Here is a 56,965-nt window from a genome sequence, read left to right as displayed (position 1 = left end):
GGGCCTTCGCCAGCAGATCGTCGCGATCGGTTGCCAACGCATCGATCAAACCCGCTTGCAACGCCTGTTGCGGGCGCACCTTTTTACCTTCAAGCAGATACGGCAGCGCTTTCTCGATGCCGAGCATGCGCACCATCCGCACCACCCCGCCGCCGCCCGGCAACAACCCGAGGGTCACTTCCGGCAGACCGAGTTGCACCGACGCATCATCCAGCGCCACGCGATGATGGCAAGCGAGACAGATTTCCCAACCGCCACCCAGCGCCGCGCCGTTGATCGCCGCGACCACCGGTTTGCCAAGCGTTTCCAGGGTGCGCAATTGTCCTTTGAGCGTCAGCACCATGTCATAAAAGGCTTTGGCTTCTGGCTTGCCGACCTTGATCAACTCATTGAGGTCGCCGCCGGCAAAGAAAGTTTTCTTCGCCGACGTGATGATGACCCCGGCGATGGTGTCTTTGTCTGCCATCAGGCGCGCGACGCACGCGGCCATGGCCTCGCGGTACACGGCGTTCATGGTATTGGCGCTCTGGCCCGGCATGTCGATGGTCAGCACGACGATCGCGTCCTGGCCTTTTTCGTAACGAATGGCTTCGCTCATAACAAGGTTCCTTGAATTCGGGGCTCAGAGACGTTCGATGATGGTGGCAATGCCCATGCCGCCGCCGACGCACAGCGTCGCCAGACCGTAACGCAGGCGCCGCGCTTCCAGTTCGTCGAGCAAGGTGCCGAGAATCGCGCAACCGGTGGCGCCCAACGGGTGGCCCATGGCGATGGAGCCACCGTTGACGTTGACCTTGTCCGGGTCGACAGCCATGTCCTTGATGAACTTCAGCACCACTGAGGCAAACGCTTCGTTGACCTCGAACAGGTCGATGTCTTCCACACGCAGCCCGGCCTTGGCCAATGCCTTGCGCGTCGCCGGTGCAGGACCGGTGAGCATGATCGTCGGGTCAGTGCTGGTAACTGCCGTGGCGACAATGCGTGCGCGTGGCTGCAAGCCCAGCGCCCGGCCCTTGGCTTCGGAGCCGATCAGCATCAATGCCGCGCCATCGACGATGCCGGAACTGTTGCCCGGGGTGTGCACGTGGTTGATTCGCTCGACATGGCTGTAGACCCGCAACGCGGTCGCGTCGAAGCCCATTTGCCCGATCATTTCGAAACTCGGTTTGAGCTTGCCCAAGCCTTCAAGGGTCGATTCGGCGCGAATGAATTCATCGTGGTCGAGCAGGATGATGCCGTTCTGATCCTGCACCGGCACCAGCGACTTGTTGAACGAGCCATCAGCCCGCGCCCGCGCGGCTTTGTGCTGCGAGTGCAGCGCGTAGGCATCGACGTCCTGACGGCTAAAGCCTTCAAGGGTGGCGATCAGATCCGCGCCGACACCCTGCGGGGTGAAATGGCTGTGCAAATTGGTTTGCGGGTCCAGCGCCCAGGCACCGCCGTCGCTGCCCATCGGCACCCGCGACATCGATTCGACGCCACCGACCACCACCAGGTCTTCGAAACCCGAGCGCACTTTCATGGCGCCGAGGTTGACCGCTTCCAGACCCGAGGCGCAGAAGCGGTTGATTTGCACACCCGCCACGCTGACATCCCAATCAGCCACTTGCACGGCGGTTTTGGCGATATCCGAGCCCTGGTCGCCAATCGGCGTCACGCAACCGAGCACCACGTCATCAACCTGGCTGGTGTCCAGAGAGGTACGTTCTTGCAGCGCAGTCAGCAGACCGGCGACCAGATTCACCGGTTTGACGCTGTGCAGCGCGCCATCGGCCTTGCCCTTGCCACGGGGCGTGCGTAACGCGTCGAAAATAAAAGCCTGGGTCATGACGTCCTCGAACCTGTGCGGGGAGTGATTGCTCGTACCGCCACTCTTGGCCTGGACGGTCATGGATTCAATGACCACAGCGCTCAATGACGTTGACGCACACGCTCAGACGGACGGTCATTACCGAGTGGGTGAACCGGTTCAGGTCAGCGAGTTGTCTAGCCAGCGGGCGGCAAAGAAGCTGGCAATCCGCCTCATGCCTTTTTTATCGCATTTAACAACAGCTCCATATGAAATGGATCTAAGCCAAGCGTGACGCGGGCCCTAAGGTAGTACATGTACGTCAGGGTCGTCGGGTTTTGCCGAGGCCGACGTTCTTCAACAGGAAGTGCACCGTTTGCCGTCATGGATATGCAGGCAAGCATCAGGAAATAACAATAAAGGCGGTCAAGCCATGTTCAAACAACCGAAAGTTCGTCAAGCAGGACTCATTCTTTTCGCCACGACGCTGTTGTTGATTTTGCCGAATCTGACCAAGGTCATCGGCTGAATCGAGCGGCAGGTGCAATTCATCGCCACCGAAAATGTGACTGGCCCGCTACCCGGGCCAGCGTGGCTGTGCCAACCTTTGCGCACTTCCACGACATGGACGGCGATCATTTGAAAGCGCTCATCGTATTCGGGGCCATGCTGCTGAGCATGCCCTTGTCTGCCGCACAGTTGGATCTGCAACTGGGCGCAAACAGCCGCACCTGGCAGACCGAGGAATTGCTCAAGCATCCTCAGGTACAAACCCTCACTATCAAAAACGATGTGTCCTACAAGAAGGACATGACCTATCGCGCCGTGCCCGTGGCTGCGTTGCTGACCGGAATAAAACCTGAAGATCACCTGCAAGCGGTGGCACTGGACGGTTTTGCCGCCGAGTTGGCCGCTGCGCCGCTGCTCAATACAACAGGCGCACGGGCCTGGCTGGCGATTGAGGATCCGGCGCAGCCATGGCCACCGCTGTCGGAAGGCAAGCACAGCGCCGGGCCGTTTTATCTGGTCTGGACCGACCCGCAGGCCGGCAATATCAGCCCGGAGCAGTGGCCGTTCGAAGTCGCGAGCATCAAGCGTATGGCCCCCGTCGCCCAGCGCTTCCCGGCACTGCTGCCGGATCCTGGGTTGAAGGCGGATGACCCGGTGAATCTGGGGTTTGCGCTGTTTCAGAAGAATTGTCTGGCCTGTCACCGGTTGAACGGTGCGGGCGATGCGCAATTCGGGCCGGATCTGAATATTCCGTACAACCCGACCGAGTATTTCGGCGCAGATTTCTTGAAGCGCTACATTCGTGACCCGCAGAGTTTGCGCCAGTGGCCGCAGGCGAAGATGCCGGGGTTTTCGGCGGAGGTTTTGCCGGAGGGGGATTTGGATTTGCTGGTGGGGTATCTGAAACACATGGCTGGGCGCAAGGTTAAGCCCTGATATCAATCCCCTGCTCGCGAAAGCGGCGTGTCAGTCACTGCATTGCTGACTGATAAACCGCTTTCGCGAGCAGGCTCGCTCCCACAGGTTTTTGTGTGAAGCAAACTACTGTTGTTGCACGGAAATGACTGGGGTCGGTGAGACGAACACTTTCGCATGCATCTGCTCACAGCCGCCGCCACGGCGCATGCCGCGCACCGGGCAGGCATCGAGATAATCCAGACCCACCGCCAGTTTCAAATGTCGCTCCGGCCGCGCCAGTTCATTGGTCACGTCAAAGCTGTACCAGGCGTCATCCAGCCACGCCTCCGCCCAGGCATGACTGGCCAGATGTTCACAATCTTCGCTGTACAGATACCCCGACACGTAACGTGATGGAACGCCCAGGCTGCGCGCGCAGGCCAGAAACGCGTGGGTGTGATCCTGACAAACCCCGGCACGCCCGGCGAAGGCTTGCGCCGCGCTGGTGTCAACTTCGGTGGAACCCGGTGTGTACGTCATGTGCTGATTCAAACCGTGCATCAGATCGATCAGCGCGGTGCGATCGCGCCGTTGCTTGCAGGATTTCTCGGCGAATGCGCGCAACGCCTCGTCGGCCTCGGTCAAGCGGGTAAAGCGCAGGAACGGCAGCGCTGACTGGCTCTCATGTTCGGCCTCGCGCAATTCGTCGATATCGACCTGCCCACGTGCGCCGATGATGATCGCTTCGTGCGGTTCATCCATGGTCAGCACATGCAGGATATTGCCGAACGGATCGAGCTGCGCACGCACCGGGCGTGGAAGGTCGAGTTGCCAGCTCAGCACATGCTGACGCTCGCTGTCGTGAGGTGTCAGTCGCAGGTACTGGATGCTCGCCCGCACCTGATCTTCGTAGTGATAGGTGGTCTCGTGGCTTATGGAAAGTCTCATGCAGCCTCCAGGTAGGAACTGTGAATGGCGTTGCCCAACTGGCGCACCAGCGGGATGAATTCGGTCAGCCACGCGTGCAGGCCTTCCTCGAGAATTTCATTGATGCCGGTGTAGCGCAGACGCGCGTCCATCTCTGCCGCCAGACGCTGTGCCGGTCGGCCGTTGGCGCCCGGCAATTGCGCGAGAATCTGATCGATCTCTTCGGTGCAGGCCCTTAGCGAACGCGGCACATCGGCACGCAACAGCAGCAGCTCGGCGACATGCCGGGCGCCGGGCGCATCGCGGTAGATTTCGGTGTACGCCTCAAATGACGACAAGGCCCGTAGCAAGGCACTCCACTGATAATAGGCGTGGGCCGTGCCATCGCTGACCGCTTCGGCCTGATCGCCAGCCATTTCATAGCGGGCGTCGAGCAGGCGCAGCGTGTTGTCCGCACGTTCGATGAAGGTCCCGAGGCGAATGAAACGAAACGCATCGTTACGCATGATCGTGCCGTACGACGCACCCCGGAACAGGTGCGAACGCTCCTTGATCCACTCACAGAAACGGCTCATGCCATAGCGGCTGAGGCCCTGTTCGGCGATTCCGCGAATCTCCAGCCACGTTGAGTTGATGTTCTCCCACATGTCCGCCGTGATGCGTCCGCGCACGGCGTGAGCACTGGCTCGCGCCGCGCCAAGGCAGCTGTAGATGCTCGCCGGGTTCGCCGCATCGAGGGCGAAAAAGTGCAGCAGGCGTTCGGCATGCAGTGCGCCGTGACGCTCCAGATAATCATCGAGGGTGCCGGTGATCAGCAGCGGCATGGCCAGTTCGTGCAAACCATCGCCGCGACCGTCCTGCGGCATCAGCGACAGCGAATAGCTGATATCGAGCATCCGCGCGAGGTTTTCCGCTCGCTCCAGGTAACGCGACATCCAGTACAGATCCGAGGCAGTTCTACTTAACATGGCAAGCTTCCTTCAATCCTCGACCACCCAGGTGTCCTTGGTTCCGCCGCCCTGGGAGGAATTCACCACCAGAGAGCCTTCGCGCAGCGCGACGCGGGTCAAACCGCCGGGCACCACGCGGGTTTCACGTCCCGACAAGACAAACGGACGCAAGTCGATATGGCGCGGCGCGATGCCGTTTTCGACAAAGGTCGGGCAGGTCGACAGCGACAGTGTCGGTTGCGCGATGTACGCATGGGGTTTGGCTTTGATGCGCTCGCGAAAGGCATCGATTTCCGCCTTCGTCGACGCCGGCCCCACCAGCATTCCGTAACCGCCGGAGCCCTGGGTTTCCTTGACTACCAGATCTGGAAGATTGGCCAGCACGTGGGAAAGTTCAGAGGGGTTGCGACATTGCCAGGTCGGCACGTTCTTCAGGATCGGCTCTTCGTCCAGGTAAAACCGGATCATGTCGGTGACAAACGGATAGACCGATTTGTCGTCCGCCACGCCGGTGCCGATGGCGTTGGCCAACACGACGTTGCCGGAGCGATAGGATGACAAAAGCCCCGGTACGCCAAGCATTGAGTCCGGGTTGAACGCCAGCGGATCGAGGAACGCGTCGTCAAGACGACGGTAGATGACGTCCACCGCTTTCGGGCCGTCGGTGGTGCGCATGAAGACTTTGTCGTCACGCACGAACAGGTCCGCGCCCTCGACCAGTTCCACGCCCATTTCCCGTGCGAGAAACGCGTGTTCGAAGAACGCGCTGTTGAAGCGCCCCGGCGTTAACACCACTACGCTCGGGTCGTCGATGGGGCTGGAGCTTTTCAGGGTGTCGAGCAGCAGGTTCGGGTAGTGATCGATTGGCGCAATGCGCTGGGCGGCGAACAGCTCCGGGAACAGGCGCATCATCATCTTGCGGTCTTCGAGCATGTAGCTGACGCCGCTCGGTGTGCGCAGGTTGTCTTCGAGCACGTAATAGGTGCCGTCGCCATCGCGCACCAGATCGACGCCGGAGATGTGCGAATAGATATCGCGGTGCAGATCCAGGCCCTGCATCGCCAACTGATATTGCTCGTTGGCCAATACCTGTTCGGCAGGAATGATCCCGGCCTTGATGATGCGCTGCTCGTGATAGAGGTCGGCGAGAAACATGTTCAGCGCTTTGACCCGCTGGATGCAGCCGCGCTCGACGACCCGCCATTCGCTGGCGGGAATGCTGCGTGGAATGGTGTCGAAAGGAATCAGGCGCTCGGTGCCCTGCTCGTCCCCGTAGAGCGTGAAAGTGATGCCAGCGCGATGGAACAGCAAGTCAGCCTCGCGTCGCCGCTGGGCCAGCAGCTCGTCAGGCGTGTCGGCCAGCCAGCGGGCGAACTCCCGATAATGCGGGCGAACCTGGCCGCCGGCATCGTACATCTCATCAAAATAGGTGCGGATCATGCCGTACTCCTTGTCACCCGGACATACAGGCCTTCGCAAGGCCCGTGCCATCGGCATAAACGCTTTGATTTCAATCGGTTGGATATTCACGCCACAGGCGCCGCACCATTCCTGTGCGGCAAATGCCCCAAGCCGATTGCCCCCGCTTCATTGCGACGCACTGCATCGCCTATCACCAGCATAGTCAGAGTTGATTTCACTGCCCGGCGCTGCTTGCGGATAATCCGCGCATTCGCTGCAAAACTTCCCCGCGCACGGCGCCGCGAAGTCGCCAGCTCAACTGACCTGGACTGCCCTCGCAGCCCGCCCCGCTGTAACCCTGAGCGGTTTCCTCTCCTTCTCGGTCTTCCCTTTTAGCCACCCTCTCCGGTGGCTTTTTTTTGCCTCGGATTCTTGTTTCAGGGTTTTGCCACGGTGCTTTGCGCATGCCAGAAACGACAACGGCCGACCCAAAGGTCAGCCGTTGCTTAACAGTTACGCAAGGAGATCAGTTCAAACGGTGGCGATTGCGCACCTCCTGCTTCACGCCCCAGCCTTCGATAATGCCGCCCAAGGGCTCGACCACCGCCGAAAAACCCTGCTCGAAGTCGCCGATATCGTCATACGTCGCGTACATCACTTTGCTCAATTCCAGCGCCCACGCACCGTCATCACGCACGCTGACCTGGGCATTGATGGATTCACCGCGAAATTTGCCTGCCGCCCTGCGCGCCCGCTCCTCGTCCGGGAAAATGGCGTAGAACTCGATGGGATGGAATCGGGAAAAATCGAAACCGCCTTCTTTCATGCGGCGCAGTACATTGCTGCTGATGTCTTCTTGATAGGCTGTGCTCATGAATCGTCCCCCTCGGATAGATGGATAGACTTTCCGTATTCCCGCCCCGGGCCTTACCGGCCAAAGTACTACGGCAACGTCGTTGCGCGCGGGAAACAAGCATGTAGCTGACAAGACCAGACCTTAGCGATCCGTTCGCTGATCTCGCTTGCAGAGTAGCCCCAAGATAGAGCCGCTGCCAAGGCCTGGTGGTGCAGGTGACAAGAAGTATTTCAGATGGGAGTGATGCTGCGGATTTCGATGCTGTTCTGGGTTTTCAGGCTTTTGACGCCAGCATCGGGAGTGCGCCCTTCAAGATCGTTCAGATCCAGGGCGGCGGCGACGGGCAGAAGCTTCGCCTTGATCAGTTGTGCGGCCTCATCGTCGCTGGGGCATTCGGCGCGCTCGAACACCTCATCGACAATTTCACCATGATCGTCCACGAAAGTGACTTTCCACTTTTGCATCGGTGCCTCCTCGATCAAACCCGCAAGTGGGCTTACACCTATCTCGACTGTACATGCCGAAAGTTGGTTCAAAAGGATTACAGCGGGCGAAGATGAAAAAAACGACATCTATCGTGTGGAGCAAACAAATGTGGGAACGAGCCTGCTCGCGAAGGCGGTATGTCAGCAACATTTTTGTTGAATGACGCACCGCTTTCGCGAGCAGGCTCGCTCCCACAGGGGTATTGCGGTGTTCTTTTAGTCGTTACTTGGCTTGTTGATCGCTTGCAGCACGTACTGTGGCAAGGCGAACGCGCCAATGTGGATTTCCGGGTTGTAGTAGCGGGTGACAATGCCGCTGCCGATGAAGCGCTGTTGCAGGGTTTCACGGCTGAGTTTGCGATAGGCCGGGTTGGTCGAACCCCAGGCAAACGTCATCGAGCCGCCGATGTAGGTCGGCACCGCAGCCTGATAGAAGTGCCAGTCCGGGAACAGGCTGTTCAGGCGGCCGGCGGTGGTTTTCACCTCGTCGATCTGCATGAACGGCGTGCCGTTCTGGGTCACCAGAATACCGCCCTCGTTCAGGCAGCGATGGCAGGCCTGATAGAAGTTCTCCGAAAACAGCACTTCGCCCGGGCCGATCGGGTCGGTGGAGTCAGAGATGATCACGTCGAATTTTTCTGTGGTGGTGGCGACGAAACGCATGCCGTCGTCGATCACCAGGTTCAGACGTGGATCGTCGTAGGCGCCGCTGGAGTGGTTCGGCAGGAATTCTTTGCACATGTCGACCACGGTGCCGTCGATCTCGACCATGGTGATGTGCTCAACGCCCGCATGCTTGCTCACTTCACGCAGCATGCCGCCGTCACCGCCGCCGATGATCAGCACGCGCTTGGCGCTGCCGTGGGCGAGGATCGGCACGTGGGTGAGCATTTCGTGGTAGATGAATTCGTCGGCTTCGGTGGTCTGGATCACGCCGTCCAGCGCCATGACCCGGCCCATGCGCGGGTTCTGGAAAATCACCAGGTGCTGGTGTTCGGTGCGCACTTCGTGCAGCAGTTTTTCCATGCGAAAACGCTGGCCGTAGCCTTCGTAGAGGGTTTCCAGGTACTCGCTGGTTTTGGTGACGGTCATGGTGAAGTGCTCCGATGAATGCGCGGGCGTCAATCGTGGGGACGATTGCCCGGGAAAGGCGCGCATTCTACGTTGCCGAAGATGACAGGTCGAACCTCACTTCATCGGCCCACCACAATCCCATGTGGGAGCGAGCCTGCTCGCGAAGGCGGCGTGTCAGTCAACATTGTCGGTGACTGATCCAGCGCTTTCGCGAGCAGGCTCGCTCCCACAGGGGTGTTGCAGCGTTATCAGCTTCAGATCCGCACGTTGCCCCGCGGTCCGGCAATCGCCCAGATGATCAGGCCCAGCACCGGCAGGAGGATGATCAGCAGCACCCAGACGATTTTCATCCCGGTGGTCGCGCCGCTTTTCAACACGTTGATGATGGCCCAGATGTCGAGGGCGAGAACAATCAGGCCGATCAGACCGTTAAACGTGGAACCCATGGTGTCACTCCAGAATAGTGGCATGCACTTTTAGGATAGACGGTCGCGCGCAGGGTTCCCTTTTATTGCAATCAGACGTGAACGGCGACTTTCAACGCTTCCAGCGATGGCGCAGCCGCAATGCCGACTTCGGCGCACAGTTCCAGTACGCGTGGCACGTCGTTGCCGTAGACCAGTACCATTTGCAGTTCATCGTCGAGCAACTGGCTGAAGTTCATCAGCGTGTAACCGCCGTTTTCCTTGTTCATGCTGCTCATCTGCACCTGGATGCGGTTGAGTGCGGTCAACGCTTCGGTCTTGGCCAGTTGCTTGGGCTTGAGGTTGAAGTCCACGCCCGGGCCGAAGGAAGCGACGATCTGCGCGAACAGGTCAACGTAGGTATCGGCCTGGAACAGCACGGTTTCCGGCAGGCTGCCGACCACCACCCACTCGCCCAACGGGATCGGGAAAGTGTCGTCGTAGTTGATGTCCGGGTTGGCAGCGAGAAAGGCGTCGGCATCGGCGTAGGCTTGCGCCGCTTCATCGGCCACGTTCAGGATCTCGTCCTCGCCCATGCAGCCGGAGCTGATTTTGCTGATGAGTTCGACGAGTGCGGCTTTCATGAGGGCGGATCCTGTGGCGAAGGTGAATTTCGAGGGCGCGAAGGATAACGCATTCTCCGGCTCACCCGACATCTGAGGTGAAAGGGTTATCTGTGGCGAGGGGGCGTGCCCCTGTTGGGGTGCGCAGCAGCCCTGAAAAAAAACCGGCGCTACGCACCGGAACGCGAGCAAGCCCCCTCGCCACAAAAACCGCGACGGTTTTCAGGCCTGGAGTTTTTCCAGCTGCGCGGTGGTATCGACCGCACCCATCGTGCGCGCCGCGTCCAGCGCGGTCACGCCATTGGCATCCTTGGCCTGCGCATTGGCGCCTTTGCTGATCAGGTAATCGACGATTTCCACGCGATTGAACATCGCCGCCATCATCAACGCCGTGCGGCCATCGAATGACGAACCTTCGATCTCGGCGCCCGCCTCGACCAGCGCCTTGACCACCGCCAGATCACCTTTGAACGCCGCACCGGCAATCGGGCTCTGGCCATTGCCATTGCGCATTTCCGGATCAGCCTTGTGTTTAAGCAGCACGTTCACCGCGTCGACATGACCGTAATAGCTGGCCAGCATCAGCAAGGTGTCGCCCTTGCTGTTCTTCAGGTTCACCGGCAAACCGGCCGTGACCAGGCGATCAAGCATCTCGGCATCACCGTCGCGTGCCTTGTTGAAAACCTGCTCGGTGAATTCGGCAGCTTCTTCAGGGGTCATCTGGCGGCTTTGTTCGGACATGGGGCAACTCCACTTTCGGTCAATCGGAAAGCCGACAGTTTCCTGAGCGCGACGGTGGCTGTCACCCCCTTTTTCTCAAGCCGCTTCATAGCCAGATTCAATAACGATGCTTACCCTGATGAATTTCCGCCAACACTTGGTCAGTCACCCGAACGTACGTCTGCGTGCCGGGCAACCAGGCGAAGATCGGGTCATCCCCCGTCTGGCCGGGGTCGAAGCCTTCGTTTTTCAGGCGGGTTTTCTGGTATTTGAACGTGCCGGTGGTTTCCATCTTCACCTTGACTCGCAGGAACAACGGCACCGCATACGCCGGCATACGTTCCCTGGCGAAGGTCAGCAACTCGGCGAAGTCCAGCGTGGCGAGGGATTCTGCCGGAGTAATCGCGGCCATGCCGGCGCGCCCGTTGGTGTTGCGGATTTCTACCCCGTAAGCCACCGCCTCGGAGATGTGCGGATGTTGCAGCAGCAGGTTTTCCACCTCAGTGGTCGAGACGTTTTCGCCCTTCCAGCGATAAGTGTCGCCGAGGCGGTCAACAAACTGTGCATGACCAAAACCGATGTTGCGCAACAGGTCGCCGGTGTTGAAGAAGCGGTCGCCCTTGCTGAACACGTCGTGCAGGACAACCTTGGCGGTTTTTTGTGGATCGGTATAGCCGTCCAACGGTGCTTTCTCGTCGATGCGCGCCAGCAACAAGCCCTGCTCGCCTTTGCCGACCTTGCGCATGAACCCGTCGGTACTGCGCAGCGGCTCGCCGCTGTCGTGGTCGTAGGCGACCAGCTCCCAGGCCATCAGCGAAAAACCAATGGTGTTGTCGAAGTTGAGAATGTTGGTAAAACCGATATTGCCGTCGCTGGCAGCGTACAGCTCGCAGATGTGATCCACCGCGAAGCGCGTCTTGAATTCGGCCCAGGCGCCCGGGCGCAAACCGTTGCCGATCATCTTGCGCACATCGTGACGGCTGTCATCGGCGCTGGCCGGCTGATCGACCAGATAACGGCACAACTCGCCGACGTAGCCGATGGTGGTCGCGCGGTAGCGGCGCACGTCGTTCCAGAACTGACTGGCGCTGAACTTGCGGCGGATCGCGAAACCCGAGGCGCCGTTGACTGCCGAGCCCCAGCACACACACAGACCTGTGGCGTGGTACAGCGGCAAGGTGCAGTAGACGACATCGTCGGGGCCCATGTTGAGGGCGATCATGCCGAAACTGGCGGAGCTGCGCATCCAGCGCCCGTGCTTGAACACCCCGGCCTTGGGCAGGCCGGTGGTACCGGAGGTGTAAATGTAGAAACACGGATCGTCGAAGAAGATCTGCTGGCTGCTCGGCGGATTCTCACTGGAAGCGTCGGCACTGGCGCTGATCAGATTGACGTAGCCTTCGGGCGCAATGCCCGGATGGCTGTAGGTGTCCTGATCAGCGACAAACCAGGTGCGCGGCGCGGTAATCGCCACTTGATCGCGAATCGCCGCGAATGCCGGAACCAGCTCTTCGCCGACGACAATCGCCACCGGCACCACCAGATTCACACTGTGGATCAGCGTGTCGCGGGTCTGCGAGGTATTGAGCAGCGCGCTGACCGCACCGACTTTGGCCAGCGCCAGAATCGTCACCAGCAGTTCCGGGCGGTTTTCGATGAACACCGCGACCACGTCGCCCTTGCCAATGCCCTGCCCGTTCAGATAGTGCGCGATGCGGTTGGCCCACTGGTTGACCTGCGCATAGGTCAGCAGCACGTCACCCTGTAATAGCGCAGGCCCTTCGGGATTGCGCAGCGTCGCTTGCTCAAACGTCCAGCCAAGGCCACAGCTTTGGGTCGGATCCGTGACGTTGGCCACCTTCATGCCTTTGACCACCCGTGGGATGGCCTTGGCGATCATCGGCAGTTTGCGGAGCATCATGCCCCAGGTAATCGTGTCGCTTGGCGCGTGACTCATGGAAGCTCCCCGTTCGACCCTGGCGTGCAGGTCGATGTTTTTATTTTTCGGGCTTTGGCGTGGACCAACGGACGCATTCGAGCGCGGGTCGAGGTCGAAAATACGTCAGCGCTTCTCGGCCTGTACACGCGGTTTTTGCAATGTTTTGTATCCGCTGATCTTTGGGGAGCGGAGCTGATCTGCGGATCGGCGATTGGTTCCGTCGAATCGACAACGATCCCGCAAAATGCAGGATGCACGATGGCCATTCATGCAGTTTGCACGACCCTCTCAATTTTCATTATTTTTAAGCTATTGATTTATAACGATAATTTTATTTTCAAATGCTGGCACAATCGCTGCAACCTCCTCTGCATGCTTGCCATTCAAGTGCATACGGAGCTGAAAGACATGAGCCTGATCCAAGAAAAATTTACCTCCCTGTTCTCCAACTTCGACGTCACCACTGCGCCACGTCCCGATGGCGGGATCCTGCTGACTCTGCGCAGCAGCGATGGCAAAGTGTTTAAACGCGCACTGACTTATCAACAACTGCATGCGGGCGACCAACTGTCGTGGGCGATCAGTGCGATTCGTCGTGACCTGGCCGAACAAGCCAGTGAGCTGCCGCAAATTGCAATGCTGCAGAGCCAACAGCGTTTTGCTCTGCCGACGTATCACTCGCTGTAACTTTTAAAGCGCTTTAAACAAAACAGGCCGTGGAGCTCTCGCTTCACGGCCTGTTTTTTATGGCTGATGCCAATCCCCTGTGGGAGCGAGCTTGCTCGCGAAAGCGGTGTGTCAGGGATAAATTTTTCGTCTGATACTCCGCCTTCGCGAGCAAGCTCGCTCCCACATTGGTTTTATGTGTGTTTAGAAAGCTTCGGGTTCGATGCCGGTGAAAGTATCGACAGTGATATGGCTTCCCAACTCCCCGCCTTCACGGGCCAGGCCGCAGGTTTGCAGGCCGGCCGCTTGCGCGGCGTCGAGCTCTTCGACGATGTCAGAGAGGAACAGGATCTCCGCCGGTTCAACACCGATGGCTTTTTGGATGTTGGTGTAAGACTGCGCCTCACGCTTGGGCCCTGACGTCGTGTCGAAATACCCGCTGAACAGTGGCGTCAGATCCCCCGCCTCCGCGCAGCCGAAAATCAGTTTCTGCGCCTGAATCGAGCCCGACGAGTACACAAACAGTTGATAACCCGCCGCGTGCCAGCGTCGCAGTGCTTCCACCGCGTCCGGGTAAACATGCCCCTTCAACTGCCCGGCGTGATAACCCTGGGCCCAGACCATGCCCTGCAAAGCTTTAAGCGGCGTGGCTTTGCGATCTTCCTCGATCCAGCTCAAGAGAATTTCAACAACCCGCTCAACATCGGCCTGCGGCGCATTGCTATCGCGGCGCACAGCGTCGAGTTGCTCAGCGACATCGGCGCGTTCGGCGTTCTGCCGGACGAAATCCGGCAGGTGTTTCGCTGCATACGGAAACAGCACGTCGAAGACGAAACTCACCGCGCTGGTGGTGCCTTCGATGTCAGTGACAATGGCTTTGATCGACATCGAATCAGTCCTCCAGACGCGGGAAACGCCCGGCGATGTCTTCGCCGGTGAAATTGGCAACCCAGCCTTCAGGGTTGTTGAACAGGCGGATCGCGACAAAGTGCGGATGTTCGCCCATGTCGAACCAGTGTTTGGTACCGGCCGGCACCGAGATCAGATCGTTTTTCTCGCAGAGTACGGCGTAGACGTAATCGTCGATGTGCAAGGTAAACAGCCCACGGCCGGCGACGAAAAAGCGTACTTCGTCTTCGCCATGGCGGTGTTCTTCGAGGAACTTGGCACGCAGCTCAGCTTTTTGCGGATGATCGCTGTTGAGGCTGATGACGTCGACGGTGATGTAACCGCGCTCGGTCATCAGCTTGTCGATTTGTTCTTTATAAGCGCTGATCACTTCTTCCTGGGTCGCGCCCGGCTGGATCTTTGCGGCGGCTTGCCAGCGGTCGAAGCGCACGCCCTGCTTGGCCAGGGTCGAGGCGATGTCTTCAAAGTGGGTCAGTACTTTGTTGGGAATGTCGGGGCTTGAGACGTGATAGACGGACAGGCTGCTCATTGGGGCAATTCCTCGGTATCGGCCTTGCCGTCCGGTTCTTGCAGACCGGTCGGGCACAGCATTTCATCAGGCAAATGGGCTACTTGCGGTGAAGTCAGCCTTGGCGGTTCATGACGCTGCGGGTTTTCAACTCGCATTCAAACAGAAATTCAAAGGCCTCGATCTGCCGCAGCGCGTCGTTCATCTGCGCGCCCCAGGTATAGAGGCCGTGGCCGCGAATCAGATAACCGACGCAATCAGGGTGGGCGTCGAGCCAAGGCTGCACCTTGGCGGCGAGGCGCGCAATGTCCTGATCGTTGTCGAAAATCGGCACGCGCACCCGCGATTCGTGGGTCGAAATGCCGCTGAAGGCTTTTTGCAGTTCGTAATCTTCGAACTCGATAAAGTCTTGCGGGGTCAGGCGCGACAACACCGTGGCGTTGACCGAATGGGTGTGCAGCACCGCGCCGATCTCCGGGCGCCAGCGATAGAGCTGGGTGTGCAGCAGGGTTTCGGCGGACGGCTTTTTGCCCGGTTCAAGACTGTTGCCCGACAGATCGGTGGCGAGCACATCGTCCAGGCCCAACTGGCCCTTGTGCTTGCCCGACACCGTCAGCAACGCTTCGCTCGGCGACAGGCGCGTCGAATAGTTGCTGCTGGTGGCCGGCGACCAGCCGCGGCCGTACAGAAAACGCCCGGCGTCGACGATTTGCTGGGCGAGTTGTTCACGCGTAAGGCTCATGGCCTGTCCTCTTGCATACGTGTGGCAATGATAACGGCAGCAGCGAGCGCTGCGAGACTGGCAATACTAAAGGTCAATGTTGCGCCGAGGGCATTCCAGCTGTAACCGGAATACAACGCGCCGAGTGCACCGCCAGTGCCGGCCAGTGCGGCGTACAACGCCTGGCCCTGGCCTTGCTGGCGTGCGCCGAAGCTACGTTGCACGAAGGCGATGGCCGCGGCGTGAAAGCTACCGAAGGTCGCCGCGTGCAGAACCTGCGCGAACAACAGCACCCACAGAAACTCGGCGAACGAACCTAGCAGCAACCAGCGCAGCGCCGCCAGCAGAAAACTCGCCATCAGCACCCGGCGCAGGGAAAACCGCGCGAGAATCCGGCTCATGGCCATGAACATCAACACTTCAGCGACGACACCCACGGCCCAGAGCATGCCAATGGTGCCGCGTGTGTAGCCGAGCCGTTCAAGGTGCAAAGTCAGAAAGGTGTAATACGGGCCGTGGCTCATCTGCATCAACGCCACGCAACCGTAAAACGCCAGCACGCCGGTATTGCGCAGTTGCTTGAGAAAACCCTCGCCGCTTGGCCGGTTGCATTGCGGCGGTTGCGCGTTCGGCACCCACAAACTGCTAAGGACGATGCCGGCCATGATCAGCACCAGCGCCGCCGGGTAGATGTCTAGGCTCTGCCATTCGAACAGACGACCGAGCGCGACCACGGTGATGATGAACCCGATCGAGCCCCACAGGCGAATCTGGCTGTAACGCGAGGTCTGCCCCTGCAAATGCGCCAAGGTGATGACTTCGAACTGCGGCAGCACCGCGTGCCAGAAGAACGCGTGCAGCGCCATGACCATCGCCAGCCAGGCGTAGGTCTTGCTGACAAAAATCAGTGAGAACGTCAGCAGCGTGCACACCGCGCCAAAACGCACGATGGCCAGGCGTTTGCCGGTGTAGTCGCCGAGCCAGCCCCAGATGTTCGGCGCCACACAGCGCATCAGCATCGGGATCGCGACCAGCTCACCGATCCGCGCCGGACTGAAGCCGAGGTGATCGAAGTACAGCGCCAGAAACGGCGCTGTCGACCCGAGCAAGGCGAAATAGAACAGATAGAAACTGGACAGCCGCCAGTACGGGAGCGCCGCCACGGTTATGCCGCGACGGCTTCGAGGCCTGCCATCAAAGCTGACCCAGCACCGGCGTGCTCACACGCACATCGGCGTTCTGGCCACGGTGACGCAGCAAGTGATCCATCAACACGATGGCCATCATCGCTTCGGCAATCGGCGTCGCGCGGATGCCGACGCACGGGTCATGACGGCCCTTGGTGATGACGTCGACCGGGTTGCCGTGGATGTCGATCGAACGGCCCGGGGTGGTGATGCTCGATGTTGGCTTCAACGCCAGATGGGCAACGATCGGCTGACCGGAGGAAATGCCGCCGAGGATGCCGCCCGCGTTGTTGCTGAGGAAACCTTGTGGCGTCATTTCATCGCGGTGTTCGGTGCCGCGTTGTGCAACCGAGGCGAAACCGGCGCCGATTTCCACGCCTTTGACGGCGTTGATGCTCATCAGCGCGTGAGCCAGTTCGGCGTCGAGACGGTCAAAAATCGGCTCGCCCAGACCCGGCATCACGCCTTCGGCGACGACGGTGATTTTCGCCCCGACCGAATCCTGGTCGCGACGCAACTGGTCCATGTAGGCTTCCAGCTCTGGCACTTTGTCCGGATCCGGGCTGAAGAAGGCGTTCTCTTCCACTGAATCCCAGGTCTTGAACGGTATTTCAATCGGGCCGAGCTGGCTCATGTAGCCACGGATGACGATGCCCTGGGTGGCCAGGTATTTCTTGGCGATTGCACCGGCGGCCACGCGCATCGCGGTTTCGCGCGCCGAGCTGCGGCCACCGCCACGGTAATCGCGCTCACCGTATTTGTGGTGGTAGGTGTAGTCGGCGTGGGCCGGGCGGAACAGGTCCTTGATCGCCGAGTAGTCCTTGGACTTCTGGTCGGTGTTGCGGATCAGCAGGCCGATCGAGCAACCGGTGGTGCGCCCTTCGAACACGCCGGAGAGGATTTCGACTTCGTCGGCTTCCTGACGCTGGGTGGTGTGGCGGCTGGTGCCGGGCTTGCGGCGATCGAGGTCGCGCTGCAGGTCTTCGAGGGAGATCTCCAGGCCCGGCGGGCAGCCGTCGACAATGGCGACCAACGCCGGACCATGGCTTTCGCCAGCGGTGGTGACAGTGAACAACTTGCCGTAGGTATTGCCGGACATGCAGGACGCTCCGTGAAATCAAACCCAAATTCGTGATGCGCGCCAGTATACGCAGGCTAACCGACTAGTTCATCCTCGAACCTTAGTGGTGTTGGTGAGTCCAACCGGCACCTTGACGAATGATGGCGTGATGATGCTGCGAGTTTTGATCTTGAGTCTTTCCCTGTTTACGGGCTTTGCCCAAGCGACGGTCCTACAACGCCCAGTCACTCTGGATACCGGCACCGGTGAGCTTTTCGGCTCACTGTTGCTGCCGAAGTCCGACAGTCCGGTGCCGGTTGTCCTGATCATTTCTGGCTCGGGTCCTACGGACCGTGACGGAAACAACCCCGACGGCGGGCGCAACGACAGCTTGAAACGGCTGGCGTGGGTGCTGGCCAAACACAACATTGCCAGCGTGCGTTACGACAAGCGCGGCGTTGCGGCGAGCCTGGCGGCGACACCCGATGAGCGCAATTTGTCGGTAGAGGCCTATGCGGCGGATGCGGTGGCGTGGGGGCAAAAGCTCAAGGCCGATCCGCGTTTCGGCAAGCTGATCCTGCTGGGCCACAGTGAAGGTGCGTTGATCGCCAGCCTCGCCGCGCCGAAAGTCGACGCAGCGGCAGTGATATCCCTGTCCGGCAGCGCCCGCCCGGTCGATCAGGTGATTCGCGAGCAATTGGCGCGCAGCCTGCCCCCGCCGCTGATGCTGCGCAGCAATGAATTGCTCGACAGCCTCAAGGCCGGTCACATCGATGACAACGTCCCGCCGCCATTGCAGGTGATTTTCCGCCCGAGCGTGCAGCCGTATCTGATTTCGCTGTTCCGTCAAGATCCGGCCAAGGCTTTCGCGCAACTGAAGATGCCGGCGCTGATTGTTCAGGGCAGCAACGACATTCAGGTCGGCACCGAGGACGCGAAGCTGCTCAAAGCCGCCAAACCGGACGCCGAACTGGTAGTGATTGAAGGTATGAACCATGTCATGCGCATCGTGCACAACGACATGAAGCGCCAATTGGCCTCGTACAAGGATCCGAATTTGCCGCTGGCGGCAGAACTCGGCGCCAAAATCATCGAGTTTATTGACGGACTTCGCACCTGATAAGCGCCGTTTACCCTCTAGTCCTGAAAGAAACGGCCGATAAGCCTTTGTCGCCAGCGCAATGGCTGGCGGCAAGCAGGGCTTGGACAGGATCTCGCCGTTATGACTGATACCCAGACTTCACCCGACACCACCGCTGAAAAAGACGCACCGCCAGCGGTCGAGCTGCCGTGGGCGGATGTCCACGTCGAGCACCACAAGATGCTCCGCCTGGCCCCGCTGCAGACCGACCGCAACACCGGCGGGCGGCCGTTGCGCTTTGTCGAATTCGGTTACGCCGAACGCAACAGCAAAGAAAAAAGCCTGATGCGCATGGCGATCAAGCTGCCGAATCAGCGCGTTCGCAAAGAGCAAAACCATCTCGATGTGTGGGTCGATCACACCACCAAGCGCGTCAGCTTCGGCCCGGACAGCGGCTTGCAGATTGAACCGCTGAACCGCGGGATCGGCCGTTTCATGGCCGCACAAGCCATCACTTGGGCGAAAAAACGCTGGCCCGCCTACACCGTCGACGGCATGGACTTGAACAACAAGGACGCGCTGAACGAAGACACGCGTCTGCGTCGCGATCATTTCCTGCGCGTGCACGGCTTTGATGTGGTCTACGCCGATGCCCAGCATTTGAAGGGTAGCGTCAAGGATGTGCTGGTCGGTGATCTGCTCGGCGACTGGAACAGCGAGAAGCTGCAGATCGTCGAGATTCTTGAAGCGGCGCAGATGCTGCAGCAGGCCGAGCAGAATCTGGCTGAGCAGGAAGTGAAGCTGAAGAAGCAGGACGAGAAGGTCAGCAAGTTCAAGCGTGAAGACGCGGGATTGCGCTTCACCATTACTTGTCTGGTGGCGTTTGCGGTGTTTCAGGCGGGGTTGTTGATCTGGATTGCGACGCACCGCTGATGGCTTGAGACCGCGTCGCGGCCATTCGCGAGCAGGCTCGCTCCCACCTTGGAATGCATTTCCCTGTGGGAGCGAGCCTGCTCGCGAAGCTTTTAAGGGTCAGATGCGGGAAGCGAACAGCGCCTGATGATCGCGGCACTGCTCCGCCGTCAGCATGAACACACCATGCCCGCCGCGCTCGAATTCGAGCCAGGCGAAATCGACTTCCGGGTACAGCGCGTCAACGTGCACCTGGCTGTTGCCCACTTCGACGATCAACAAGCCCTTCTCGGTCAGATGATCCGCCGCTTCAGCGAGCATGCGGCGCACCAGGTTCAGACCGTCATCACCGCAAGCCAGACCCAGCTCCGGTTCATGCTGATATTCGTCCGGCATGTCAGCGAAATCTTCCGCATCCACGTACGGCGGGTTCGACACGATCAGGTCGAAACGCTGCCCCGGCAACCCATCGAAGCCATCGCCCTGCACGGTGTAGACACGTTCATCGACGCCATGCCGCTCGATGTTCTGGTTGGCCACTTCCAGCGCTTCGAACGACAGATCGGCAAGCACCACTTCGGCGTTCTGGAACTCGTAGGCGCAGGCGATACCGATGCAACCGGAACCGGTGCACAGGTCGAGAATGCGCGCCGGCTCGGTGCCGATCCACGGCGCAAAGTGATTTTCGATCAGTTCGCCAATCGGTGAACGCGGGATCAACACGCGCTCGTCGACAATGAACGACATGCCGCAGAACCAGGCTTCACCCAACAGGTAAGCGGTGGGAATGCGTTCTTCGATACGGCGCTTGAGCAGGCGCTGTAGATTGACCAGCTCGTCGTCTTCCAGCGCGCAATCGAGGTAGCTGTCAGCGATTTCCCAAGGCAGGTGCAAAGCGCCGAGCACCAACTGCCGGGCTTCGTCCCAGGCGTTGTCGGTGCCATGGCCGAAAAACAGATCCTCCCCATGGAAGCGGCTGACGGCCCAACGAATGTGGTCGCGCAGGGTACGAAGTCGGGAAGTGATCACGGGGCAGAACTCCAGAAAAAACGACTGGCGATTCTAACAGCCAAAACGCGCGACGACGACGCAGGAAAAACATCGCGGCGACGGTAGGAGTTTTCTTTTTTTTGCATCAGCTATTGAACAGAACGTGTAACTTGACAAGGCTGCAGGCCAGAAACGACGGTGCCTACGATGGTAGCGATTCACAGAACCGCTCAGCCAGAGGACAATGTCGCAAAAGCCCCACCCCAAGGAGCCCCAGAATGTCCGTTCCAAAAACGATGTTTCAACTCAGCGGTCGCGGTTACGCAGCGGCCACACTGAGCCATGCCACCGTGGTCATCATCGATGCCCAGAAAGAGTATCTCAGTGGCCCGCTGGCCCTGAGCGGCATGGACGCGGCCGTCGCGAACATCAAACAAGTGGTTGCCGCAGCCCGTGCAGCCGGTCGGCCGATCGTGCACGTGCGTCATCTCGGCACCGTCGGTGGCCTTTTCGACCCGCAGGGCGAACGCGGCGAATTCATCCCGGGCCTCGAGCCACAAGGTGATGAAACCATCATCGGCAAACTGCTGCCGAGCGCCTTCCATGGCACCGAACTGCTGGACCGTTTGCAAAACCTTGGCTCGCTGGATTTGATCGTCTGCGGTTTCATGAGCCACTCCAGCGTCAGCACCACGGTGCGTGCCGCGAAAAACCTGGGCTTTCGTTGCACCCTGGTGGAAGACGCCTGCGCCACCCGCGACTTGCCGTTCAAGGGCCGCGTGCTCAGCGCTGCCGTCGTGCAGGAAGCTGAAATGGCGATCATGGCGGACAATTTCGCCACCCTCGCGCTGACTCAAGACCTGATCTGATCTGCTTTGATGAGCGGCTCACGGCGCCGCTCATCTGCAAAATCCTCTCATTTGCCGCAAATGCCATAGCCTCAGGAACAACCCGGTCAACTCCCGGTCGAAGGGCCGATACCCATTGAGGAAGGTCGGAATGAAGTTATCCGATGGATTTGACGCACGCCGCTTGCGGCCCAAAGGCCAAAGCAACTGGCGTTTTCGATTCGGCGCAGCGATCGCCGCCATTCTGGCGATGTTCGGTGTGCTGCTGGCGATGGCCGGGGCCGCCAGCCTGCTCGGGCGCCCACCGGCGCTTGGTGACTTGAACGCTACACCGATGGGTTCGGCGATCATTCTGGCGGTCGGCTTGCTGTTTCTGTATTTCGGTGTCGCCCTGTGGCGTCGCTGCCGCCGTCGCGCACGGCAATCGCGGGAACTGAACATGTCCCCGCACCTGATGAAAAAACACGACTGAATCACCGGCCTGGCTTTTTGCCGGGCCGTTTTGTTTCGACTTGGGTAAACTGGCCGCCCTTCGCGGAGGCTGACATGCAAGACGACGATTTTTCCCTGTTCAAAAGTGCGATCCAAGGCGTCAAGCCGATCAAGCACGACCGCGCCGACACCGGCAAACCCAAGGCTGACCGCGCACAGATCGCCAAGCTGCGCCAGTCCGCCACCGTGCGCACCGACGCCACGACCGTGGATGGCCTGTCCGATCAGTTCGTGATCGACGTCGGTCCGGAAGACGAGCTGATGTGGTCCCGTGACGGCGTGCAGGAAAGTCAGATGCGCAAGCTCAAGGTCGGCCAGATCCCCTTCGAAGGCAGCCTCGACCTGCACGGCATGAGCGTGGAAAAGGCCCGCGAAACCCTGTGGGCATTTCTTGCCGAAGCGACCAAATTCGAAATCCGCTGCGTGCGCGTCACCCATGGCAAGGCTGTGCGTCTGGACGGCAAGCGGCCGATGATCAAAAGTCACGTCAACACGTGGTTGCGCCAGCATGCACAAGTGCTCGGCTTCTGCTCGTGCCAGGCGAAACACGGCGGTGCCGGCGCGGTTTACGTGATGCTCAAACGTACCATGATGGAAGGTCGCGACGAATAATCCGCCCCATCTGAAGCCCCGCATCGTTAGTCACGATGCGGGGCTTTCACTTTACTGAAGCTGTTCGAATGGCGGTGCTGAACGGCAGCTTTGGGCAGTCGGCTTTGCACCCACTGCCAGTGCCCGACGCATTCAGCGCAATTCAATGAGTGACAGGCGACAGCGCATCGTTTGCTGACGATGAGGGCACATAAACTGAATGGCTCTGCTCGTGTTCCTCTTGGTGAGCCTTTTCGATACGGTAAGTGAGTTCTTCTTCAAGGTTCTCATAGTCGACGTTTTTGCCGTCTTCGTCGCGCAGACCACCATAGTTGAACACGACAAGATGCTTACGAAAGCCTTTACCCTTGCGCGCACTTGGCATCTTGAAAAAGATCTTCCACCGGCTGTCATTAAAGTTCGGCAGGGTGTCAGCCTTTTCGGCAATGATATGAAGTACCGTATTGAGTTGCATCTGAGCTATCCCGCTGTACGATTCGACCTCTGTGGCTTCAATCGATGTGTAAGGGACTAACCCATCCGCATTGAAAAACCAGATGCCTTTGTCCTTGAGGATCATCAACGTTTGCGAACCCGCGTTGCGGTTCAGCCACGCCATGCCCAAGTACCATATCGAACACACCAGCAGCAGCGCAGCGATGCCATTGGACTCCATACGGAATCCCTGGATGGCCATGACCAAGAATAAAACACCGCCCAATAAAGCCCTCACAGGCACGCGGCGACGCTCGGTAAACGCCATATCATTGATTGAACTTTTCATGATTTTCCTTTGGCTAACAGGCGCGAAAATCGCATCCAGGTAATGCAAAAGACCCTTTCGGGCCGTCGTTTTAAATGAACCTTTCACCCATCTCTTCTTGCCTGCGAATGCCAAGACTCAGCCTCGACACACAGCAACTCTCTGGCTTCTTTACAGGGTAAAGGTTGACTGTGGCCTTTGCGTCACTGACACCTTTGCGGGTCATTAGAAGCAGCGAGTATGGCGAGTGCCGCCATAGCAAAAATGATGTTTCACGATTTTACTCGATAAAATCGCTGAAGTGAGGGATCTACGCTGGCGCACTGGATGTCGGTGAGCGTTCCGGGGAGGGTTATTTTCTGCCATTCAAACACCTGTCGCGAACGGAGCGCTCATTCGAAGTGGCGGACAAACTCTTCCAGGCCGCGCTGATCGAATTGGGGATTCGCGCCCGCCGGCAATACAACTGCCGACACACATACGCTACCATGTGCCTCATGGCGGGTATGAACCCTGCGTTTATTGCCACTCAGCTCGGTCATAGCGTTCAGATGTTGCTATCGACTTACGCCCGATGGATCAACTCCAGCACTGACTGGGTTGAACTCGGTAAGCTCGAAAACAGCTTGATTGGTACAAAATTGGTACAGACAGAAACAGTACCCCTCTGAAACCCTTATGGAATCAGCCCCTGTGACACTGGAACAGAACTACACCGCGATTCTCGGCCAATTGGGCGAGGACGTCTCCCGCGAGGGCCTGCTCGACACGCCAAAGCGTGCCGCCAAAGCCATGCAGTACCTCTGCCGCGGTTATGAACAGACGCTCGAAGAGGTCACCAACGGTGCCCTGTTCAGCTCCGACAACAGCGAAATGGTGCTGGTCAAGGACATCGAGTTGTACTCGTTGTGCGAACACCACCTGCTGCCGTTCATCGGCAAGGCGCACGTTGCGTACATCCCGAGCGGCAAAGTGCTGGGCCTGTCAAAGGTCGCGCGGATCGTCGACATGTACGCCCGCCGCCTGCAGATCCAGGAAAACCTCAGCCGTCAGATCGCCGATGCGGTCATGCAAGTCACCGGCGCGCTGGGCGTGGCGGTGGTGATCGAGGCCAAGCACATGTGCATGATGATGCGCGGTGTCGAGAAGCAGAATTCGTCGATGATCACTTCGGTGATGCTGGGTGAGTTCCGCGAAAACGCCGCGACCCGCAGCGAGTTTCTCAGCCTGATCAAGTAATTCGTTACCCGAAGAAAACCGGCATTCATCGCCGGTTTTTTTTCGTCCGTGAAAAATCGGGTAAGCTGCGCGCCTTTCTCAATGTGCACCGTGAGGCTTTCAACGTGTTCGTCAAAGCGCTTCGTGTCGGCCTCGGCCAACTGGTTATCTTCATCGACTTCATCACCCGTCCGGGCAAGAAAAAACGCCCCGTGGCCGCTCAGGCGCAGGTGGATGCGGCAGCAAAAGACCTGACCTTGTATCAGTTCCACGCCTGCCCGTTCTGCGTAAAAACCCGCCGTACGTTGCGTCGTCTGAATGTGCCGGTGGCGCTGAAGGATGCGAAGAATAACGAGCAGGATCGTCAGGTCCTGCTGGAACAGGGTGGCCGGATCAAAGTGCCTTGCCTGCGCATTGAAGAGAATGGGCAGACAACCTGGATGTATGAGTCCAAGGTGATTATTGATTATCTGGATAAGCGGTTTGCGGCGGTCTGAGGTTCATATCGGAATTTGATTGACGCCTTCGCGAGCAGGCTCGCTCCCACCCTTTGGAATGCATTTCCATTGTGGGAGCGAGCCTGCTCGCGATGAGGCCCTTACAGGCACCACAAATCCCAGACAAAAATAAACCGGCCCATGAGCCGGTTTATTTGTTTTTCAGGCCGCTTTCTCTAGCTGAGCCCGCCGCACTACCGCCGCCAATCGCTTCAACCCTTCCTCCAGCCGCGCCGGATCGATGTGGCTGAAATTCAGGCGCAAATGCCCGAGATTGTTATCCGGATCCGGAAAGAACGGCTCCCCCGGCATAAACGCCACATCATTGGCCAAGGCCTCATTGAGCAACGTCCGCGTATCCAGCGGCTGCTTCAACGTCAGCCAGAAAAACAGCCCGCCCTGCGGCATGTTCCACTCGGCCAGATCAGCAAAGTGCGTTTCCAGCGCCGTTTGAAAGGCATCACGCCGCTGACGATAAAACCCACGCAATTCGCTCAGATGCTGCTGATATTTTTCAGTGCCGATCCATTGCAACGCCTGCCACTGGCCGATGCGGTTGGTGTGCAGATCCGCCGATTGCTTGAGTTTGAGCAGGTGCGGGAACAGGTCCGGGCTGGCAATCAGGTAGCCGACGCGCAAGCCGGGCAGCAAGGTTTTCGACACGGTGCCGGTGTAGATCCAGCTCGCCTTCTTCAGCCGGCCGGCAATCGGTTTGGCGCTGCCACCGTCGAACGTCAGTTCGCGGTAGGGCTCGTCTTCGATCAGGGTGACGCCGAATTCATCGAGCAATGCCGCGACCGCTGCGCGTTTGGCTTCGCTGTAGCGCACGGCTGACGGGTTCTGGAAGGTCGGGATCAAGTAGATAAACGCCGGGCGATGCTGTTCCAGACGATGGCGCAACTGCGTCAGGTTCGGACCATCCGCTTCTTGCGGCACGGTCAGGCAATCGGCGCCGAACAGCTGGAAGATTTGCAGCGCAGCAAGATAGGTCGGTGCTTCCAGGAGAATTTCCGTGCCCTTGTCGATGTACAGCTTGGCTGCCAGATCGAGGGTTTGTTGCGAACCGCTGACCACCAATACCTGGCCCGCCTCGCACTCCAGCCCCAGCGCCCTCGCCTCTGCCGCCAGCGCCTCACGCAACGCCGGTTCGCCTTCGCTCATACCGTATTGGCCGAGCGAAAGCGGCATGTCGGCCCATTCGACCTTCGGCAACATGGCTTCGGCCGGCAAGCCGCCGGCGAACGACATCACCTCCGGGCGCTGCGCCGCGGCGAGGATTTCACGGATCAAAGAACTTTTAAGGCGCGAGACACGTTCGGAAAAAGCCATGGCGGTCACCGGTAGCGAGGGAGGCGAAAAATGAGTCAAACTGGTTGACTGAAATTACGACAGCTTGAGCGAGTACGTCAACATGCTTGACCTTAAAAACCCATCCAGTCAGCAGCAAGCGATGGAAGCGTTTTTCTTCGGCTATCAGGCGTTCACCGCCAAGGCGGATGAAATGCTCGAGCGCCGCGGGCTGTCGCGGGTGCATCAGCGCATTGTGTTTTTCATCGCGCGTTATCCGAATTTGAGCGTGAAGGAATTGCTGGGGTTGCTCGGGGTGAGCAAGCAGGCGTTGAACATGCCATTGCGACAGTTGCAGGAAATGCATCTGGTCGACAGCGTGGCGTCGGAGGCTGACAAGCGTAAACGGCTGCTGGAACTGACGGCGGACGGTGCGAAGTTTGAACAGGCACTGCGGCGTGAGCAGGTGAAATTGCTGGAGCGGGTGTTTGCCGAGGCTGGGGAAGCGGCGGTGAATGGGTGGTTGGCGGTGAATAAGGCGTTGGGGAACAACCAGACAGTTCTTGATTGAATGGCGACCTCTTCGCGAGCAGGCTCGCTCCCACAGGGGTATGCGTCCCCCTGCTCGCGAAGGGGGCCTTCGGAGGCGATATATCCCTATCGACGGAACTTTCGTAAACAAAACCAAAAACAATATTTGCTTTATTTGTACACAAAAGCATAATCCACAGCGTGCGAGTTCCTGACCGCATGGTCAACAAATTCGCGTTCGCCTCAAAGGGCCGCTGCCACCCCTCATGGGTCCGGCCCTGGAAATAACAATAAAACTCTTGAGGAGTACTCGCTGTGGAAAGCCGCAAATCCGAAGCATCGACGCTGGAACTCTCGCCGCCATTACGCAGTGGCTTGCTGGAACGTCTGTTCAAACTCAGCTTGCATGGCACCACGGTGAAGACCGAGCTGATTGCCGGTCTGACAACCTTTATCACCATGGCTTACATCATCTTCGTCAACCCGAACATCATGGCCGATGCCGGGATTGACCACGGTGCAGCCTTCGTCGCCACCTGTATCGCCGCCGCACTGGGCTGCCTGTTGATGGGCCTGTACGCCAACTGGCCGGTCGGCCTGGCGCCGGGCATGGGCCTCAACGCATTCTTTACCTACACCGTGGTCGGCACCATGGGCTACAACTGGGAAACCGCCCTCGGTGCGGTATTTGTCTCCGGTGTGTTGTTCATGATTCTGACCTTCTCGCGCATTCGTGAGTGGCTGCTGAACAGCATTCCGGTCAGCCTGCGCTTTGCGATGGGTGCCGGTGTCGGTCTGTTCCTCGGCCTGATCGGGCTGAAAACCGCGGGTATCGTCGTCGATAGCCCGGCGACCCTGATCAAACTCGGCTCCCTGCGCGAACCGGGCCCGCTGCTCGCGGCCATCTGCTTCCTGATGATTGCGATCCTCAGCTACCACAAGGTCTTCGGCGCGATCCTCATCAGCATCATCACCGTGACCCTCGCCGGTTGGGGCCTCGGTATCGTGCATTACGAAGGGATCATGTCGACCCCGCCAAGTCTGGCGCCAACCTTCATGGCCATGAACGTTGCCGGCGTGTTCAACGTCAGCATGATCAGCGTGGTGCTGGCGTTCCTCTTCGTGCACATGTTCGACACCGCCGGCACCTTGATGGGGGTCGCCCAGCGCGCCAATCTGGTCAACGCTGACGGCCGCATCGAAAACCTCTCCCGTGCCATGAAAGCCGACAGTGCGTCCAGCGTTTTCGGCGCCGTGGTCGGTGTTCCGCCGGTCACCAGCTACGTGGAAAGTGCTGCCGGCGTCGCCGCTGGTGGTCGGACTGGTCTTACCGCGGTCACCGTAGGTGTGCTATTTATAGCGGCGATGTTCTTCGCCCCGCTGGCCGGCATGATTCCCGCTTACGCCACCGCCGGTGCACTGATCTACGTGGCGATGCTGATGATGGGCGGTATGGCCCACATCGAATGGGACGAAGCCACGGATGCGATCCCGGCGATCGTTACCGCGATCATGATGCCGCTGACCTTCTCGGTCGCCGACGGCATCGCGCTGGGCTTCATTACCTACGTCGCGCTGAAGGCCGGCACCGGTAAATACAAAGAGATTTCCGTCAGCCTGTGGGTGCTCTGCGCGATCTTCATCGCCAAGTTCATCTTCCTGTAAGCGTCACGCGGTTCAAGCGTCAAAACAGCCTCACCCTTACCGGTGGGGCTTTTGCACATTCTTGAGTACAACAAAAAAAGGAGGAAAGTGATGAGTCTGGAAACCTGGCTGCTGTTCAGCGGCGCTGCACTGGTGGTGATCCTCATTCCGGGGCCACTGTCATTGCTGATGATCAGCAACAGTCTGAACTACGGCCTGCGCCGTTCTTACCCGGCCTTTCTCGGCGGCGTCAGCGCCTCGATCTGCCTGCTCAGCGCCTCGGCCCTGGGCCTCGGTGCATTGCTGCTGGCGTCGGAAAAACTTTTCAGCGCGCTGAAGATCGTCGGCGCCCTGTACCTGTTCTATCTCGCCTGGCAGAGCTGGCAGCAATCGCGGCAGCCCTCGGTCGGCGCCGAAGTGCCGCAAGCAGCGCCGGTACCACGCTTCCGTACGCTGTTCGGCCGCGCCTTTGTGCTGGGCGCGAGCAACCCGAAGGACATCCTGTTCTTCGCCGCCTTCCTGCCGCAGTTTCTCAGCGCCGAACAACCGTTCCTGCCGCAGTTGCTGGTGATGATCGCGACCTGGACGGTGCTCGATCTGCTCTGCAAGCTGGCCTATGGACTGGGTGCCCACGGTGCCGCGCGCTATCTGCGCAGTGGCAAAGGCCAGAGCTGGTTCAACCGGATCAGTGCCGGTTTGTTTGGTGGTGCCGGCGCAGCCTCGTTGCTCAGCAGCCATTGAGACACTGGCGGGCTGATTCCTGCTGAATCAGCCCGCCCTGTTTCCCGCCACGTTGAGGATCAGCGGCCGCAGGCGCAGTAACGTCTTGCATCGTTTGCCTTCGACTCAAGGCATATGTACCGCACGCGGCCACTGCCTTTTTCCGAACATCACTCCCTTGAAGCCCGAATCGGGTAACTGCGCTGTGGCACCTCTGCCCTCGTCGTTGCGACCTGATCACCGGGTGCATTTCAGATCACTGAATCTGCAATTCATCGGAGCAACCCCATGGCAAAACCACCCCGCAAATTCACTGACTCGCCTTCCCCCGAAGGACCGACCTCGCCCACCAGACCCTCGCAAGATCCTCTGAGCGACTCCCGCGTCGACCTTGGGCACCCCGCTTCGCCGGGCACAGGCGCAGATCCGATTTCGACCTCGTCTACAGCGAACATAGTGCCGGGGCTATCCGAGCCGCGCACCCGCGCCATCGTCAGTCCCTTGCCGGACTCACAACCTCAATCGCCCCCACCGATCCAGGCAGCCGACAGCCCACTATCGGGCACCTCGCAACATCCGGTTTTCATTGATAGCGAATCGGCCAACCTACTGAAAAAAACTCCCGCGACAACCGAAGGCATTCGCTACGACAAGCACAAAAAGGCCTATGTCGAAATGGACGGTGGACTGGTCATGGTGCGCCACGACTCTGCCGGTTACCGACAGACCCATGCCCAGGAATCGATCCCGTCCGGCGAACGCGTTGAGCAGATTCCCGGCAGCCCACTCTGGCGTCAGGTCGCCGCCGTCGCCACCCCCATGAAACGTCAGGCGTCTGACATCCCGCCTGAAGGCATCGCACACTCGAGCAAGCAAGCGCGTCTGGCAGACGAGGCCGAGGCCGAGGTCGCTGCCGATGCGAGCGCACTGGCGCAGAACCTGTTTTCACAGGAGCCTGGGCCGCTGGACTTGTCCGCCGGTCAGTGGAAAAACTGGGGAAAAACCACCCCGCCAGCGTCAGGCGCGTCGATCGAAATAGACGGCAAACACTATGCGATCGTGGCGCAACACCTGCGCCCCGACACCGCTCTGGTCTATCTGCAGCACCCGGGGTTTGCGCCCGGCGATTTCGATGCCTTCGATCAGATGTTGCGCAATCAACCTTTACGACAGCCGAAGTGGGCGTTGAAACGCGATGGTCAATGGCGGGTGGTGGACAATCATCCGCCGTTTACCATGGCCCCGAGCCAATACGTTGCCAGCGCATTCAGCTATCTATCACCGCCAACAGCCAGTGCCATTGCCAGGTCGGTGTTCAATCAAGTCAGGCGACCTGAGGGGCTCGACGCGCATGGGCTGTCGCTGATGGCGCTGATATTTCGCAACTGGCTGGACCGGGTCAACGACGAGATCCCGAGGCGCACCCTCGCTGACCCGTTGTTGCTGTTACCCAAACTGCCGACACAGCCCGACAACCTGGTGCCCGGAGGGATACTCACCCTGCCGCCACGCGCTACGGAACTGCTGCAACGCGTCGACTTTGAGCCGCAACACTTTCCCGTCGAATGGGCGGTCTACGCCGCAGCGCCAACGGGTGCCAGCCTGAGAAATTTGTTTACCGGCGTGCTGCAACACGAAGGCTATACCGTCAGCCCGACGACACGCCCGCACCAAGAAGGCGCCCTGATTTTTTACCGGGCAGGCGTTGCCGCGATTTTCGTCTTGAAACTGCCACGCATCAGCACAGACAGCGTTCCTCGTCCCACCCTGCCCGGCTCCGAACTCAGCCGCACGGACTTTCAAAACAGGCTCAGTGCGTCGAACAAACAAAGACTCAGCACGGCGCTGACGGAGTACGAAATCATCTATCTGGTCGGCGGCGTCCAACGCTCTCCCACGCAAACCCCGACACTGTTCCTGGTGAGAGAAGGTTGAACATTCAGCGCAAGGTTTTTGCCAAGGCTTGCTGCCGATCCCGACAGTGCGTCGCCCATTCCTTTCCACACCGAGAACGTCTCAATGGCCAAACCACCGAAGCCTGTGTCTGGCATTTCGCCGTTGCCTGACACGCCGCCCATCCACAGAAACACCTCGACTGACGAGCCTGACGGCCATCGATTGCTGGTCGACCACCCGGTCCCGAACCCTGCTGGCGGGAGTCAGACAGCCACCGACGCCTCGCAGCATGCGCCGGCCGCCGTGCCGCGCGTGCCATCCGTGCAGGTCAGTGAAATACCCCAGGCCGGCGCTCTGACGGCGGATCAGTTGCTGAACTCGATCACCTGGCCGGCCGACCGTTTGCACCTGTTGAATGCGCTCGACGCCGCCAGTGGTCTGTTCCGCAGCCCGGCAGGCAAGTTGTTTGCCCATGTCGAAAACGAAGGTCATATCCTCGTCGAGCGCCAGCACGATGGCCGCTACCAGATCCCTTTCAATCTCGGCCCGCAACTGCCCGGTCCGTTCCTGAGCAAATCGGAGCGCCAGCCCACCTGGAGAGTCGACCGCCCGCAGTGGCTGACGCAAAGCCCCGAGCCCGACTCACGACGAACCGCCGCTGGCGTTCCCGAACCGGCACAAACGCCGAGCTATCTGGCCCCGGCAGACGCCGCCCGGCTCTCTGCGGCCGAGGACACGGCGGACGGCATCCGCTATGACAAACACCGCAAGACTTACGTCGATACGGCAGAAGGAACGGTCATGGTGCGAAAGACTGCTACCGGGGAATACCAGCAAGCGTTCGCAACGCTGATGGATGCACCCGACGTGTATTTCGAGCGGATCGCGGATACCCGACTGTGGCGCCGCATAATCGCCGAAACCCTTGCGGTGCCGGAAGATCATCAGCCTCGCCCGCCAAGCGAGATCGAGGCCGCAACACCCGGTCCCGGCAAACGGACACAGGCGGACGACGCCGCGAGCAGCAGCCAAAGCCTCACCGACAGTCTGCTGGCCGCCAACCCTCAAGCGCTCAACCTGTCGTTCGGGCTCTGGCGAAACTGGGGCAAAACGCAGCCGTCGCTATCGGGCCAATACATCGAAATCGACGGACTGCATTACCGGATCGTGCAGCAGGTATTGAATGGCGAATCCCGGCTCGCCTATTTGCAACACCCTGCGTTTTCACCCACGCGATACGACGCCTTCGAATCCATGCTGCGCGACAATCCATCCTTGCAGCCAAAATGGGCGGTCAAAAGAAATGCGCAGTGGATCGTCCTTGATCGGCGCTTTCCTTTTGAAATGCCCATCACTCAATACATTGCTACAACCTTCAGGCATCTGTCGGATCAGGCGGTTCGGGCACTGGCCAGTGCCATGTTCAATCAGGCGAACAAGTCCGAGATCATCAGTGGTCATGGGCTCGCGGTCATCAACCAGACATTCCGTTACTGGCTGGACAGGCAAGGAGTCAGGCCACCGCACGGAGAACTCGCAGACCCGTTGTTGATGTTGCGCAGCCTTGGCAATGACCGCGACGCATCCGTGGCAATTCCCCTTGGGTCTTCATCGGCAGAAGGCCTGCAACGGCTTGATTTTGATCCCGGACGCTTTCCTCATTACTGGAATGAATACGCCGCGGCGCCAACAGTGCCTCTGCTGCGAAGGCTGTTCAGCGACGTGCTCGAGGACGACGGCTACACGATCAGCGCGGCACACCATCCCTTCGAGGAGCACGCCTTGCTGTTTCACCGGCAAACACTAAACGCGGTGTTCATACTCGAATTTCCAGTGATCATCGACGGCCGGCTACAACGGCCGACAGCGCCTTTTTTCGATCAGAGTGGCTCCCTGTCGTCGAACCGTGCTGCTGCGCAACAGCAAACAATCGAAAGTTTCCGTAGGGCAAACCAGCTCATTTACCTGTTGGGCGGCGTCCAGACGGATTCGATGGGGCAAGCAACTCTTTTTATGATCAGAGAGCGCTGATCGCAACTTCCAGACAACAACAAACACTTCGTGACACTTAACTTACTGTCATACAAATTAAAATCCTATTTCGATACAACCGTGCACAATCGCGATCCATTTAAATCAATCAAAACAATCATTTGATTGTTTTGATTCATATCCCTATCAGCAACAACGCTCCGCACGCGGCAAACTATATCGAACAAGGAAGTTTCAATGTCCACGCCCCTACCTGTTGAAAATACTTATGCTCACAATGACACCGTCGAAGTGTCCGACATCGGCCTGCAGGCCAATGAACGCACCGCCGCGACGATCGACTTCGCAGCGAACAATGCCGATGAGCCGGGAAATACGCCAGCCTCGACCGGCCGACGCAAGCCCGGCCAACTGAAGCTGCTCGACGATCTGTTCGGACCGCTGAAAATAGGTTCGCACAGCGTGACACGCCGAGCCCTGGACGCCTTGGGCGCGACCCTCGATGGCCAACCGCTGACCGGACATAACACGCAGTTTCGGACACCCAGCCGATCGTTCGTCAACGCCCTGCAATTCAGTTACGCCGACATCGAGCAGCGCATGAAAGTCTCGGCTTTCGGCGATAACTATTTACTGCCCTCATTGTTGTTCGAGATCGCCAGTCTGCGTCCTGCCACTGCTGCGCCGGTCATCAGGGAAGACATCGGGGCACGTGTCGAGGAAAGTGGCTACGGGCAAAAAATGGCGCGTCTGTTGAACTCGGCCCAGCGTCTTGATCTGCGCCTGGCCTATTCAAGAAAGAGCAGCAGCCCCAGTTGGGTCATCATCAAAAACCACTCGATGATCGGCGCCAGTGTCGGCATTCAAGCCTTTGGCATCTTCATGGGCATTCGCGGCATTTACGATGCCGTGAAAAAGAATGACCAGGATGAAATCATCTTCAACAGCATCGGCATCGGCACAGAAGTCGCCTCGATTATCACCGACGTGGCTGTAACCAAAGTCGGCCAGCGCATGATCGAGGCCGGCAACGGCGCCCTCAAGGATTTCAGCAAAACCCGCGCAGGAATTCGGCTGGGTCGTTCCGGCGGATTCATCGGTGGCGCACTGACATTGCCGTTCGATATCTACAGCGCTGTCAGGGAATTCAATGCCGCCAGCAATAAAACCGGCAAAGAGGCCATGGATCATTTCGTCAGCGCCGGTCTGAACATTGCCAGCGCGACGATGACGGTGATTCTCGGTAGCGCCGCCATGGCCGGTTTCTCCTTCGCCGGCCCGGTCGGCCTCGCGGCGGGTGCGCTGATGGCGATCGGCTCGCAGGTCTACGGCGCCGTGCGCATGGTGGACGACATCGATGACTACATTGAGCTCACCGTTGAAGAGCGGTGGCGCACCGGATGGTTTTCGTTTGTGCCGCTGATGGATATCGACCAGAGCGTCAAGCATCGTTATGAATTGGCGAAAGCCAGACTCGAGACCGCGAAACGCCTGCAAACCACGGCCAGAAAGGTCCTCGACGAGACGCAGAAGGACACCATCGAGGCGGTCGTGCACGGCCGCTATGAAGATCGCCTGAAAAAACGTCGCGAGCGCGTCAAGCACTGGTGGGGCGTCGAAACCCTGCCCATCGTCTTCGTGCCGGAGGTGGTCGGCCTCGACGATACGATTGATGCCCGCGACGGCGTGACAGCTGAGACGCCCGGCGCCGTACTGGGGACGCAGGGGCAAACCAAAGGCATCTTGTGGATGATCGGCGACGGCAAGGACACGGTCACCGGCGTCGCGAAAAAGCCCAATGCCTTTTATTACGCCGAAGGCGTCAAGACGCTCACGGGGGGTGACAAGGATGACAAATTCATCGCGCAGAACGCGGCGGATGACCTCGTAAGGCCTGTCGAAAGCACTGAGTTTTCCCGACTGAAAGGTGGGGCCGGCAGCGATACCTTGATCATGGATGGCAAGCAGTGGCATTCGGCTGGCGGCCGTGGCTATGACATCGATCTGGCGGCGGGCACCTTGCAAATCTACACGCCAAACCCGGACCCGACGGTAACGGATGGCGAGACGTACGATTTCAAGGCCTTGCTCGAAAGCATTGAGAACGTGCAGACGCTCGAAGATGGAAAAAGCATTGTCACCGGTACCGATGCAGCCAACGTGATGACCTCAAGGGGTGCGGACACTATCAATGCTGGCGCCGGCAACGACACGATTTATTTGCTCAAGGACAATGCCAAGGCATTCGGTGAAGCGGGACTGGATTTTTATCACGTGGCATTGGCCGAAGGTTCGGTGCTTATCTCGGAAGATGGCGCGGATGAAAGTTATATCTCGCTGGGTTGGCGAATGGACCAGATCGAGAAATGGGAGGTGGACAGGTGTCGCCTTATCCTCATATTGAAGTTCGACTTCCATTACGGTCGCAGAAGCAACATAACCCTCGACAACATTTACCAAAATGTCGACGGCCAGCGGGTGCTGCACAATGACAAATTGACCATCATTACCCGTGATGGTTACTACTTGAAACCGGACTTGCCGGAAACTATCGAACACGACAATCCCGTTGAGATAAGAGCAGAAATCACCAAAGTGGGACGCCCGGAAAAAACCACCATCGTCCACGAAGCCATATGCAAAGTGCCCACCCGGCAAAACACCCACTATTACGTGCAACGCTTCAACCCGCACACGCAATTCATCACCGGCAACAATCCCGACCCTTATTACGGCACGCGAATTTTTCTTGATTACGACTACGCCGAGATGACCAGTGCGCATGTTGCCTTTGCGACCACCCCCGCTACCGTGATGAACACAGCGGCGGACAAAGACAAGGTCAATGTCTCTTGCGACTTCCTGTTTTACTTTGGCAAGAACCTGCTGCAGATCGCCGGGTTCGGCCAGTACGCAGAAACCACGCTGGAAGCGGCACTCAAGAACGCCGCAGCCAACATGTCTACCCATGGCTACATGCTGGTGTTTCGCGATGGTCAGGCCCACACGCTGATCCTCGAAGAAGAGTACGCCGTGCCTGCGGCGCGCTATAAACACAACGTTACCGCCAACACGCTGACCAGCCACGACTTGCGCTTTCCGCTAAGAACCCTTTTCAACGCGGTTTTCGAGATTCCCGAAACTCAGGCACTGAAGCTCGACCACATTTCTTCTTGCTCGCAGTTGTTGCCTATCGCCGAACAGACGGCGATCGAGAACATTGAAGGTGCGGGCGCGACCTACCTGGTGCATTTGCTCGAGCATCGAGTCTTGCGGATTTCAACGCCGGGCGGTCTGGCGACGGCCAGTACCCGGTTGAACAACTCGTCGACCTGGGAAATCGACGCCACACAACTCAAGGACTTCAAAATCGTCCTGGCGGACAATCAGCTGTACATCGGCACTGCCACTATTCACCTGCCGCAGTACGGGGCCGAGGATCTGATTGACCAGGTTTTTGTCATCGGCCCAAAAGGCGTGGTTCACACCGTGGACCTGTCTTTCGACCGGGTGTATGTCGACAGTCTGGACGCCCGCTACTTCACGCCCCCCACCGAGGCTGATTTGCCCGAGGCATTTGCTGGCGTCGCGCAACGCGAGTTGAACGTGCGCAACATTGCGTTGAGCGATGGCACTCGCGGCAAACTCAAATACAGTTTGGCGAACCGCAAGTGGATTCTGGACAGTAACAAGTCGCGGGAAATCAACTATTCACAGCTGAAAGTGTTCAGCCGCTGCAAGCACCAGACCCCGCACCTGCCGACACTGCAACTGCCCGATTATTGACCGTTAGCCAAACGTCGCCAGCGCAATAAAAAAAGCCCGCAGTGTGGGCGGGCGAAAGACCAAAGAAGCTATATGCGCAGTCGCTTCCCGGTGGGGGCAGCTGCTTGGGGGTCAGCTGCCCCGGTACGTGGAATAGCTGTAGGGCGAAATCAGCAATGGCACATGGTAGTGATCCTGCTCGGCAGAGATGCCGAAGCGCAGCACCACCACGTCCAGAAATGCCGGTTCCGGCAACTGAACGCCACGGGCGCGGTAGTAATCGCCCGCATGGAACTGAACCTGATAAACGCCGGTTCGATAATCATCGCCTTGCAGCAGCGGTGCATCGACCCGGCCATCGCTGTTGGTTACGGCACTGGCGACCAATTCCAGTTGCGAACCTTCAACGCGGTACAGCTCGACCTTGATCGAACTGCCCGGGCAACCGTGTGCAGCGTCCAAAACGTGTGTTGTCAAACGTCCCATTGATTCTGCGCGCCTGCCTGCGTGGAGCAGTCAGACTTCGCGCCTCCCGAAGTCAGTTGAAAAGGAGACCGCACCGATTCGGAGCACGAAAAGTTGCGGCGAGCGACTGATTAAGACACTTTTCAAAAAAATTGTACACAATAAAAACGACATTTTTCAGCTCGCCCCCGCCATTCGGCACTTTCGCCCCGATCTGCCAGGCGAGCGCCTGTGCATTGAACCTCCTATCCATTAGCTGACTGGTCAGGCAGGTTTCTTGCAGGCTCACGCCATTAACAGTAAAAGATGACAGTCGGTGAAAAATGCGAAAATTCAGGCTTACAAATTGCGAATAAAGTTGTATACAATCAGCCCATCGCTGTGACGCCAGCCTGCCAGGCCGCCACACCCATCTGTCAACGAATAAGAAGGAAGACTGCAGTGAGCGCTGACTACCCACGCGACCTGATCGGTTACGGCAGTAACCCTCCTCACCCACACTGGCCGGGCAATGCCCGCATCGCCCTGTCGTTCGTACTCAATTACGAAGAAGGCGGCGAGCGCAATATTTTGCACGGCGACAAAGAATCCGAAGCCTTCCTCTCCGAGATGGTTGCCGCTCAGCCGCTGCAAGGCGCGCGCAACATGAGCATGGAATCGCTTTACGAGTATGGCAGCCGTGCCGGCGTCTGGCGGATCTTGAAACTGTTCAAGGAATTCGACATTCCGCTGACCATCTTCGCCGTCGCCATGGCCGCTCAGCGCCACCCGGATGTGATCCGTGCGATGGTCGATGCCGGCCACGAGATCTGCAGCCACGGCTACCGCTGGATCGACTATCAGTACATGGACGAAGCGCAGGAACGCGAGCACATGCTCGAAGCGATCCGCATCCTCACCGAAATCACCGGCGAGCGCCCACTGGGCTGGTACACCGGCCGCACCGGGCCGAACACCCGTCGTCTGGTCATGGAAGAAGGTGGTTTCCTCTACGACTGCGACACCTACGACGACGACCTGCCCTACTGGGAACCGAACAACCCGACCGGCAAGCCGCATCTGGTGATCCCGTACACCCTCGACACCAACGACATGCGCTTCACCCAAGTGCAGGGTTTCAACAAGGGTGACGACTTCTTCGAATACCTCAAAGACGCGTTCGACGTGCTCTATGCCGAAGGCGCTGAAGCACCGAAGATGCTCTCGATCGGTCTGCACTGCCGCCTGATCGGCCGTCCGGGTCGCATCGCTTCGCTCAAGCGCTTTATCGAATACGCCAAAAGTCATGAACAGGTGTGGTTCAGCCGTCGCGTCGACATCGCGCGTCACTGGCACGAAACCCAGCCGTACCAAGGGGCCGCCCAATGAGCCGCTTTCAAACCCTGCAACCGTCGAGCCTGAGCCGCGACGCTTTCGTCAAAGCCTTCGCCGACATCTACGAACATTCGCCATGGGTGGCCGAGAAGGCCTATGACCTGGGCGCGGACGCTTCGATCGACGAGATCGAAACCCTGCACCAGCGCATGAGCGACATCCTGTTGAGCGCCGATCACGCCAGTCAACTGGCACTGATCAACGCTCACCCGGACCTGGCCGGCAAAGCCGCCGTCCAGGGCCAACTGACCGAAGCCAGCACCAATGAACAGGCTGGCGCCGGTATTCACCAATGCACGGCAGAAGAGTTCCAGCGCTTCACCGAGCTGAACGACGCCTACAAAGCCAAGTTCAAGTTTCCCTTCATCATGGCGGTAAAAGGCAGCAACCGGCATCAGATCCTCGCGGCGTTCGAAACGCGCATTCACAACTCGCAAGACACCGAGTTCAAATGCGCGCTGGCGGAGATCAACAAGATTGCCCTGTTCCGTTTACTGACCCTATAGCGAGCCTGACCCGAGTACATCAAACGCGGAGAGTACCCAGGGTCTTGCAAGCATCCCCAGCCACTTATTTAAAGGCAGACAAGAAGAATGAAAGCTTACGCCGTACCTTTCGAGAAGTTCGTCAACCTGGCCGATGCCCGTCTGGGCACCAAAATCATCTCGGTCACCGATGACTGGTTCGCAGACGCCAATCGTCTGTTCCAACCGACCCCGGCCGTATGGAAAGAGGGCGTGTTCGATGACAACGGCAAGTGGATGGACGGCTGGGAATCGCGCCGCAAGCGCTTCGAAGGCTTCGACAGCGCTGTGATCCGTCTGGGCGTACCGGGTTCGATCAAAGGCGTGGACATCGACACTTCATTCTTCACCGGCAACTTCCCGCCATCGGCCTCTCTGGAAGCGTGCTTCCTGGCCTCCGGCGAGCCTGATGAAAACACTCAGTGGACAGAAGTGCTGTCGGCCGTCGAGCTGCAGGGCAACAGCCACCACTACCACGAAATCAGCAACGACAAGGCGTTCAGCCACCTGCGCTTCAACATCTACCCGGACGGCGGTGTTGCCCGTCTGCGCGTGTACGGTGTGCCGCATCGCGACTGGTCGGCGGTTGGCGATAACGAGCAAGTCGATCTGGCAGCAGCCCTCAATGGTGGCCGCGCCCTCGCCTGCTCCGACGAACACTTCGGCCGCATGAGCAACATCCTCAACCCGGGCCGTGGCATCAACATGGGCGACGGCTGGGAAACTGCACGTCGTCGCACCCCGGGCAATGACTGGGTGATCGTCGCGCTGGGTCACCCGGGCGAGATCGAGAAGATCGTCGTCGACACCCTGCACTTCAAAGGCAACTACCCGGACACCTGCTCGATCCAGGGCGCGTTCGTGAAAGGCGGTACTGACAGCCAGATCGAAACCCAATCGCTGTTCTGGCGCGAACTGCTGCCAAGCCAGAAACTGGAAATGCACGCCGAACACACCTTCGTCGAGCAGATCAAGGCACTGGGCCCGATTACTCACATCCGCCTGAACGTGTTCCCGGACGGTGGTGTAAGCCGCCTGCGCGTTTTGGGCAAGGTCGCTAAATAAGGTTGAACCCATTCGCGAGCAAGTCGAATCGTCGCACCGTCGCTCCCACATTTGGAATGCAATCCTCTGTGGGAGCGAGCCTGCTCGCGAAGGCGTCAGAACAGTCAACACAGAATTCGGATAAGAAGAACAGCATGCGCACACTAACGATTGAACCGCTGAGCAAAGAAGCCTTCGCCCCTTTCGGTGACGTGATCGAAACCGAAGGCAGCGATCACTTCATGATCAACAACGGTTCGACCATGCGCTTCCACAAACTGGCGACGGTCGAAACCGCTCAGCCTGAGGACAACGCGATCATCAGCATCTTCCGCGCCGACGCGCAGGACATGCCGCTGACCGTTTGCATGCTGGAACGCCATCCGCTGGGCAGCCAGGCTTTCATACCGCTGCTCGGCAACCCCTTTCTGATCGTGGTCGCGCCCGTTGGCGATGAACCTGTATCAGGCTTGGTCCGCGCCTTCGTCACCAACGGCAGGCAGGGCATTAATTACCATCGCGGCGTTTGGCACCATCCGGTGCTGACGATCGAAAAGCGGGATGACTTCCTGGTGGTTGATCGCAGTGGCACAGGCAATAACTGCGATGAGCATTTTTTCAAAGAGGATGAGCGTTTGATCCTCGCCCCCCACCAATAAGAGAAGGTCTGATCACTCGACAACAAGAGTGACAGGCGAGAGGTAAAGACTGTGGAAGCACATCTGTTGGAATGGCTGAACCTGAGCATCCGCTGGGTTCATATGATTACTGGCGTGGCCTGGATCGGCGCGTCGTTCTACTTCGTCTGGCTGGAGAACAACCTCAACCGCGTCAACCCGAAAACCGGTCTTGCCGGTGACCTGTGGGCGATCCACGGTGGCGGTATCTATCACCTGGAAAAATACAAACTGGCCCCGCCGGCGATGCCGGAGAACCTGCACTGGTTCAAGTGGGAAGCCTACTTCACCTGGATGTCGGGGATCGCGCTGCTGTGCGTGGTGTTCTACTCCAACCCAACGCTCTACCTGCTGGCCCCGGGCAGCACACTGAGCGGCCCGGAAGGCGTGGCCATCGGTATCGGCTCGCTGTTCCTCGGCTGGTTCATCTACTCCTTCCTGTGCGACTCGGCCCTGGGCAAACGCCCTGCTCTGCTCGGCTTCATCCTGTTCGTGCTGATCATCGGCGCGGCGTATGGCTTCAGCAAAGTGTTCAGCGGTCGTGGCGCGTACCTGCACGTCGGCGCGATCATCGGCACCATCATGGTCGGTAACGTGTTCCGCATCATCATGCCGGCGCAACGTGCACTGGTGGCGGCGATTGCCGAGAACCGCACGCCGGATCCGGCGCTGCCGGCCAAAGGCTTGCTGCGTTCGCGTCACAACAACTACTTCACCCTGCCGGTGCTGTTCATCATGATCAGCAACCACTTCCCGAGCACCTATGGCAGCCAGTACAACTGGTTGATCCTGGCCGGGATTGCAGTGTTGGCGGTGTTGGTGCGTCACTACTTCAACACCCGTCATGACAGCCACAAGTTTGCCTGGACTCTGCCGGTGGCAGCGGTGGGCATGATCACCCTGGCGTACGTTACCGGTCCTGCACCGATGTCGACCGCGCCGGAAGTGGCTAAAGCTCCTGCAAAAATCGAGTACCAACCCCTGCCGGAAACGGCACTGGGCGGTGGCGCGAAACCGGCTGAAGCGGCGGCTCCTGCCGCACCCGCTGAAGCGCCTGCCGCAGCACCGGCGCAAGCCTCCAATGCAGGTCCGGCCTTTGACAAAGTGCACAGCGTGATTCAAGAACGCTGCGCGGTTTGCCACTCGGCCAAACCGACCAGCCCGTTGTTCAGCGCAGCTCCGGCCGGTGTGATGTTCGACACCCCCGAGCAGATCCGCCAGAACGCGGCGCGCATCCAGGCGCAAGCCATCACCTCGCAGATCATGCCACTGGGCAACATCACACAGATGACCCAGCAGGAACGTGACCTGATCGGTGCATGGATCGCCCAGGGAGCGCAGACCAACTAAGCAACAAAGCTTCGCGAGCAGGCTCGCTCCCACAGAGATCGCGCATTTCCTGTGGGAGCGAGCTTGCTCGCGAATGGCCGCAACGCGGTCGACCTGATGCAAAGAAACAGCTGTGAGCAACCCGGCAGCTGTTAATCACAAGAATAAAAAGATCCGAGGTGTTGCATGTCCGAGCTGTCCAAAGCGCGCATCCCCGACGCACCCGCCATTCAGCGATTGCCCCTTTTGCAACTGATCCTGGTCGGTTTGCAACATGTTCTGCTGATGTACGGTGGTGCCATCGCGGTGCCGCTGATCATTGGACAGGCCGCTGGCCTGAGTCGTGAAGAAATTGCCTTCCTGATCAACGCCGACCTGCTGGTCGCCGGTGTCGCCACCATCGTGCAATCCTTAGGGATCGGCCCGATGGGCATCCGCATGCCGGTGATGATGGGCGCCAGTTTCGCGGCTGTCGGCAGCATGGTCGCCATGGCCGGCATGCCCGGTATCGGCCTGCAAGGCATCTTTGGTGCAACGATCGCCGCCGGTTTCTTCGGCATGATCATCGCGCCGTTCATGTCCAAGGTCGTACGCTTCTTCCCGCCGCTGGTGACCGGCACGGTCATCACCTCGATCGGTTTGTCGCTGTTCCCCGTGGCCGTGAATTGGGCCGGTGGCGGTGCTGGCGCCGCGCAATTCGGCTCACCGATTTATCTGGCCATCGCCGCTTTGGTGTTGGGCACCATTCTGTTGATCCACCGCTTCATGCGCGGTTTCTGGGTCAATATTTCCGTGTTGATCGGCATGTGCTTCGGCTATCTGTTGTGCGGCGCGATCGGCATGGTTGACCTGAGCGGCATGGCTAACGCGCCATGGATTCAGTTCGTTACCCCACTGCACTTCGGCATGCCGAAATTCGAACTCGCGCCGATCCTGTCGATGTGTCTGGTGGTGGTGATCATCTTCGTCGAATCCACCGGGATGTTTTTGGCGCTGGGCAAAATCACCGGCCAGGAAGTCTGCCCACGCATGCTGCGTCGCGGCTTGCTGTGTGATGCCGGCGCCTCGTTTGTCGCTGGGTTCTTCAACACCTTCACTCACTCCTCGTTCGCCCAGAATATCGGTCTGGTGCAGATGACCGGCGTGCGCTGCCGCTCAGTAACCATCGTTGCCGGTGGCCTGCTGATCGTCCTCAGCCTGCTGCCGAAAGCCGCGTTCCTGGTGGCGTCCATTCCACCGGCGGTACTCGGCGGCGCGGCAATTGCGATGTTCGGCATGGTCGCCGCGACCGGGATCAAGATTCTCCAGGAAGCCGACATCGGTGACCGTCGCAACCAGTTGCTGGTCGCGGTGAGCATCGGCATGGGCCTGATCCCGGTGGTGCGTCCGGAGTTCTTCGCGCACCTGCCACTGTGGATGAGCCCGATTACCCACAGCGGTATCGCCATGGCAACGCTCAGCGCGCTGACGCTGAACCTGTTGTTCAACATTCTCGGCGGCAAAGAGCGCGCAGCGATCAACGATTGCCACGCGCATTAACAGCATTACCGATTATCCCTGTAGGAGCGAGCTTGCTCGCGAAGAGGCCATGTCAGTCAACATCACTGTTGAATGACACACCGCTTTCGCGAGCAAGCTCGCTCCCACAGGGACTGTGCAACACCCTGCCTCAACAATAAAAACAAGAGGGAGCAACAGATGATTCGCACGCAAACCAACGTTCTGTTGAGTGGCGGCCTGCTGGCCGCGAGTCAAGCCATGGCTGGCGATCTCCTGCTGTGGCAAACCAACAGCCTCAGTTATCTGTACGGCAAGAATTTCGCGATCAACCCGTCGATCCAGCAGACGCTGACCTTCGAGCACGCGGACAAGTGGAAGTACGGCGACAACTTTCTGTTCGTCGACAAGATCTTCTACAACGGCAAAGAAGACGCGAACAAAGGCCCCCACGCCTTCTACGGCGAATTCACCCCGCGCTTCTCTTTCGGCAAGATCTTCGACCAGAAACTCGAGTTCGGCCCGATCAAAGACGTCTTGCTGGCGATGACTTACGAGTACGGCGAAGGCGACAGCGAGGCCTACCTGATCGGCCCCGGTTTCGACCTCAAGGTGCCCGGCTTCAACTACGTCACCCTCAATATTTTCCGCCGCCAGACCGAAGGCCCGCGCCCCGGCGACGGCGTCTGGCAGATCACTCCAGGCTGGTCGTACAGCTTTCCTCTGGGCAATTCCGATGTGCTGATCGACGGCTACCTCGACTGGGTGGTCGACAACGATGAGAACTCGCGCGGCACCTACCACGCCAATCTGCACATCAACCCGCAGATCAAATATGACCTCGGCAAAGCCCTCGGCTGGAGTCAGAAGCAACTGTATGTCGGCACCGAATACAGTTATTGGAAAAATAAATACGGCGTCGAAAACACCCACAACTTCGACACCAATCAGAACACCGCCAGCCTGCTGGTGAAGGTGCATTTTTAAGATGGCCCGCAACCGTGCCCCATGCCTGTCGTCGGTGCTCTGTTGCGGGGCACTTGAGAGCTGGCCGAGGAGTCAGTATTCTCCGCGGCCTCACGAATTCGGTCTAAAAAAAAGCCCGGATTTAATTCCTGACCGACGGGCCAACTTATCCCGGCCCCGGTCAGTACCGAGGCATCCCGAAAACACGCTCAATCGACTGTTTTGCAGCAGCCGACGGGCGTTTTTTTGCTTTTCGAAAAGCCTTGGCCCAGCTCTTGCTAACACCAGCAAAGCTGACCGACTGGATGACTTTTGCAGTAACGAAAAAAGGCGCCACACCAGAGCGCCGATCTTAAAAAAATAAACGTGGAACACCTACTTTGGGAGCAACCGAATGAAACGTATGTGCACCAGCCTGATGCTCGCGGGATCGATGTTGGCCGGCGGCCAGGCCATGGCCGATGGTCTGCTGCAGTGGCAGAACAACAGCCTGACCTACCTCTACGGCAAAGACTTCAAGGTCAACCCGGCGATCCAGCAGACCGTCACCTTCGAGCACGCCGATGCCTGGAAGTATGGGGACAACTTCCTGTTCGTCGACAAGATCTTCTACAACGGTGACAAGGACTTCAACAACGGTCCGAACACCTACTACGGTGAATTCAGCCCGCGTATCTCGCTGGGTAAAGTGCTCGACCAGAAGATCGAATTCGGCCCGATCAAAGACGTCCTGCTGGCGATGACCTACGAGTTCGGCGAGGGTGACACCGAGTCCTACCTGATCGGTCCAGGCTTCGACCTGGCCATCCCGGGTTTCGACTACTTCCAGCTGAACTTCTACCAGCGTCACACCGAAGGCTCGCGCCCGGGTGACAACGTCTGGCAGATCACCCCGGTCTGGTCCTACACCATCCCGGTTGGCGATTCGAACGTGCTGATCGATGGTTACATGGACTGGGTCGTCGACAACGACGTCAACAACCGTGGCGAATACCACGCCAACCTGCACTTCAACCCACAGGTCAAATACGACTTGGGCAAGGCGCTGAATTTTGGCGAGAAGCAGTTGTACGTCGGTGTTGAGTACGACTACTGGAAAGACAAGTACGGGATCGACGACACCCGTGCGTTCACCACCAATCAGAACGTGACCAGCTTCCTGGTGAAGTTCCACTTCTGATCTTAAAAGCTTCGCGAGCAGGCTCGCTCCCACACTCGACCGAGTTCCAATGTGGGAGCGAGCCTGCTCGCGAAGGCCTCAGCGCAGATGTCAGGCCGGAACTACCGCCTCGGTTATCCCGAGAAACCGACACAACTCCTCGCGCTTGGCCAACGCATCCCTTCGCCCCAAATCAATCAACTCGCTGCAATACCCCGCCTCGAACAATAGATAACTCAACACCCCTGCCCCACTCGTCTTGGTCGCCCCCGGCCCGCGCAGAAACAAGCGCAACGCCGCCGGCAATTCCTGGCGATGCCGCGCCGCGATCTCATCGATCGGCTGACTCGGCGAAATCACCAGCACCTCCACCGGCGCCACGCCTAACTCACGGGTCGGCGTGCCGGCAGGCATTAAGTGGCTGAACTGGTTGAGACGCTGCAGCAACTCGATGTCGCTCTCCAGGCTGTCAATGAACGTGCTGTTGAGCATGTGCCCGCCAATCTGCGCCAGCGTCGGCTGTTGCCCGGTGTAGGTGCGCTCCAGCGGCTGCTGCGGATCAACACCGCGCGGGTTGCCGCTGACACCCACCACCAGCACGCGACTGGCGCCCAGGTGCAGCGCCGGGCTGATCGGCGCCGATTGTCGCACCGCGCCGTCACCGAAATATTCATCGCCGATTTTCACCGGCGCGAACAACAGCGGAATCGCCGAGCTGGCCAGCAAGTGATCCACCGACAGTTGCGTCGGCACGCCAATGCGCCGATGGCGCAGCCATGAATCGATCTTGCCGCCGCCCTGATAGAACGTCACCGCTTGCCCCGACTCATAGCCGAACGCGGTCACCGCCACTGCATGCAATTGCTTGCGCGCGATCGATTCGGCGATGCCGGGCATGTGTAGTTTTTCATTGAGCAGGTCGCGCAAGGGCGAGCTGTTGAGCAAGGCGACCGGCAGATGCCGGCCCATCCCCAACAAGCTGTGGCTGACAAAACGGCTGGCCTGGCGAATGACGCCCGGCCAGTCACTGCGCAGCACACGATGGCTGCGAAAGCCTTGCCAGAACAAAGTGAGGCGTTCGATCGCAGCGCGAAAATCGGTAGCGCCGCTGGCGAGGCTGACCGCATTGATCGCCCCGGCCGAGGTGCCGACGATCACCGGAAACGGATTGTCCGCACCCAGCGGCAGCAATTCGGCAATCGCCGCCAACACCCCCACCTGATACGCCGCCCGAGCCCCGCCGCCGGAAAGAATCAAACCTGTGACCGGTTCAGCTGGGCTCATCGCAACACTCCATGGTGCTTAAAAGAATGGGTGAATCAACCGCGTTTGGCGTACAACTTCGGCTCGCCCGGTGGACGGCTCTTGAAGCGCCGATGCGCCCACAAGTATTGCTCGGGGCAGGCGCGCAAGGCGCTTTCGACCCACTGATTGATGCGGATGCAGTCGGCCTCTTCGGTCTCGCCGGGGAAGTCTTCCAGTGGCGGATGAATCACCAAGCGATAACCGCTGCCGTCGGCCAGACGTTCCTGGGTGAACGGCACCACCAGCGCTTTACCCAAGCGGGCAAATTTGGTGGTCGCGGTCACGGTCGCGGCCTGAATGCCGAACAGCGGCACGAAGATGCTCTGCTTGGCGCCGTAATCCTGATCCGGTGCGTACCAGATCGCGCGACCGGAGCGCAGCAACTTGAGCATGCCGCGCACATCGTCACGCTCCACCGCCAGCGAGTCGAGGTTGTGCCGCTCACGGCCCTGGCGCTGAACATAGTCAAACAACGGATTCTTGTGCTCGCGGTACATGCCGTCGATGGTGTGCTGCTGGCCGAGCAGCGCTGCACCGATTTCCAGCGTGGTGAAATGCGCCGCCATCAGGATTACGCCTTTGCCTTCGCGCTGGGCCTTTTGCAAATGCTCCAGGCCTTCAACGTGGGCCAGTTTGGCCAGACGCTCGCGCGACCACCACCAGCTCATGGCCATTTCAAAAAAGGCGATGCCGGTGGAGGCGAAATTTTCCTTGAGCAGACGTTTGCGCTCGGCGGCGGATTTTTCCGGGAAGCACAACTCAAGATTGCGCTTGGCAATGCGCCGCCGGTCGCCGGCCACGCGATACATCAACGCGCCCAAAACTCGACCGATGGTCAGCAAGGCCGGATACGGCAACTGCACGATCAGCCACAAAAGCCCCAGACCGCACCAGAGCGGCCAGAAGCGTGGCAATAAAAATGCTTTTCGAAAACGCGGGCGATCCATTAAAGCTTCCGTAAATACAGTGGCCGCGCATTCTACATCGTTCGACCCGGCTTGCGGCCTGCGGGCGTTCTCGTTATAAGTCTCGGCACTTTTAGTGACAAGCCGTTGTATGCCGACATGAGCCAAACCGAACCGTTAGACCAAGATCCCGTATTCCAGCTCAAGGGCAGCATGCTGGCCATTACTGTGCTGGAACTGGCCCGTAACGACCTCGAAAGCCTCGATCGGCAATTGGCCGCCAAAGTCGCCCAGGCGCCGAACTTTTTCAGCAACGCGCCGCTGGTTCTGGCGCTGGACAAACTGCCGCCAAGCGAAGGCGCCGTCGATCTGCCGGGCCTGATGCGCGTCTGCCGTCAACATGGCCTGCGCACCCTGGCGATTCGCGCCAGCCGCATCGAAGACATCGCCGCCGCCATCGCCATCGATATTCCGGTGCTGCCGCCGTCGGGCGCGCGTGAACGACCGCTGGAAACACCCGAAGCCGAAGTCAAGAAGAAGCCGGAAAAACCGCCGGAGCCAACGGTCAAACCGACCCGCGTCATCACCACGCCAGTGCGTGGTGGCCAACAGATATATGCCCAGGGTGGCGATCTGGTCGTGGTGTCTTCGGTCAGTCCGGGGGCGGAACTTCTCGCCGATGGCAACATCCATGTATACGGCCCGATGCGCGGTCGGGCGCTGGCCGGCGTGAAGGGTGATACCAAGGCACGGATTTTCTGTCAGCAATTGAGCGCTGAACTGATCTCCATCGCCGGTCATTACAAGGTTTCCGAAGATTTGCGCCGCGACCCAATGTGGGGCTCGGGCGTACAGGTCAGCCTGTCGGGCGACGTGTTGAACATCATTCGGCTTTAACGGATACTGCCGCATTTTCCAAGCATCTCTAAAACGTAGCGAAAACGGCTCAAACGAAGTAGGAAAAAGGCTCAACGCCGAATTCCAGCCAAGGCTGTCCGACTGCAGTAGTTTTCAAGAGATGTTTTTCAGGGGCTAAAAAGTCCTTCTTCCTTAGGGGTGAAACACCTTGGCCAAGATTCTCGTGGTTACATCCGGCAAGGGTGGTGTGGGTAAGACCACCACCAGCGCCGCTATCGGTACCGGCCTCGCTCTGCGCGGCCACAAAACAGTGATCGTCGACTTCGACGTGGGCTTGCGTAACCTTGACCTGATCATGGGTTGCGAGCGCCGCGTAGTGTATGACTTCGTTAACGTGGTCAACGGCGAAGCCAACCTGCAACAGGCACTGATCAAAGACAAGCGTCTGGAAAACCTCTACGTACTGGCCGCCAGTCAGACCCGCGACAAAGACGCGCTGACTGTCGAAGGCGTGGAAAAAGTCCTGATGGAGCTCAAGGAACAATTCGAGTTCGTCGTCTGCGACTCCCCGGCCGGCATCGAAAAAGGTGCCCACCTGGCCATGTACTTCGCTGATGAAGCGATCGTCGTGACCAACCCGGAAGTGTCTTCGGTACGAGATTCGGACCGCATGCTCGGCCTGCTGGCGAGCAAATCGCGTCGTGCCGAACGTGGCGAAGACCCGATCAAAGAACACCTGCTGATCACTCGTTACCACCCGGAGCGTGTTGAAAAGGGCGAGATGCTTGGCGTTGAAGACGTCAAGGAAATCCTCTCGGTAACCCTGCTCGGCGTGATCCCGGAATCCCAGGCTGTGCTTAAAGCATCCAACCAGGGCGTGCCGGTGATTCTCGACGACCAGAGCGATGCCGGTCAGGCTTACAGCGATACCGTCGACCGTTTGCTGGGCAAAGAAAAAGCCCACCGTTTCCTCGATGTCGAGAAGAAGGGATTCTTCGAGCGCCTGTTTGGAGGTAGGTAATGAACCTTTTTGACTTCTTTCGTGCCAACAAAAAGCCAAGTACCGCCTCGGTAGCGAAAGAGCGTCTACAGATCATCGTGGCGCATGAGCGCGGCCAGCGCAGCACGCCGGATTACCTGCCAGCCTTGCAGAAGGAACTGGTCGACGTGATCCGCAAGTACGTCAACATCGGCAACGACGACGTACATGTTGCACTGGAAAGCCAGGGCAGTTGCTCGATTCTGGAACTCAATATCACCCTGCCCGATCGCTGAGTCGATTTAGCAGGAACGGCGGCGGCTCAGGGCCATTCCCCCAGTGGAATGGTCCTGAGCCGCCGTTGGCATTTGTTACGAGGCTGTTTTAATGCCGCTGTCCAACATTCACATCATCCATCAGGACGCCGCCGTACTGGTGGTGAACAAACCGACGTTGCTGCTCTCGGTGCCCGGTCGCGCCGACGACAACAAGGATTGCCTGATTACCCGTTTGCAGGAAAACGGCTACCCGGAAGCGCGCATCGTCCATCGCCTGGACTGGGAAACCTCCGGCATCATTCTGCTCGCGCGTGACGCCGACACTCACCGCGAACTGTCGCGCCAGTTTCACGACCGCGAAACCGAAAAGGCCTACACCGCGTTGGCCTGGGGTCAGCCGGAACTCGACAGCGGCAGCATCGATTTACCGCTGCGTTACGACCCGCCGACCAAACCGCGCCACGTGGTCGACCATGAATTCGGCAAACACGCGCTGACCTTCTGGCGCGTGCTGGAGCGTTGTGGCGACTGGTGCCGCGTTGAGCTGACGCCGATCACCGGCCGTTCGCACCAGTTGCGCGTGCACATGCTGTCGATCGGGCATCCGCTGCTTGGCGACGGGCTCTATGCCCACGAGCAGGCGCTGGCGGCATGGCCACGTCTGTGCCTGCACGCGAGCATGCTCAGCTTCACCCATCCGCAAACCGGCGAACGCCTGCGCTTCGAGTGCCCTGCACCGTTCTGACAGCAACGCCGCCCCCCCTGTGGGAGCGAGCTTGCTCGCGAAAGCAATTGATCAGTCGACATTAATGTTGAATGTGATACCGCTTTCGCGAGCAAGCTCGCTCCCACAGTTTTTTGCATGCATTTCAAGACCGCATGTCATGCCCCAAGCTTCAAGCCGATGCGTTAAACTCCCGCCCATTGCTGTCTGGAGTTTCTTATGCGCGAAGAGTTGAACCAAGGCCTGATCGACTTCCTCAAGGCCTCCCCTACCCCGTTCCACGCCACTGCCAGCCTTGTTCAGCGTCTGGAGGCTGCAGGTTTCGTGCGCCTCGACGAGCGCGAGCCATGGACCACCGAGCCTAACGGCCGTTATTACGTCACCCGTAACGACTCCTCGATCGTCGCGATCAAAATGGGCCGCACTTCGCCGCTGCATGGCGGTATCCGCCTGGTCGGCGCGCACACCGACAGCCCGTGCCTGCGGGTCAAGCCGCAACCGGAACTGCAACGTCAGGGTTTCTGGCAGCTCGGCGTCGAAGTCTACGGCGGCGCGCTGCTCGCACCGTGGTTCGACCGCGATCTGTCGCTGGCCGGCCGCGTGACCTTCCGCCGCGACGGCAAGGTCGAAAGCCAGTTGATCGACTTCAAGGCACCGATCGCGATCATTCCCAACCTGGCCATTCACCTCAACCGTGAAGCCAATCAGGGCTGGGCGATCAACGCGCAGACCGAACTGCCGCCGATCCTCGCGCAATTCGCCGGCGACGAGCGCGTCGACTTCCGCGCCGTGCTCACCGATCAATTGGCCCGCGAACACGGTTTGAACGCCGACGTGGTGCTCGACTACGAGCTGAGCTTCTATGACACGCAAAGTGCTGCAGTCATTGGCCTGAACGGCGACTTCATTGCCGGCGCGCGCCTCGACAACCTGCTGTCGTGCTACGCCGGCCTGCAAGCGTTGCTCACCGCCGAAACCGACGAAACCTGCGTGCTGGTGTGCAACGACCACGAAGAAGTCGGTTCCTGCTCGGCCTGCGGTGCCGATGGCCCGATGCTCGAACAAACCCTGCGCCGCCTGCTGCCGGAAGGTGACGAGTTCGTCCGCACCATCCAGAAATCCCTGCTGGTCTCGGCCGACAACGCCCACGGCGTGCACCCCAACTACGCAGAAAAGCACGACGCCAACCACGGCCCGAAACTCAACGCCGGCCCGGTGATCAAGGTCAACAGCAACCAGCGCTACGCCACCAACAGCGAAACCGCCGGCTTCTTCCGCCATCTGTGCATGGCCGAAGAAGTGCCGGTGCAAAGCTTCGTGGTGCGCAGCGACATGGGCTGTGGCTCGACCATCGGCCCGATCACCGCCAGCCACTTGGGCGTGCGCACTGTCGACATCGGCCTGCCGACCTTCGCCATGCACTCGATCCGCGAACTGTGCGGCAGCCATGACCTGGCGCACCTGGTCAAAGTGCTGAGCGCGTTCTACGCCTGCCGCGAGTTGCCTTAAAAGCTTCGCGAGCAGGTCGAATCGTCGCACCGTCGCTCCCACCGTTTGAAATGCATTCCAATGTGGGAGCGAGCCTGCTCGCGAAAGCGTCAGTCCTGACAACACAAATTTCATCTCTGCACCGGCTCAATTCTGATACACATCAGAACCGCTCCACCAAAACCGACCTAGACTTACATCATTCATTTCGACAAGGCAGTCTCCATGATCTCGATGTCTTCGTTCCACGCCATGCTCGTTCCGATCCTGACCGGGATGATCCTGCTGGCCATCGGCTTCAACTTCCGTGACAAGAACGCCGGCGTCTTTGCCATGTGGATCGGCATGCTGATGATCCTCGCCACCGTGATCTACAAGATCCTCGCCAAACTCAACGAATAAATCCGCGCCCGGCTCGCATTGCTTTAGTGGGCCTCGTACACTCCAGCGAATCCGCCCCTTGCGAGGTTGACCGCCTAGTGTTCGCTCGTCTTTTTGCTTTGCCCAGTCTGTTTCTCGTCTGCCTGATGACGCTGCTGCCGTTGGCACCCGCCCACGCGGTCGGGTTGCCCGGCCTGCTCAACACCAACAAGGCGCAGCCCGAAGCTCAGGAGCCGCTCGGCCAATCCCTCGACGAAGTCATCAAGTCGCTGGAAAACGACAAGCAACGCGCCCAGTTGCTGACCGATCTGAAGAAGCTGCGCGACGCCACCAAAAAAGCTCAGGCCAACCCCGAAGAAGGTGTGCTCGGCCTGATCGGCGGCACCCTCGCCAACTTTGAAAAACAATTTACCGGCGCCGACAGCCCGCTCAATCGCTGGGGCAACGAGTTCGACCTGGCCAAGGACGAACTGAGCGCGATGATGTTGCCCGCCAATGAGTGGCTGCCGATCATCTTCGGCTTCGCCGTGATCCTGATGGTCTGGAGCCTGCTCGCCGCCGCGCTGATCTGGCTCGGGCATCGGGTGCGCATGCGCTTCGGCCTCACCGAAGAATTGCCGCAACATCCCAGGGCGCTCGACATGCTGCGCTTCGCTTTGCGCAAGCTCGGGCCGTGGCTGATCGCGCTGGTGATGACGGTCTACATGAGCTACGCCTTGCCGTCGTCCTTGGGCAAAAGCCTGGCGATGGTGCTGGCCTATGCGCTGGTGGTCGGCACCTGCTTCTCGGCGATCTGCGTGATCGCGTTTTCCCTGCTCGACGGCCCGCACCGCCATCGCGCGCTGTACATCCTTCGTCATCAGGCGTTCCGGCCGTTGTGGCTGATCGGCAGCTTCGCCGCGTTCGGTGAAGCATTGAACGATCCGCGTCTGATCGAAAGCCTCGGCGTGCATCTGGCGCACACCGCCGCGACCGTCGCCAATGTGCTCGCGGCAATCTCGACCGGCCTGTTCATCCTGCGTTTCCGTCGACCGATCGCGCACCTGATCCGCAACCAGCCGCTGTCACGACGTCTGACCCGCCGCGCCCTCAGCGACACCATCGAAATCCTCGGCACCTTCTGGTACGTACCGGCGCTGGTGCTGGTGGGCATCTCACTGTTCGCCACTTTCGTTTCCGCTGGCGACACCAGCACTGCCTTGCGCCAGTCACTGATCTGCACCGTGCTGCTGGTGATGTGCATGGTCATCAACGGCCTCGTTCGCCGCCATTCCCTGAAACCGCAACGCGGGCCGAAACGCCACGCGCTCTACTCCGAACGCCTGAAGAGCTTCTTCTATACCCTCGCGCACCTGGTGGTGTGGCTGGTCTTCATCGAGCTCGGCCTGCGCGTGTGGGGCCAGTCGCTGATCGGTTTCGCCGAAGGCGAAGGGCATGACGTCAGCGTCAAACTGTTCAGCCTGATCGGCACGCTGATTTTCTCCTGGCTGATCTGGATCCTCGCCGACACCGCCGTACATCACGCCCTCACCCGCTCGCGCAAAGGTCTGGCGAATGCCCGTGCGCAAACGATGATGCCGCTGATACGCAACGTGCTGTTCGTGGCGATTTTCATCATTGCGCTGATCGTCGCGCTGGCGAACATGGGCATGAACGTCACGCCGCTGCTGGCCGGTGCCGGTGTGATCGGTCTGGCCATCGGTTTCGGCGCACAGTCGCTGGTTGCCGACTTGATCACCGGCCTGTTCATCATCATTGAAGACTCGCTGGCCATCGATGACTACGTCGATGTCGGTGGCCACCTCGGCACCGTCGAAGGCCTGACCATCCGCACCGTGCGCCTGCGCGACATCGACGGCATCGTCCACACCATCCCGTTCAGCGAAATCAAAAGCATCAAGAACTACTCGCGGGAATTCGGCTACGCAATCTTCCGCGTCGCCGTGCCGTACAACATGGAGATTGATGACGCGATCAAACTGATGCGCGAGGTCGGGCAGAAGATGCGTACCGATCCGCTGCAACGGCGCAACATCTGGTCGCCGCTGGAGATTCAGGGTGTCGAGAGTTTCGAATCCGGCAGCGCCATCCTGCGCGCGCGGTTCAAGACCGCGCCGATCAAACAGTGGGAAGTGTCCCGCGCCTTCAACCTGTCGCTCAAACGCCATCTCGACGAAGCCGGGCTCGATCTGGCAACGCCGCGCATGAGCGTGCAAGTGATCACTGCCGGTGGTGGCCAGCCGAAGGAATAGCACTCACGCGCGCGGTTGCAGTCACAGGCAGGGAAGCCCAAAAACAACAACCATGGAGAAACCCGATGCAGCTGACGCGCATTGCCCAGGCCGTTCTACTCACCCTGTTTGCCAGCCACGCCGGCGCCGCCACGCTGGAAAGCACCCGCAGCACAATCGCCGAACAGGCGCAAAAGCTTGAGCCCGAACTGCTGGAAACCCGCCGCGACATCCACGCCCACCCCGAACTCGGCAACACTGAAAAACGCACCGCCGAGCTGGTTGCCAAACAACTCAAGACCATGGGCCTGGAAGTCAAAACCGGCGTCGCCCGCACCGGCGTGGTCGCCATCCTCAAAGGCGCCCTGCCCGGCCCGACCGTAGCCCTGCGCGCCGACATGGACGCGCTGCCGGTCAAGGAAGTCTCGGACCTGCCGTTCGCCTCAAAAGCCAAAGGCACTTACCTCGACAAAGAAGTCGACGTCATGCACGCCTGCGGCCACGACGCCCACACCGCGATCCTGCTGAGCACGGCGAAAATTCTCACAGGCATGCGCGACACCTTGCCCGGCACCGTGGTGTTTTACTTCCAGCCCGCCGAAGAAGGCCCGAGCGACTTCATCCCCGACGGCAAAAACACCTGGGGCGCCAAAATGATGGTCGAGGAAGGCGTAATGAAATCACCGAAACCCGACGCCGTCTTCGGCCTGCACGTCTGGGCCGGCGTCCCCGCCGGCCAGATCGCCTACCGCCCGGGCGCCACCCTCGCCAGCTCCGACGACCTGCGCATCAAAATCCTCGGCAAACAAACCCACGCCGGCCGCCCCTGGGACGGCATCGACCCGATCACCGTCGGCGCGCAAACCATCGTCGGCCTGCAAACCGTGGTCAGCCGCCGCACTGACATTTCCTCTTATCCATCAGTCGTCAGCATCGGCACCATCAACGGCGGCACGCGCTACAACATCATTCCCGAATCGGTCGACATGACCGGCACCATCCGCTCCTACGACTACGGCATCCGCCAGAAACTGCACGCCGACGTCCGCCAGACCGTGGAAAAAATCGCCGAAAGCGGTGGCGCGAAAGCCGACGTCACCATCATCGAAAAATACGACCCGACCATCAACAACCCGGCGCTCACCGAAAAAATGCTGCCGACCTTGAAGTGGGCGGCCAAGGACGATGTGGTCAATGCACCGCTGGTGGGCGGCGCGGAAGACTTTTCGTTCTATGCCAAGGAAGTGCCGGGGCTGTTTGTGTTTCTCGGCGTGACCCCGCGGGATCAGGACATGAGCAAAGCGGCGCCGAATCACAATCCGGGGTTCTTTGTGGATGAATCGGCGCTGGTGGTGGGCGTGAGGACATTGGCCTCGTTGGCGACGGATTATTTGTATGCCAATGCGGGGGCGGGCAAATAGGGAAGAGGTGACTGTGGGGGCGCTTTCGCGAGCAAGCTCGCTCCCACATTTGGACCGTGTGCAGCCTGCCAGAAATTGGTCGGCTGTCAGGCCGCCATCGCGAGCAGGCTCACTCCTACAATTGGATCGCGTGCAATCTGCGAAAATCAGGTCGGCTGTCAGGCCGCTTTCGCGAGCAAGCTCGCTCCCACATTTGGACCGTGTGCAGCCTGCCAGAAATTGGTCGGCTGTCAGGCCGCCATCGCTGGCAAGCCAGCTCTCACAGGGATTGAGTTCACCGTTAGATATTCGTATCGCTTCTGCTTTTCACCACTCAACACAATGAGCGCAAGCTCGAGTACCGCTTTTGATCTTGCCGTGCTGGCCCCTTCGGCAGGCTGAGTGGAGGGATTGATCCGGGGGTGGGAGCGCAGCGACCGTTCGACGAAGTCGAACACATCGAGAGGAGGTGCAGCGAAGCAAACCGGAGGCGATGCGCCCGGATCGATCCCGTAACGAAGGAACCCC

The 56,965-nt window shown here is 59.3% G+C and carries 56 protein-coding genes and 2 pseudogenes (1 of these 58 cut by a window edge); 32 read left to right on the top strand and 26 right to left on the bottom strand.

All coding sequences use genetic code 11. From position 1 onward, the window contains the following. Positions 1-598, bottom strand: the 5' portion of a protein-coding gene (locus A8O26_RS14555) for a 3-hydroxyacyl-CoA dehydrogenase NAD-binding domain-containing protein (RefSeq protein ID WP_064118656.1). It extends 1,547 nt beyond the left edge of the window; only the first 598 of its 2,145 coding nucleotides appear in the window; it begins with the start codon at positions 596-598; its stop codon lies off the left edge, out of view. 24 nt (positions 599-622) lie between these two features. Further along, positions 623-1,828, bottom strand: a complete 1,206-nt coding sequence (locus A8O26_RS14550) for an acetyl-CoA C-acetyltransferase (RefSeq protein WP_064118671.1) — start codon at positions 1,826-1,828, stop codon at positions 623-625. A 585-nt stretch (positions 1,829-2,413) separates the two neighbouring features. Between A8O26_RS14550 and A8O26_RS14540 the strand changes: the two genes are divergently transcribed. Then, on the top strand, positions 2,414-3,235 hold the full coding sequence (locus A8O26_RS14540) for a c-type cytochrome (RefSeq protein WP_064118654.1): 822 nt from the start codon (positions 2,414-2,416) through the stop codon (positions 3,233-3,235). 105 nt (positions 3,236-3,340) lie between these two features. Here A8O26_RS14540 and A8O26_RS14535 read toward each other — a convergent pair whose 3' ends face one another. The 10 genes from A8O26_RS14535 to A8O26_RS14490 form a co-directional block, all read right to left on the bottom strand. Continuing rightward, on the bottom strand, positions 3,341-4,144 hold the full coding sequence (locus tag A8O26_RS14535; protein WP_064118653.1) for a transglutaminase family protein: 804 nt from the start codon (positions 4,142-4,144) through the stop codon (positions 3,341-3,343). Further along, positions 4,141-5,091, bottom strand: coding sequence for an alpha-E domain-containing protein (locus A8O26_RS14530; RefSeq protein WP_016982907.1), 951 nt, complete (start codon positions 5,089-5,091; stop codon positions 4,141-4,143). Before A8O26_RS14530 ends, A8O26_RS14535 begins: the two co-directional genes overlap by 4 nt. Positions 5,092-5,103: 12 nt before the next feature. Further along, a complete protein-coding gene (locus A8O26_RS14525) occupies positions 5,104-6,513 on the bottom strand; it encodes a circularly permuted type 2 ATP-grasp protein (RefSeq protein WP_064118652.1) in 1,410 nt (469 codons plus the stop codon). Between the two features lie 487 nt (positions 6,514-7,000). Further along, a complete protein-coding gene (locus A8O26_RS14520) occupies positions 7,001-7,348 on the bottom strand; it encodes a ribonuclease E inhibitor RraB (protein ID WP_007914059.1) in 348 nt (115 codons plus the stop codon). Between the two features lie 212 nt (positions 7,349-7,560). Beyond that, positions 7,561-7,794, bottom strand: a complete 234-nt coding sequence (locus A8O26_RS14515) for a hypothetical protein (RefSeq protein WP_064118651.1) — start codon at positions 7,792-7,794, stop codon at positions 7,561-7,563. Positions 7,795-8,031: 237 nt separating this feature from the next. Then, the gene (gene speE, locus A8O26_RS14510) at positions 8,032-8,907 is read right to left on the bottom strand and encodes a polyamine aminopropyltransferase (RefSeq protein ID WP_064118650.1); all 876 of its coding nucleotides are present in this window, start codon (positions 8,905-8,907) and stop codon (positions 8,032-8,034) included. A gap of 236 nt (positions 8,908-9,143) precedes the next feature. Then, a complete protein-coding gene (locus tag A8O26_RS14505; protein ID WP_064118649.1) occupies positions 9,144-9,335 on the bottom strand; it encodes a PLDc N-terminal domain-containing protein in 192 nt (63 codons plus the stop codon). 71 nt (positions 9,336-9,406) lie between these two features. Next, positions 9,407-9,937: a hypothetical protein gene (locus tag A8O26_RS14500; protein WP_064118648.1), complete on the bottom strand. Its 531-nt coding sequence runs from the start codon at positions 9,935-9,937 to the stop codon at positions 9,407-9,409. Between the two features lie 201 nt (positions 9,938-10,138). Beyond that, on the bottom strand, positions 10,139-10,657 hold the full coding sequence (locus A8O26_RS14495; protein ID WP_064118647.1) for an ankyrin repeat domain-containing protein: 519 nt from the start codon (positions 10,655-10,657) through the stop codon (positions 10,139-10,141). Between the two features lie 97 nt (positions 10,658-10,754). Further along, positions 10,755-12,593, bottom strand: a complete 1,839-nt coding sequence (locus A8O26_RS14490; RefSeq protein WP_064118646.1) for a long-chain-acyl-CoA synthetase — start codon at positions 12,591-12,593, stop codon at positions 10,755-10,757. 390 nt (positions 12,594-12,983) lie between these two features. Between A8O26_RS14490 and A8O26_RS30520 the strand changes: the two genes are divergently transcribed. Next, positions 12,984-13,262 (top strand): DUF3509 domain-containing protein, encoded by a 279-nt coding sequence (locus A8O26_RS30520; protein WP_008080936.1) that lies wholly within the window; start codon positions 12,984-12,986, stop codon positions 13,260-13,262. Between the two features lie 183 nt (positions 13,263-13,445). Here the strand turns inward: A8O26_RS30520 and mtnC are convergent, their stop codons facing one another. The 5 genes from mtnC to aroC form a co-directional block, all read right to left on the bottom strand. Then, positions 13,446-14,129 (bottom strand): acireductone synthase, encoded by a 684-nt coding sequence (gene mtnC / locus A8O26_RS14480; protein ID WP_064118645.1) that lies wholly within the window; start codon positions 14,127-14,129, stop codon positions 13,446-13,448. A gap of 4 nt (positions 14,130-14,133) precedes the next feature. Continuing rightward, positions 14,134-14,679: a 1,2-dihydroxy-3-keto-5-methylthiopentene dioxygenase gene (locus A8O26_RS14475; RefSeq protein WP_064118644.1), complete on the bottom strand. Its 546-nt coding sequence runs from the start codon at positions 14,677-14,679 to the stop codon at positions 14,134-14,136. Positions 14,680-14,773: 94 nt separating this feature from the next. Further along, positions 14,774-15,400 (bottom strand): methylthioribulose 1-phosphate dehydratase, encoded by a 627-nt coding sequence (locus A8O26_RS14470; RefSeq protein ID WP_064118643.1) that lies wholly within the window; start codon positions 15,398-15,400, stop codon positions 14,774-14,776. After that, positions 15,397-16,542, bottom strand: coding sequence for an MFS transporter (locus A8O26_RS14465; RefSeq protein ID WP_064118642.1), 1,146 nt, complete (start codon positions 16,540-16,542; stop codon positions 15,397-15,399). The genes A8O26_RS14470 and A8O26_RS14465 overlap by 4 nt, the downstream gene beginning before the upstream one ends. A 31-nt stretch (positions 16,543-16,573) precedes the next feature. Then, positions 16,574-17,665 (bottom strand): chorismate synthase, encoded by a 1,092-nt coding sequence (aroC, locus tag A8O26_RS14460; RefSeq protein WP_064118641.1) that lies wholly within the window; start codon positions 17,663-17,665, stop codon positions 16,574-16,576. 130 nt (positions 17,666-17,795) lie between these two features. Between aroC and A8O26_RS14455 the strand changes: the two genes are divergently transcribed. Continuing rightward, the gene (locus tag A8O26_RS14455) at positions 17,796-18,746 is read left to right on the top strand and encodes an alpha/beta hydrolase (RefSeq protein WP_064118670.1); all 951 of its coding nucleotides are present in this window, start codon (positions 17,796-17,798) and stop codon (positions 18,744-18,746) included. A 102-nt stretch (positions 18,747-18,848) separates the two neighbouring features. Continuing rightward, a complete protein-coding gene (locus A8O26_RS14450) occupies positions 18,849-19,640 on the top strand; it encodes a hypothetical protein (RefSeq protein WP_064118640.1) in 792 nt (263 codons plus the stop codon). Between the two features lie 99 nt (positions 19,641-19,739). On the opposite strand, the gene prmB is transcribed toward A8O26_RS14450, so the two are convergent. Continuing rightward, complete coding sequence (gene prmB / locus A8O26_RS14445) at positions 19,740-20,648, bottom strand: 50S ribosomal protein L3 N(5)-glutamine methyltransferase (RefSeq protein WP_064118639.1); 909 nt, start codon at positions 20,646-20,648, stop codon at positions 19,740-19,742. Between the two features lie 239 nt (positions 20,649-20,887). Here prmB and A8O26_RS14440 point away from each other — a divergent pair, with 239 nt between their 5' ends. The 3 genes from A8O26_RS14440 (at position 20,888) to A8O26_RS14430 (ending at position 22,561) form a co-directional block, all read left to right on the top strand. Beyond that, on the top strand, positions 20,888-21,478 hold the full coding sequence (locus A8O26_RS14440) for a cysteine hydrolase family protein (RefSeq protein WP_007914026.1): 591 nt from the start codon (positions 20,888-20,890) through the stop codon (positions 21,476-21,478). A 130-nt stretch (positions 21,479-21,608) separates the two neighbouring features. Further along, positions 21,609-21,929, top strand: coding sequence for a hypothetical protein (locus A8O26_RS14435; RefSeq protein ID WP_064118638.1), 321 nt, complete (start codon positions 21,609-21,611; stop codon positions 21,927-21,929). 74 nt (positions 21,930-22,003) lie between these two features. Continuing rightward, positions 22,004-22,561, top strand: coding sequence for a Smr/MutS family protein (locus A8O26_RS14430; RefSeq protein WP_064118637.1), 558 nt, complete (start codon positions 22,004-22,006; stop codon positions 22,559-22,561). Between the two features lie 142 nt (positions 22,562-22,703). On the opposite strand, the gene A8O26_RS14425 is transcribed toward A8O26_RS14430, so the two are convergent. Both A8O26_RS14425 and A8O26_RS29790 read right to left on the bottom strand, forming a co-directional pair. Beyond that, positions 22,704-23,411 (bottom strand): hypothetical protein, encoded by a 708-nt coding sequence (locus A8O26_RS14425; RefSeq protein WP_253756867.1) that lies wholly within the window; start codon positions 23,409-23,411, stop codon positions 22,704-22,706. Between the two features lie 206 nt (positions 23,412-23,617). Continuing rightward, positions 23,618-23,734: pseudogene (locus tag A8O26_RS29790) on the bottom strand (DNA adenine methylase); the annotation flags it as partial. Between A8O26_RS29790 and A8O26_RS30220 the strand changes: the two are divergent. From A8O26_RS30220 to A8O26_RS14410, 3 genes and pseudogenes are all read left to right on the top strand, one after another. Beyond that, positions 23,705-23,974, top strand: a pseudogene (locus tag A8O26_RS30220) (site-specific integrase); the annotation flags it as partial. The pseudogenes A8O26_RS29790 and A8O26_RS30220 overlap by 30 nt on opposite strands. 22 nt (positions 23,975-23,996) lie before the next feature. After that, positions 23,997-24,542, top strand: coding sequence for a GTP cyclohydrolase I FolE (gene folE, locus A8O26_RS14415; RefSeq protein WP_019826593.1), 546 nt, complete (start codon positions 23,997-23,999; stop codon positions 24,540-24,542). A gap of 104 nt (positions 24,543-24,646) precedes the next feature. Further along, entirely contained in the window at positions 24,647-25,018 is a 372-nt protein-coding gene (locus A8O26_RS14410) for a glutathione S-transferase N-terminal domain-containing protein (RefSeq protein WP_064118669.1), read from the top strand. Between the two features lie 162 nt (positions 25,019-25,180). Here the strand turns inward: A8O26_RS14410 and A8O26_RS14405 are convergent, their stop codons facing one another. Beyond that, positions 25,181-26,347 carry a PLP-dependent aminotransferase family protein gene (locus tag A8O26_RS14405; RefSeq protein WP_064118634.1) on the bottom strand — a complete coding sequence of 389 codons (1,167 nt, stop codon included), beginning with the start codon at positions 26,345-26,347 and terminating at the stop codon, positions 25,181-25,183. Between the two features lie 82 nt (positions 26,348-26,429). Here A8O26_RS14405 and A8O26_RS14400 point away from each other — a divergent pair, with 82 nt between their 5' ends. From A8O26_RS14400 to A8O26_RS14375, 6 genes are all read left to right on the top strand, one after another. After that, positions 26,430-26,876 carry a MarR family winged helix-turn-helix transcriptional regulator gene (locus A8O26_RS14400; RefSeq protein WP_064118633.1) on the top strand — a complete coding sequence of 149 codons (447 nt, stop codon included), beginning with the start codon at positions 26,430-26,432 and terminating at the stop codon, positions 26,874-26,876. Between the two features lie 275 nt (positions 26,877-27,151). Continuing rightward, positions 27,152-28,501: an NCS2 family permease gene (locus A8O26_RS14395; protein WP_064118632.1), complete on the top strand. Its 1,350-nt coding sequence runs from the start codon at positions 27,152-27,154 to the stop codon at positions 28,499-28,501. A gap of 90 nt (positions 28,502-28,591) precedes the next feature. Next, the gene (locus A8O26_RS14390; RefSeq protein ID WP_064118631.1) at positions 28,592-29,221 is read left to right on the top strand and encodes a LysE family translocator; all 630 of its coding nucleotides are present in this window, start codon (positions 28,592-28,594) and stop codon (positions 29,219-29,221) included. 267 nt (positions 29,222-29,488) lie between these two features. Beyond that, positions 29,489-31,135, top strand: coding sequence for a hypothetical protein (locus A8O26_RS14385; RefSeq protein ID WP_064118630.1), 1,647 nt, complete (start codon positions 29,489-29,491; stop codon positions 31,133-31,135). Positions 31,136-31,219: 84 nt separating this feature from the next. Beyond that, the gene (locus A8O26_RS14380) at positions 31,220-33,127 is read left to right on the top strand and encodes a hypothetical protein (protein ID WP_064118629.1); all 1,908 of its coding nucleotides are present in this window, start codon (positions 31,220-31,222) and stop codon (positions 33,125-33,127) included. Between the two features lie 198 nt (positions 33,128-33,325). Beyond that, positions 33,326-36,874 carry a calcium-binding protein gene (locus tag A8O26_RS14375; RefSeq protein WP_064118628.1) on the top strand — a complete coding sequence of 1,183 codons (3,549 nt, stop codon included), beginning with the start codon at positions 33,326-33,328 and terminating at the stop codon, positions 36,872-36,874. Between the two features lie 111 nt (positions 36,875-36,985). Here A8O26_RS14375 and uraH read toward each other — a convergent pair whose 3' ends face one another. Both uraH and A8O26_RS14365 read right to left on the bottom strand, forming a co-directional pair. Continuing rightward, entirely contained in the window at positions 36,986-37,339 is a 354-nt protein-coding gene (gene uraH / locus A8O26_RS14370; RefSeq protein WP_008080901.1) for a hydroxyisourate hydrolase, read from the bottom strand. A gap of 52 nt (positions 37,340-37,391) precedes the next feature. Beyond that, entirely contained in the window at positions 37,392-37,607 is a 216-nt protein-coding gene (locus A8O26_RS14365; protein ID WP_155740662.1) for a hypothetical protein, read from the bottom strand. 152 nt (positions 37,608-37,759) lie between these two features. Between A8O26_RS14365 and puuE the strand changes: the two genes are divergently transcribed. From puuE to A8O26_RS14325, 8 genes are all read left to right on the top strand, one after another. Beyond that, positions 37,760-38,686 (top strand): allantoinase PuuE, encoded by a 927-nt coding sequence (puuE, locus tag A8O26_RS14360; RefSeq protein WP_038366990.1) that lies wholly within the window; start codon positions 37,760-37,762, stop codon positions 38,684-38,686. After that, positions 38,683-39,198 carry a 2-oxo-4-hydroxy-4-carboxy-5-ureidoimidazoline decarboxylase gene (gene uraD, locus A8O26_RS14355; protein ID WP_016982874.1) on the top strand — a complete coding sequence of 172 codons (516 nt, stop codon included), beginning with the start codon at positions 38,683-38,685 and terminating at the stop codon, positions 39,196-39,198. Before puuE ends, uraD begins: the two co-directional genes overlap by 4 nt. An 87-nt stretch (positions 39,199-39,285) precedes the next feature. After that, entirely contained in the window at positions 39,286-40,281 is a 996-nt protein-coding gene (gene alc, locus A8O26_RS14350) for an allantoicase (protein WP_064118626.1), read from the top strand. Positions 40,282-40,415: 134 nt separating this feature from the next. Continuing rightward, positions 40,416-40,919 carry an ureidoglycolate lyase gene (locus tag A8O26_RS14345; protein ID WP_064118625.1) on the top strand — a complete coding sequence of 168 codons (504 nt, stop codon included), beginning with the start codon at positions 40,416-40,418 and terminating at the stop codon, positions 40,917-40,919. A 51-nt stretch (positions 40,920-40,970) separates the two neighbouring features. Next, on the top strand, positions 40,971-42,287 hold the full coding sequence (locus tag A8O26_RS14340) for a urate hydroxylase PuuD (protein WP_064118624.1): 1,317 nt from the start codon (positions 40,971-40,973) through the stop codon (positions 42,285-42,287). A gap of 165 nt (positions 42,288-42,452) precedes the next feature. Further along, on the top strand, positions 42,453-43,805 hold the full coding sequence (locus A8O26_RS14335; protein WP_064118623.1) for a nucleobase:cation symporter-2 family protein: 1,353 nt from the start codon (positions 42,453-42,455) through the stop codon (positions 43,803-43,805). 159 nt (positions 43,806-43,964) lie between these two features. Continuing rightward, positions 43,965-44,750, top strand: coding sequence for an outer membrane protein OmpK (locus A8O26_RS14330; RefSeq protein ID WP_064118622.1), 786 nt, complete (start codon positions 43,965-43,967; stop codon positions 44,748-44,750). Positions 44,751-45,123: 373 nt separating this feature from the next. Next, positions 45,124-45,909, top strand: a complete 786-nt coding sequence (locus tag A8O26_RS14325; RefSeq protein ID WP_064118621.1) for an outer membrane protein OmpK — start codon at positions 45,124-45,126, stop codon at positions 45,907-45,909. 90 nt (positions 45,910-45,999) lie between these two features. Here A8O26_RS14325 and A8O26_RS14320 read toward each other — a convergent pair whose 3' ends face one another. Continuing rightward, complete coding sequence (locus A8O26_RS14320) at positions 46,000-47,172, bottom strand: patatin-like phospholipase family protein (protein ID WP_064118620.1); 1,173 nt, start codon at positions 47,170-47,172, stop codon at positions 46,000-46,002. Positions 47,173-47,207: 35 nt separating this feature from the next. Further along, complete coding sequence (locus A8O26_RS14315; protein WP_064118619.1) at positions 47,208-48,140, bottom strand: lipid A biosynthesis lauroyl acyltransferase; 933 nt, start codon at positions 48,138-48,140, stop codon at positions 47,208-47,210. A gap of 117 nt (positions 48,141-48,257) precedes the next feature. Here A8O26_RS14315 and minC point away from each other — a divergent pair, with 117 nt between their 5' ends. The 8 genes from minC to A8O26_RS14280 all read left to right on the top strand — a co-directional run bounded on the left by minC (position 48,258) and on the right by A8O26_RS14280 (position 56,458). Continuing rightward, a complete protein-coding gene (minC, locus tag A8O26_RS14310) occupies positions 48,258-48,995 on the top strand; it encodes a septum site-determining protein MinC (protein ID WP_026000431.1) in 738 nt (245 codons plus the stop codon). A gap of 169 nt (positions 48,996-49,164) precedes the next feature. Continuing rightward, complete coding sequence (gene minD / locus A8O26_RS14305) at positions 49,165-49,977, top strand: septum site-determining protein MinD (RefSeq protein WP_007913953.1); 813 nt, start codon at positions 49,165-49,167, stop codon at positions 49,975-49,977. Next, positions 49,977-50,231 carry a cell division topological specificity factor MinE gene (minE, locus tag A8O26_RS14300; protein ID WP_003223146.1) on the top strand — a complete coding sequence of 85 codons (255 nt, stop codon included), beginning with the start codon at positions 49,977-49,979 and terminating at the stop codon, positions 50,229-50,231. The genes minD and minE overlap by 1 nt, the downstream gene beginning before the upstream one ends. Positions 50,232-50,322: 91 nt before the next feature. Continuing rightward, positions 50,323-50,958, top strand: a complete 636-nt coding sequence (locus tag A8O26_RS14295) for an RluA family pseudouridine synthase (RefSeq protein ID WP_034151766.1) — start codon at positions 50,323-50,325, stop codon at positions 50,956-50,958. Between the two features lie 198 nt (positions 50,959-51,156). After that, positions 51,157-52,446, top strand: coding sequence for a M18 family aminopeptidase (locus tag A8O26_RS14290; protein WP_007919200.1), 1,290 nt, complete (start codon positions 51,157-51,159; stop codon positions 52,444-52,446). A gap of 204 nt (positions 52,447-52,650) precedes the next feature. Further along, positions 52,651-52,827, top strand: a complete 177-nt coding sequence (locus tag A8O26_RS29960) for a hypothetical protein (RefSeq protein ID WP_164979415.1) — start codon at positions 52,651-52,653, stop codon at positions 52,825-52,827. A 77-nt stretch (positions 52,828-52,904) separates the two neighbouring features. Further along, complete coding sequence (locus A8O26_RS14285) at positions 52,905-55,058, top strand: mechanosensitive ion channel family protein (protein WP_064118618.1); 2,154 nt, start codon at positions 52,905-52,907, stop codon at positions 55,056-55,058. A 65-nt stretch (positions 55,059-55,123) separates the two neighbouring features. Further along, entirely contained in the window at positions 55,124-56,458 is a 1,335-nt protein-coding gene (locus A8O26_RS14280; RefSeq protein ID WP_064118617.1) for an amidohydrolase, read from the top strand. Positions 56,459-56,688: 230 nt separating this feature from the next. Here A8O26_RS14280 and A8O26_RS30070 read toward each other — a convergent pair. After that, on the bottom strand, positions 56,689-56,965 hold a 277-nt coding region (locus A8O26_RS30070), incomplete at its 5' end, for a hypothetical protein (RefSeq protein ID WP_216637710.1).

This window comes from Pseudomonas fluorescens (assembly GCF_001648775.1).
In the GTDB taxonomy this organism is placed as follows: domain Bacteria; phylum Pseudomonadota; class Gammaproteobacteria; order Pseudomonadales; family Pseudomonadaceae; genus Aquipseudomonas; species Aquipseudomonas fluorescens_M.
The sequence above is the reverse complement of the archived record's forward strand: the minus strand, read 5'-3'. Positions and strand labels throughout refer to the sequence as shown.

Coding starts and splice junctions, on each gene's coding strand:
- A8O26_RS14385 (WP_064118630.1), top strand. CDS start 29,489: ATGGCAAAACCACCCCGCAAATTCACTGACTCGCCTTCCCCCGAAGGA.
- A8O26_RS14520 (WP_007914059.1), bottom strand. CDS start 7,348: ATGAGCACAGCCTATCAAGAAGACATCAGCAGCAATGTACTGCGCCGC.
- A8O26_RS14455 (WP_064118670.1), top strand. CDS start 17,796: ATGATGCTGCGAGTTTTGATCTTGAGTCTTTCCCTGTTTACGGGCTTT.
- A8O26_RS14335 (WP_064118623.1), top strand. CDS start 42,453: ATGTCCGAGCTGTCCAAAGCGCGCATCCCCGACGCACCCGCCATTCAG.
- speE (WP_064118650.1), bottom strand. CDS start 8,907: ATGACCGTCACCAAAACCAGCGAGTACCTGGAAACCCTCTACGAAGGC.
- A8O26_RS14315 (WP_064118619.1), bottom strand. CDS start 48,140: ATGGATCGCCCGCGTTTTCGAAAAGCATTTTTATTGCCACGCTTCTGG.
- A8O26_RS14295 (WP_034151766.1), top strand. CDS start 50,323: ATGCCGCTGTCCAACATTCACATCATCCATCAGGACGCCGCCGTACTG.
- A8O26_RS14535 (WP_064118653.1), bottom strand. CDS start 4,144: ATGAGACTTTCCATAAGCCACGAGACCACCTATCACTACGAAGATCAG.
- A8O26_RS14405 (WP_064118634.1), bottom strand. CDS start 26,347: ATGGCTTTTTCCGAACGTGTCTCGCGCCTTAAAAGTTCTTTGATCCGT.
- A8O26_RS14495 (WP_064118647.1), bottom strand. CDS start 10,657: ATGTCCGAACAAAGCCGCCAGATGACCCCTGAAGAAGCTGCCGAATTC.
- A8O26_RS14290 (WP_007919200.1), top strand. CDS start 51,157: ATGCGCGAAGAGTTGAACCAAGGCCTGATCGACTTCCTCAAGGCCTCC.
- A8O26_RS14550 (WP_064118671.1), bottom strand. CDS start 1,828: ATGACCCAGGCTTTTATTTTCGACGCGTTACGCACGCCCCGTGGCAAG.
- A8O26_RS14505 (WP_064118649.1), bottom strand. CDS start 9,335: ATGGGTTCCACGTTTAACGGTCTGATCGGCCTGATTGTTCTCGCCCTC.
- A8O26_RS14375 (WP_064118628.1), top strand. CDS start 33,326: ATGTCCACGCCCCTACCTGTTGAAAATACTTATGCTCACAATGACACC.
- alc (WP_064118626.1), top strand. CDS start 39,286: ATGAAAGCTTACGCCGTACCTTTCGAGAAGTTCGTCAACCTGGCCGAT.
- minC (WP_026000431.1), top strand. CDS start 48,258: ATGAGCCAAACCGAACCGTTAGACCAAGATCCCGTATTCCAGCTCAAG.
- A8O26_RS14320 (WP_064118620.1), bottom strand. CDS start 47,172: ATGAGCCCAGCTGAACCGGTCACAGGTTTGATTCTTTCCGGCGGCGGG.
- A8O26_RS14430 (WP_064118637.1), top strand. CDS start 22,004: ATGCAAGACGACGATTTTTCCCTGTTCAAAAGTGCGATCCAAGGCGTC.
- A8O26_RS14540 (WP_064118654.1), top strand. CDS start 2,414: ATGGACGGCGATCATTTGAAAGCGCTCATCGTATTCGGGGCCATGCTG.
- A8O26_RS14380 (WP_064118629.1), top strand. CDS start 31,220: ATGGCCAAACCACCGAAGCCTGTGTCTGGCATTTCGCCGTTGCCTGAC.
- A8O26_RS14330 (WP_064118622.1), top strand. CDS start 43,965: ATGATTCGCACGCAAACCAACGTTCTGTTGAGTGGCGGCCTGCTGGCC.
- uraH (WP_008080901.1), bottom strand. CDS start 37,339: ATGGGACGTTTGACAACACACGTTTTGGACGCTGCACACGGTTGCCCG.
- A8O26_RS14450 (WP_064118640.1), top strand. CDS start 18,849: ATGACTGATACCCAGACTTCACCCGACACCACCGCTGAAAAAGACGCA.
- A8O26_RS14470 (WP_064118643.1), bottom strand. CDS start 15,400: ATGAGCCTTACGCGTGAACAACTCGCCCAGCAAATCGTCGACGCCGGG.
- A8O26_RS30520 (WP_008080936.1), top strand. CDS start 12,984: ATGAGCCTGATCCAAGAAAAATTTACCTCCCTGTTCTCCAACTTCGAC.
- A8O26_RS14475 (WP_064118644.1), bottom strand. CDS start 14,679: ATGAGCAGCCTGTCCGTCTATCACGTCTCAAGCCCCGACATTCCCAAC.
- A8O26_RS14490 (WP_064118646.1), bottom strand. CDS start 12,593: ATGAGTCACGCGCCAAGCGACACGATTACCTGGGGCATGATGCTCCGC.
- A8O26_RS14525 (WP_064118652.1), bottom strand. CDS start 6,513: ATGATCCGCACCTATTTTGATGAGATGTACGATGCCGGCGGCCAGGTT.
- A8O26_RS14515 (WP_064118651.1), bottom strand. CDS start 7,794: ATGCAAAAGTGGAAAGTCACTTTCGTGGACGATCATGGTGAAATTGTC.
- A8O26_RS14345 (WP_064118625.1), top strand. CDS start 40,416: ATGCGCACACTAACGATTGAACCGCTGAGCAAAGAAGCCTTCGCCCCT.
- A8O26_RS14390 (WP_064118631.1), top strand. CDS start 28,592: ATGAGTCTGGAAACCTGGCTGCTGTTCAGCGGCGCTGCACTGGTGGTG.
- mtnC (WP_064118645.1), bottom strand. CDS start 14,129: ATGTCGATCAAAGCCATTGTCACTGACATCGAAGGCACCACCAGCGCG.
- A8O26_RS14325 (WP_064118621.1), top strand. CDS start 45,124: ATGAAACGTATGTGCACCAGCCTGATGCTCGCGGGATCGATGTTGGCC.
- A8O26_RS14435 (WP_064118638.1), top strand. CDS start 21,609: ATGAAGTTATCCGATGGATTTGACGCACGCCGCTTGCGGCCCAAAGGC.
- A8O26_RS14400 (WP_064118633.1), top strand. CDS start 26,430: ATGCTTGACCTTAAAAACCCATCCAGTCAGCAGCAAGCGATGGAAGCG.
- minE (WP_003223146.1), top strand. CDS start 49,977: ATGAACCTTTTTGACTTCTTTCGTGCCAACAAAAAGCCAAGTACCGCC.
- uraD (WP_016982874.1), top strand. CDS start 38,683: ATGAGCCGCTTTCAAACCCTGCAACCGTCGAGCCTGAGCCGCGACGCT.
- A8O26_RS29960 (WP_164979415.1), top strand. CDS start 52,651: ATGATCTCGATGTCTTCGTTCCACGCCATGCTCGTTCCGATCCTGACC.
- A8O26_RS14500 (WP_064118648.1), bottom strand. CDS start 9,937: ATGAAAGCCGCACTCGTCGAACTCATCAGCAAAATCAGCTCCGGCTGC.
- A8O26_RS14280 (WP_064118617.1), top strand. CDS start 55,124: ATGCAGCTGACGCGCATTGCCCAGGCCGTTCTACTCACCCTGTTTGCC.
- A8O26_RS14530 (WP_016982907.1), bottom strand. CDS start 5,091: ATGTTAAGTAGAACTGCCTCGGATCTGTACTGGATGTCGCGTTACCTG.
- A8O26_RS14440 (WP_007914026.1), top strand. CDS start 20,888: ATGTCCGTTCCAAAAACGATGTTTCAACTCAGCGGTCGCGGTTACGCA.
- aroC (WP_064118641.1), bottom strand. CDS start 17,665: ATGTCCGGCAATACCTACGGCAAGTTGTTCACTGTCACCACCGCTGGC.